The 51,123-nt window shown below is 67.5% G+C and carries 38 protein-coding genes and 2 pseudogenes (1 of these 40 running past the window's edge); 8 read left to right on the top strand and 32 right to left on the bottom strand.

The features are described from left to right. The 29 genes and pseudogenes from QZ634_RS19900 to QZ634_RS19760 form a co-directional block, all read right to left on the bottom strand. Positions 1 to 1,217 (bottom strand): annotated as a pseudogene (locus QZ634_RS19900) (hypothetical protein); the annotation flags it as partial. A 204-nt stretch (positions 1,218 to 1,421) separates the two neighbouring features. Then, positions 1,422 to 1,717 (bottom strand): annotated as a pseudogene (locus QZ634_RS19895) (DUF4157 domain-containing protein); the annotation flags it as partial. 379 nt (positions 1,718 to 2,096) lie between these two features. After that, positions 2,097 to 2,255 (bottom strand): hypothetical protein, encoded by a 159-nt coding sequence (locus tag QZ634_RS19890; protein ID WP_291991235.1) that lies wholly within the window; start codon positions 2,253 to 2,255, stop codon positions 2,097 to 2,099. A 225-nt stretch (positions 2,256 to 2,480) separates the two neighbouring features. Continuing rightward, entirely contained in the window at positions 2,481 to 2,840 is a 360-nt protein-coding gene (locus QZ634_RS19885) for a hypothetical protein (protein ID WP_291991234.1), read from the bottom strand. Then, complete coding sequence (locus QZ634_RS19880) at positions 2,773 to 5,253, bottom strand: DUF4157 domain-containing protein (protein ID WP_291991233.1); 2,481 nt, start codon at positions 5,251 to 5,253, stop codon at positions 2,773 to 2,775. Before QZ634_RS19880 ends, QZ634_RS19885 begins: the two co-directional genes overlap by 68 nt. Further along, positions 5,250 to 7,244, bottom strand: coding sequence for an ATP-binding protein (locus QZ634_RS19875; RefSeq protein WP_291991232.1), 1,995 nt, complete (start codon positions 7,242 to 7,244; stop codon positions 5,250 to 5,252). Before QZ634_RS19875 ends, QZ634_RS19880 begins: the two co-directional genes overlap by 4 nt. After that, complete coding sequence (locus QZ634_RS19870; RefSeq protein WP_291991231.1) at positions 7,241 to 8,875, bottom strand: hypothetical protein; 1,635 nt, start codon at positions 8,873 to 8,875, stop codon at positions 7,241 to 7,243. Before QZ634_RS19870 ends, QZ634_RS19875 begins: the two co-directional genes overlap by 4 nt. Before the next feature lie 4 nt (positions 8,876 to 8,879). Continuing rightward, the gene (locus QZ634_RS19865; RefSeq protein WP_291991230.1) at positions 8,880 to 13,826 is read right to left on the bottom strand and encodes a hypothetical protein; all 4,947 of its coding nucleotides are present in this window, start codon (positions 13,824 to 13,826) and stop codon (positions 8,880 to 8,882) included. A gap of 16 nt (positions 13,827 to 13,842) precedes the next feature. Then, positions 13,843 to 15,933, bottom strand: coding sequence for a hypothetical protein (locus tag QZ634_RS19860; protein WP_291991229.1), 2,091 nt, complete (start codon positions 15,931 to 15,933; stop codon positions 13,843 to 13,845). 46 nt (positions 15,934 to 15,979) lie between these two features. After that, on the bottom strand, positions 15,980 to 16,957 hold the full coding sequence (locus QZ634_RS19855) for a hypothetical protein (RefSeq protein WP_291991228.1): 978 nt from the start codon (positions 16,955 to 16,957) through the stop codon (positions 15,980 to 15,982). Further along, entirely contained in the window at positions 16,954 to 17,364 is a 411-nt protein-coding gene (locus QZ634_RS19850) for a hypothetical protein (RefSeq protein WP_291991227.1), read from the bottom strand. The genes QZ634_RS19855 and QZ634_RS19850 overlap by 4 nt, the downstream gene beginning before the upstream one ends. A gap of 22 nt (positions 17,365 to 17,386) precedes the next feature. Then, entirely contained in the window at positions 17,387 to 17,698 is a 312-nt protein-coding gene (locus QZ634_RS19845) for a hypothetical protein (protein WP_291903178.1), read from the bottom strand. A gap of 79 nt (positions 17,699 to 17,777) precedes the next feature. Then, a complete protein-coding gene (locus QZ634_RS19840) occupies positions 17,778 to 20,267 on the bottom strand; it encodes a phage tail protein (protein WP_291991226.1) in 2,490 nt (829 codons plus the stop codon). Continuing rightward, positions 20,267 to 22,573 (bottom strand): putative baseplate assembly protein, encoded by a 2,307-nt coding sequence (locus tag QZ634_RS19835; RefSeq protein ID WP_291991225.1) that lies wholly within the window; start codon positions 22,571 to 22,573, stop codon positions 20,267 to 20,269. The genes QZ634_RS19840 and QZ634_RS19835 overlap by 1 nt, the downstream gene beginning before the upstream one ends. After that, complete coding sequence (locus QZ634_RS19830; protein ID WP_291991224.1) at positions 22,573 to 22,974, bottom strand: GPW/gp25 family protein; 402 nt, start codon at positions 22,972 to 22,974, stop codon at positions 22,573 to 22,575. Before QZ634_RS19830 ends, QZ634_RS19835 begins: the two co-directional genes overlap by 1 nt. After that, positions 22,971 to 24,767, bottom strand: coding sequence for a hypothetical protein (locus QZ634_RS19825; protein WP_291991223.1), 1,797 nt, complete (start codon positions 24,765 to 24,767; stop codon positions 22,971 to 22,973). The genes QZ634_RS19830 and QZ634_RS19825 overlap by 4 nt, the downstream gene beginning before the upstream one ends. Then, entirely contained in the window at positions 24,764 to 25,450 is a 687-nt protein-coding gene (locus QZ634_RS19820) for a phage baseplate assembly protein V (protein WP_291991222.1), read from the bottom strand. The genes QZ634_RS19825 and QZ634_RS19820 overlap by 4 nt, the downstream gene beginning before the upstream one ends. Further along, positions 25,450 to 26,544: a contractile injection system protein, VgrG/Pvc8 family gene (locus tag QZ634_RS19815; protein ID WP_291991221.1), complete on the bottom strand. Its 1,095-nt coding sequence runs from the start codon at positions 26,542 to 26,544 to the stop codon at positions 25,450 to 25,452. The genes QZ634_RS19820 and QZ634_RS19815 overlap by 1 nt, the downstream gene beginning before the upstream one ends. Positions 26,545 to 26,556: 12 nt before the next feature. After that, entirely contained in the window at positions 26,557 to 26,730 is a 174-nt protein-coding gene (locus QZ634_RS19810; RefSeq protein WP_291991220.1) for a hypothetical protein, read from the bottom strand. A gap of 11 nt (positions 26,731 to 26,741) precedes the next feature. After that, the gene (locus QZ634_RS19805) at positions 26,742 to 27,914 is read right to left on the bottom strand and encodes a hypothetical protein (protein WP_291991219.1); all 1,173 of its coding nucleotides are present in this window, start codon (positions 27,912 to 27,914) and stop codon (positions 26,742 to 26,744) included. 8 nt (positions 27,915 to 27,922) lie between these two features. After that, positions 27,923 to 28,387 (bottom strand): phage tail protein, encoded by a 465-nt coding sequence (locus QZ634_RS19800; protein WP_291991218.1) that lies wholly within the window; start codon positions 28,385 to 28,387, stop codon positions 27,923 to 27,925. Next, a complete protein-coding gene (locus QZ634_RS19795; protein ID WP_291991217.1) occupies positions 28,387 to 29,949 on the bottom strand; it encodes a phage tail protein in 1,563 nt (520 codons plus the stop codon). Before QZ634_RS19795 ends, QZ634_RS19800 begins: the two co-directional genes overlap by 1 nt. A gap of 76 nt (positions 29,950 to 30,025) precedes the next feature. Then, entirely contained in the window at positions 30,026 to 30,469 is a 444-nt protein-coding gene (locus QZ634_RS19790; RefSeq protein ID WP_043566786.1) for a phage tail protein, read from the bottom strand. Between the two features lie 17 nt (positions 30,470 to 30,486). Next, a complete protein-coding gene (locus QZ634_RS19785) occupies positions 30,487 to 32,244 on the bottom strand; it encodes a phage tail sheath subtilisin-like domain-containing protein (RefSeq protein WP_291991216.1) in 1,758 nt (585 codons plus the stop codon). 60 nt (positions 32,245 to 32,304) lie between these two features. After that, on the bottom strand, positions 32,305 to 33,108 hold the full coding sequence (locus QZ634_RS19780; RefSeq protein ID WP_291991215.1) for a hypothetical protein: 804 nt from the start codon (positions 33,106 to 33,108) through the stop codon (positions 32,305 to 32,307). Next, positions 33,105 to 33,692: a DUF4255 domain-containing protein gene (locus QZ634_RS19775; RefSeq protein ID WP_291903147.1), complete on the bottom strand. Its 588-nt coding sequence runs from the start codon at positions 33,690 to 33,692 to the stop codon at positions 33,105 to 33,107. The genes QZ634_RS19780 and QZ634_RS19775 overlap by 4 nt, the downstream gene beginning before the upstream one ends. 417 nt (positions 33,693 to 34,109) lie before the next feature. Beyond that, positions 34,110 to 34,367: a hypothetical protein gene (locus QZ634_RS19770; protein WP_291991214.1), complete on the bottom strand. Its 258-nt coding sequence runs from the start codon at positions 34,365 to 34,367 to the stop codon at positions 34,110 to 34,112. A gap of 194 nt (positions 34,368 to 34,561) precedes the next feature. Next, the gene (locus QZ634_RS19765; RefSeq protein WP_291991213.1) at positions 34,562 to 35,557 is read right to left on the bottom strand and encodes a sigma-54 dependent transcriptional regulator; all 996 of its coding nucleotides are present in this window, start codon (positions 35,555 to 35,557) and stop codon (positions 34,562 to 34,564) included. Between the two features lie 160 nt (positions 35,558 to 35,717). After that, positions 35,718 to 37,214 carry a polysaccharide lyase gene (locus tag QZ634_RS19760; RefSeq protein ID WP_291991212.1) on the bottom strand — a complete coding sequence of 499 codons (1,497 nt, stop codon included), beginning with the start codon at positions 37,212 to 37,214 and terminating at the stop codon, positions 35,718 to 35,720. A 498-nt stretch (positions 37,215 to 37,712) separates the two neighbouring features. Between QZ634_RS19760 and QZ634_RS19755 the strand changes: the two genes are divergently transcribed. The 8 genes from QZ634_RS19755 to rffA all read left to right on the top strand — a co-directional run bounded on the left by QZ634_RS19755 (position 37,713) and on the right by rffA (position 47,817). Further along, the gene (locus QZ634_RS19755; protein WP_291991211.1) at positions 37,713 to 39,494 is read left to right on the top strand and encodes an asparagine synthase C-terminal domain-containing protein; all 1,782 of its coding nucleotides are present in this window, start codon (positions 37,713 to 37,715) and stop codon (positions 39,492 to 39,494) included. Between the two features lie 228 nt (positions 39,495 to 39,722). Then, the gene (locus QZ634_RS19750; protein ID WP_291991210.1) at positions 39,723 to 41,594 is read left to right on the top strand and encodes a hypothetical protein; all 1,872 of its coding nucleotides are present in this window, start codon (positions 39,723 to 39,725) and stop codon (positions 41,592 to 41,594) included. A gap of 255 nt (positions 41,595 to 41,849) precedes the next feature. Beyond that, positions 41,850 to 42,836 carry a glycosyltransferase family 2 protein gene (locus QZ634_RS19745; protein ID WP_291991209.1) on the top strand — a complete coding sequence of 329 codons (987 nt, stop codon included), beginning with the start codon at positions 41,850 to 41,852 and terminating at the stop codon, positions 42,834 to 42,836. A 421-nt stretch (positions 42,837 to 43,257) separates the two neighbouring features. Next, a complete protein-coding gene (locus tag QZ634_RS19740) occupies positions 43,258 to 43,965 on the top strand; it encodes a WbqC family protein (protein ID WP_291991208.1) in 708 nt (235 codons plus the stop codon). Positions 43,966 to 43,995: 30 nt separating this feature from the next. Beyond that, on the top strand, positions 43,996 to 45,213 hold the full coding sequence (locus QZ634_RS19735) for an ATP-grasp domain-containing protein (RefSeq protein WP_291991207.1): 1,218 nt from the start codon (positions 43,996 to 43,998) through the stop codon (positions 45,211 to 45,213). A 22-nt stretch (positions 45,214 to 45,235) separates the two neighbouring features. Beyond that, entirely contained in the window at positions 45,236 to 46,042 is an 807-nt protein-coding gene (locus QZ634_RS19730) for an amidohydrolase family protein (RefSeq protein ID WP_291991206.1), read from the top strand. A 29-nt stretch (positions 46,043 to 46,071) separates the two neighbouring features. Further along, positions 46,072 to 46,452 carry an EamA family transporter gene (locus QZ634_RS19725; RefSeq protein ID WP_291991205.1) on the top strand — a complete coding sequence of 127 codons (381 nt, stop codon included), beginning with the start codon at positions 46,072 to 46,074 and terminating at the stop codon, positions 46,450 to 46,452. 225 nt (positions 46,453 to 46,677) lie between these two features. Next, positions 46,678 to 47,817 (top strand): dTDP-4-amino-4,6-dideoxygalactose transaminase, encoded by a 1,140-nt coding sequence (gene rffA / locus QZ634_RS19720; RefSeq protein WP_291991204.1) that lies wholly within the window; start codon positions 46,678 to 46,680, stop codon positions 47,815 to 47,817. A 55-nt stretch (positions 47,818 to 47,872) separates the two neighbouring features. Here the strand turns inward: rffA and QZ634_RS19715 are convergent, their stop codons facing one another. From QZ634_RS19715 to QZ634_RS19705, 3 genes are all read right to left on the bottom strand, one after another. Next, on the bottom strand, positions 47,873 to 49,327 hold the full coding sequence (locus QZ634_RS19715) for a lipopolysaccharide biosynthesis protein (protein ID WP_291991203.1): 1,455 nt from the start codon (positions 49,325 to 49,327) through the stop codon (positions 47,873 to 47,875). Between the two features lie 58 nt (positions 49,328 to 49,385). Further along, positions 49,386 to 50,168 carry a hypothetical protein gene (locus tag QZ634_RS19710; protein ID WP_291991202.1) on the bottom strand — a complete coding sequence of 261 codons (783 nt, stop codon included), beginning with the start codon at positions 50,166 to 50,168 and terminating at the stop codon, positions 49,386 to 49,388. A gap of 79 nt (positions 50,169 to 50,247) precedes the next feature. Next, positions 50,248 to 51,123, bottom strand: the 3' portion of a protein-coding gene (locus tag QZ634_RS19705; RefSeq protein WP_291991201.1) for a polysaccharide deacetylase family protein. It continues 114 nt past the right edge of the window; only the last 876 of its 990 coding nucleotides appear in the window; its start codon lies off the right edge, out of view; its stop codon occupies positions 50,248 to 50,250.

Genomic DNA, 51,123 nt, shown 5'->3' with positions numbered 1-51,123 from the left:
GCGGTCATGCGCCCGAGCGCCTCCCACAGGGTCACGTAATGGCGCGGCAGCACGTCGATGCCATTCGACATCTGGCTCGCGGTATCGACGCCCCACACCGCCGGTCCCAGGCACCCCGGCTGCAGTGACCAGCCCGGAATAGAGCGTCTGCTGTGCGCCGAGAACGCCGCTGGTGTTGTTCTGATACTCATCGGGCAGACCCAGCATATGACCGAAACTCGTGCTCGCCGACCGAATAGCGGTTGGAGGTATAGGTCGTCTCGAAGGCGTGATCCACCGATAGGTCGGCCCGGCGGTTGGCGGCGTCGCTGGCAGCACCCACCGGCCCGTGGCCGAGGACGCCAATCGGCTGCGTCACACCAAGGCCGGCAAGGAAGCTGCGCACTGCCACCCGCGCGCCTCTCGGAGAGGTCGAGGTTATGCGTGGCGTCACCGTCGAGACTGGCGAAGCCGTCGACCTTGAGCGGGATCAGCGGATCGGACGGGTTCTTCTGCCTGGCCGCATCGGCGAAGGCGGCAAGGGCCGGTCGCGCTGCCGGACTGATGACATCCGAATCGTTGCCGAACAACACCGGCGAAGCCGCCGCCGCGGCGAGTGCGCTCTCCAGGCGCTGGCGCTCGGTGGTGGCCACGCTGCCGCTGTTGAAGTTGGGCTCTTCGCGTACGTCGGACTGGTAGAGGGTGGCCGTTGCCGGCCGCTCGGGATGCGCGACGTCGGGATCGTTGGTGGCGGACTTGTAGTCGATCCCCGGTCCGGGGCTCTTGTGTACCGTCGTCACGTAGTGCGCCGAAGCGTCGTCGGCGACCTCGACCGGCGTCACCAGCGGGATCGCCCGGAAGTCCCAGCACGGCTTGGTCGATGTCATCGCATGCTGGGCGCTCCAGCGCGCCGAGACACGACCGATATAGGCGCTCTTGAAGTCCGCCTTTTCCGTGTCGCTCCAGAAAAAGCGGCTGAGGTCTTCGCCAGCCATGGTGCGGCTGATCCATTCAAGCATTCCCGGCGCGTTGTCGGCCGAGACGAAATTGAACTTCATCTTCACCGTCACCGGCATCAGCCCGACCAGCGGGAAATAATCGGCGTCGAACATGCCGAAGGTGGTCGAGGGAATATAGCGCGCGAGGTGCATATGGCGCAGCGCGAAGGCGTCACGGCGCACGCCCTCTTCCGGCGTCAGGCAGGTGCCAAAAAGGCTGTCGAAGAGCGGCGTCGGCACTGCCGGAACGCCTGCCGGGCAGGGGCACGCCGGCGTCGGTCGGGCCAGCAGCGGCAGCGGCCGCGAGCGCTGCGTCCGGAGTTGCGCCCGGCATCGGGAGTGACCCCCGCGGTCAGGCACGCGAGAAACGGTATTGGCTGTGCCGCCGCTGACGACATGGGCGAGTTCGTGCGCGATCAGCCGGCGCCCGGAATCGGACTCGGGTTCGTAGCCGGGCCGGGTGCAAACACGATGGTCGTTGCCGAGTGTGAAGGCGCGCGCAGCGCAGAGAGCGCGCCATGCTTCCTTCGCGCGATCCGCTGGTGCACCCGCACCGCACCGAGATCACGCCCGAAACGCGGCTCGAAGAAGTCGCGCGCGGACCTGTCGAGCGAGCGACCCCGAGCCCGGGGCAGCGACGCCGACAGCGTGCCCGCCCCCTCGGCCGAACGCTGGATACCGGAAGCGCAGCTGGCACAGGGCGCCTCCGGCGTACAGCCGAGGCATCCGTGGGGCGCCATCACCGCGTCGGCGATGCGCTCTGCCTGCCGCTCGCCGGCATCTTCCGGGCTGGAGACCCTCATTCCGCGCGCCGCAAGGAATCGCGGGGTGCCGGCGGCGCGTGTTGCAGTCGTGGACCTCGGATCTGGCGTGCTCTGGCTGAGGAACCGGCCATGCGGCCTCGTGCCTGTGTCGTGAATGTCATCGTCTGCCCTCCAGGATTTGCCTGCAGTAAGCTCCTACAAGCCGACGAGCGCATCGATCTGCGCGCCGTGCTTCAGCATAGCGGATGCTCGAAGGCTCGCCGTTCGCCGACTCGCCGTCCAAGCCCAGCCATGTACCCGCCGTTCCGGCGGTCTCGGCCGGCGCCTTCGACCCCATGCCTCGATGCAGGCAAATTCAATCGGCAGCGCCATCGACACAGCCGAACTCCCCCATCCCTTCACGCACGGCATGTTCGATATCGTCACCCCAGATGGAATCGACCAGGAGATAGCCGCCGAAACCAACGATAAAGCCAACCGCGTTACCGAGGAGCGGCACCTCCGAGCCAAGCACGGCGCCCGTAATCCCGGCGGCCAGGGCTCCGCCGCCCCCGGCGACCGCTGTGCGGGCGCCAGTGGCGTAGTAATCAATGTCGCTATAGTCCGCATCAGGAAGGTTTCCTGGAAGGCCATCGACCCCAGCGAAATCACCGGCGCCGCCACGGCACCGACACCGGTCGACACGAATAGCCGTCCCCCCAGGACACCGCTACTGGCGAGCAACCCCGGCGTTTCACCGCTAACCAGGCCACGGCTGGCCCATTGCGATAAGCCCAGTGCGGCACGACTTTCCACCAGTGCAACCGCCGTAACCGACCGGAATCGACGCCCCCACATTGAACATGCTGGTCGCCACCATGCCACCGTTCAAGTCGCCTTCGCCAGCATGCCACAGCAGGCGACCCGACTCGGTAAGCGCCGCCAGCGCGCCACTCACGCGAGCGGCGCGCGCAGCGCTTCCACCCGACACCGTCGACAGGGCATCTTCAGCCGCCATCCCGTTGGCAACCAGGCGGTGATACTCGACGACCTCAGGCGGGAAGAGGACATTGCGCTGCAGGCGGGAGACGGCCAGCGTGTTCAGACGCTGCAGGGCCATCACCGAAGCCAGGGTCGCGCGCATTGGCGCCACACGCGCACCGGCACGCTGCGCGACCTCGCCGAACACCGCCTGGATTCGTGCCGTGGCATCGACATCGCCGGAAAGGATCAGCGCTTCGATCTGTGCCCAATTCGAGGACCGCCGCAGCACCCTCGCCCACCGGCGCGCCATGTACCAGCGCATCGACCAGCGGCGCCAGACGGCCCGCCGACGCCCGCTCGCGCCACGCGGAGGCCAGCCCGGCGTCGACGCTGCCGGCCGCCGCGCCGCGCAAATCCCCCGACAGGGCACGGGCACGCAAGCGCGCGGTGAGTTGGGCGCGAATGGTTCGGTAGGCCCGGCTCGAAGGCGACAACGCGCGTACCTGATCCCATGACGAGTAGGTGCTGCCGCCGTGGCTTATCGGATCGGCAGCCAACGAGGCCTCGATGATCGCGCGGCTGGCATCGGTCATCCGCGACGGCGACGCGCTGACCGCGCGCTCGATTCCCGTCGCAAAATCCGCGCGCGAGAGGTTTCCGCCCGCGACCATCGTCTCGACTGCGGCACGCACCGCCCCGACATGCTCATCCGGCACCAGCAGCCGGGCGCTCGCCGCCGCATCCAGCTCGGTGCCAAACTCGGGATAGACCGGGCCCAGCATGTTTGCCGCAGACGTCAGCGTAGAGCCCTCGGCAGTCGGGCTCATCATGCGCATGAACTTGGTCAGATAGTGATCCGGATTGAGCGGGCCGCCGGTATCGACGCCGCTCATCGAGTGGGTGAGCGACTCAAGGCTGCCAGTGCGCAGATCGAGGGTGTCGAAGGTCGGCGCATTGGCCTGCAGGCTGTTCAGGTCAACCACGGATGGATCAAGAATAGTGGGAAGATCCGCACCCAGATGCAGCTCTTCGAACATCGTGCCACGCCAGTTGACGCCGGCACCGCGCATCGAGGCCGGATTCGACGGATCGGTGCCCGGCGTCACTAGCGGGCGAAGGAAGGCGTCGCGGATATAGAGATCGGTCGGGTTTGCGTAGAGGTCGGTCGGCAGGATCGCTGCGGTCGACGCCCCCGACAGCCGCCCGGGGACGCCCGGAAAACCCCTTGCACCCGGATCGGCAAAGCTGAAGTCTGGCCCCATGCCCGCTTCCGGCCCTGCCAACCCTGACCACAACGGTGCCGGCTCCGGAGTCGGCGGCGGGAGACGAACGGTGAGCGCCTGCGAGAAGGGATCGTGGCTGGCGTAGAACTCGTTCACGTCCACCTGTGGCACGTTGTAGCGAGCCAAAAACCGGTCGAACTGGGCGGGGGTCAACACCTGCCCCTCGTGCTGGAAAGCCAGACCCTCCTCACGCGCAGCATCGGCCAGCACCACCGCGAGCATGTCGGGACCGACCGGCCGGATCTCGTAGAGCGTTGTCGGCACCGCCGTGATGCTCTCCTCGGCGAGCCAGGAGTGACCCATTCCGCCACGCCGTCGACGCTCGCCGCCAAGGCGGCGCCGCAGGTTGGCGTGGTCGTAGGCAGGCCGTGAGTCCGGACGGCGATCCCCAAGGTAGGCGACAACACGCTGCCAATGAGCAAGGAGTTCGGCATTGCTCAGCGCACGGGCCGACACCGCGCAGGGATCGTAGGCGGCACCCGCTTCAGGCGGCATCAGCGAGGGACGGGCAGCGCTTGAACGGGTGGCCAGCGGCACCGCGACGCTTGCCGCATCGGCACTGGTCATGCCGGCAAACTCGTCCTCCGGGAGACGCCTGAGCACGCCCCCACTCCGCCCTCGCTGCTGCACCACGTGCGCCACCTCGTGGGCCATCAAGGCGAGGTCGTCAGCGCGCTCGCGAGCACCGAGCCAGATATCCCGACCACGGGTGAACGCGCGCGCACCGATGGCGCGAGCGGCGCGCGCAGACGCTTTGCCTCGATGGACCCGGATTCCACCGAGATCGGTGCCCAGGGCTGCTTCGAGCTGACCGCGCACCGCGCCGTGCAGGCCCGTGGCAGCACTGCCATTGCCTGCCGGCCGGGCATCGCCGTCGGCGCCGCTGTGTCCACCATCGCCATCGTCGGGCGGCTCGGCGCTCAGGCACTCGCGGCGCAGCGGCTGTTCATCGTTAACGGGCTCCGCGCTCTCCTCGACGAGTTCCTCTGCGCATTGCGGGCAAGCCCGCCGCAGCGACGCCCCGGGATCGCGGCCGAGAAAGCGCGGAACCGTCGCCCCCGCCACCAGCGCGCGCGAAAAGGCCTCGGCCTCGTGCTCGAGCGGGTCGTCCGGCTCTCCGACCTCGAGGCGCGCCTGCACCCCGTCACCGCCGAGGCAACGCGGCACGCCGGCCGTCGAACACGTCGGCCCGGTACAGTCGCAGGCCCGGCGACTGCCGGGCGGAGCTGCATCGGGCTGACGGCGCCGGTCGAGGACAAGGTTCATCCACTGCCTCCAACGCCGGCCGGCATCTGCTTGCCGAGCTTGCGGTATTCGCTGGCCAGAGCGGCGCTCAACTCGGCCTCACCGAGGGGAGCGCCCTGCGCACCGGCCAGTGCGGCGGCACTGAGCACCACATTGCGGATGTGCCCGCCGGGGAGATCACAATTGGCGGCCAGCCGATTGAGCGCCACGGCGTCGAGGATATTCGACTCCCCAAGGTGGGCCAACCACAGGGCCCGCCGCTCGACCGGCCCCGGAGCGAGGAATTCGATGATCGCGTCGAGCCGTCGGGTAAAGGCCGAGTCGAAGCGCGCCCGGCTGTTGCTGGTCAGGAGCGTTATGCCCTCGAAGCTCTCGATGCGCTGCAGGAGGTAGTTGGTCTGCTGGTTGGCGAAGCGGTCGTTGGAGTCCTTGACGTCGGTGCGCTTGCCGAACAGAGAGTCGGCCTCGTCGAAGAGCAGCACCACTTCGGCATGCTCGGCGCGGCCGAACAGCTCGGCGAGATTCTTCTCCGTTTCGCCGATGTACTTGCTGGTCACCGAAGCCAGGTCCACCCGGTACAGCGGCAAGCCAAGCCGGGTCGCGAGCCAGCCCGCGGCGAGCGTCTTGCCGGTGCCCGAAGGCCCGACCAGCAAGGCGCGGACGCCGGGTCTGTAGCGCGCCCGTGCGGCCAGCCCCAGCGAGGCGGCCAAGGTGTCGCGCAGGCGGCAGCGGGCGACCAGCGAATCCAGCGCCTGGCGCTGCAGCGGCGCCAGCACCAGAGCCTCGTCGGCGATGTCGTCATCCAGGAGCTCGGCGAGCGCGCCGAGATCGGCGCCCACCCCGTTACGGGCCACCTGGGCGACATGCGCCACGCCGGGCGCAGCGCCGACGCGTGCCGCGGCCGAGCGAGCCGCCTGACCCAGTTCGGCAATGCGGCCGGCGCCGTGACGGTGATGTGCGGCGAGGCGATCGACGGCCCCGTCATCGCCCAGCGCGGCGCGCCACAATCGGGCACGCTCTTCGGCCGGCGGCACCGGCAGGCGCCACTGGGCGACCGCGCCCGGGCCTTCGATGCTGCCTTCGAGTCCGGTGGCGACGAGCATCGGGCCGGCGTAGCCCGGGATCCCGACCAGCCGTCGCCGCTCGCCCGGCGCCAGCGTCACCTGCCAGACCGGCAGACGATCCTGCAGCCACAGCCACGGCCCCAGTCCGCGCGGCGGATCGCCCTCGTAGAAAGCCGGGCGGCGCCCGCTGGCCGCAGCCACCGCAAGGGCTGCCGCGCGTGCTTCGCCGGGCACCGCGCTGCGCAGTACCAGCACCCGGGCACCGTCCTCGCGCAGGCCGGAAGCCTGGTTGCGCGCCGCCGCCAGCGTCGAATCCGGCAGCATTGGCAGCACCTCATCGGCATCGCCTACCCCGTCGAAGCGACCCGCATAGCCGGCCAACGCCAACACCAATGGCAGCGGCGTGCGCACGCTGCGCTCGCACAGGGGCCGTTCCTCGGGCTCGAGTTGAACCAGGCCGCTGCGCCGCGCCGGACCTTCCGCCAGCAACGCCAGCGCGTGCACTTCGCCGAGCCGCTCGCACAAACTGGCCAGCAGCCCGAGCGTGGGGCGTGCTCCGCCGACCGGATGCTGCAGCCAGATAAGCGAGCGCGCGGCCATCGGGACGAGCTCTGCAGCGCAGGCGAGCGCGGTGGCCAGCGTTTCGGGCAAACTAAGGCCATCGCGCGCGGCGAGTGCGTAGAGCGCACGGTCGGGCGCCGGCGGATCGGCAAGCCAGGCAGAGATCAGTGCCTGCACCGCTGCCTCGCGACCCTGTGCCTCGGGAGCCAGACTCGCGGCACAGTCATCGGCCAAGCGACCGAGCGCTCCGAGCCAGGTCGCCTCGGCCCCTTGCGCTGCGATGCAGTCGGTGGAGAGCAGCGCGAAGGCCAGTTCGGCGAGCCGCGGCAGGGCAACCCGATGTTCTGCGCCTGGGCTCGCCGCGGACAGATTCTCGGGCCGGTTCATGGATCGTCCCGCCCATAATGGAAGCGCAGCACCCGCCCCAGCCAGGGCACCCAGCCGGGGTCGATGTCCAGGCCGGCGCGGCGGACACGCAGGTCAACCGCGTCGATGGCTTGCCAGAGATCGACGTGCGTGGCGGTGATGGCAATTCTCGCCGGACGGCAGACCAGCGAGTAAAGACCGATGCCGACATCGCGGCGCAAGAGCCTGCGGCAACGCCCAAGCCAGCGCGCAACCTCGCCATCGGCCTCGCTGTCGGCCGCCAGCGGCAGTGCAAACAAGAGCCACAGCGGGTCGTCGTCGGCAATCGGCAGTCGCCGCAGCAGGGTCGCGAAGATGCGCTGCGGCAGATCGCTCGGCAGCGCGTCTTCGCCGATGGCGTCGGCCACGCCGAGTCGGGTGAGCAGGGGCACCAGGAACAGCAGGCCGCCAGCGGCGGTTGCCGCGTCCATGCGTCTCGGCGCGGCGCGGTGATCGATGGCCAGCGGCAAAGCGTCGGCGGGCGGCGCGGGTGACTCATTGCCGGCAGCCGGCGCCACCGCCTGCGACCGCGCTGCGGCGGACTCGCTGGTGACGACGACCTCGCCGGCACCGAGCAAACGACCGGCACCCGGCAAATGACCGGCAGCCGACGCGCATGGCCCATCGCTGTCCGCGCCCGCTTCCTGCGCTACAGCGAATGGCGCGGGGCTGGCGCCAGCCTCACCTGCTCGCGGCGATGCGGACGCTGTCCTTGCCGACGGCGAGGCCGCTGGCGCTGCCCGGCGAGCAGCAGGCGAGGGAGGATCGAAGGCGTCTCCTTCGGCGCGCCATTGATCACCACCCCCATCGCCGCCGGGATGGCCGGCGACGAGCCTGTCGGCGAAGGCTTCGTCGGCTCCCTGACTACCGCCGCCGTTGTCCCGGCGAGCGTCTCGATCGCCGTCGACACCGCACACGGCAGCCATGCCGAGCAGCCAGCGATGGCGAACATCGTCTCGGCCAAGGCGCGCGGCCGACCAGTCGAGCAGTGCCCGCCAGCGTGCCGGCGCGACGCGAGACGGCGGTTTGCGAGCGCCATGGCAGGCGTACTGCAAACGGGCGATGTCGTCGCTCTGGAGTGCCAGCAGGAAAGCAGTGCAGCCAGCGCAGCCAGCGTCCTCGCGGGCAACCAGTAGCGCGAGCCAGCACGGCAGAGCTGCCGGCGCTTCCGGCAAGGCGGCCAGTGACAAGGCCAGCAGACGCAGCGCAGCGCCGCGGCCGAGCGCGGGCCGATAGCCGTTGACCAGCAGCGGCCAACACCATGCCTGGCGCGGGCTATCGGCGAGGAGCAGGCGTGTCAGGGCAAGATGAGCGGTCAGCGCATCGGCAAAACGCACGGCCGGCGCGACTGCGAGTGCGGCGTCGTCCACCACGCTGCCATCGACGGCGATCGCCGCGCGGCAAACGGCTTCCAGGCGCAGCGCCACCTGCTGCGCTGACGCCGCGGCGGTGAACGGCGGCAGGCGCAGCCGGCGCAGCAGCAGGAGCTCGGCACCGTCGCCCGGCAGGCTGGCCGTGCGCAGCGCGTCCTCGATCAGGAAGCCGGCGCGGCGCGCGAGGGCATCGGCCGGCGCGCGGATCGACAGGCGGCGGACCGTGCGCTCGGCGAGCATGCGCTTACCTGATCTTCACGCTGGCCAGGCGCGCGCTGCTCATCGCCAGCGGGCTGTCGGCAGCGACGAACTGCACCCGGCTCTCGGCAGCCAGTTCGAGACGGTTGCCCTCGACGTGCAGCACGGTGGTCGACACCTCGCTGCTCGCCAGATCATCGACCCGTGCTCGCGCCACGACCCGATCGCCCTGGTACACCAGCGCCTGCATGCCGACCCTGAGCTTGAGGCCGTCGGTGACGCGAATCGGCAGGCGAATGCCGGGCAGCGCAGTCACCGGCGCCGGCAGGCGGCCGGAAATGATGCGGTTGACCGGTGCGTGGCTGGCGAGCAGCAGACACATGTGCACGACGTCGTTGATCAGCGCCGCGGCCTCGCTGTCGCCGGCCTTCATCTGCCCGAACAGCCAGTCGACGTAGGTCTGCAACTGGCGCCGCGTCTGGTAGTCCAGCTCGCCCCAACGGGGCAGACCGGCGAGGTTTCTGAGCTGCGGCGTGGCGTCGAACTGCGACAGGCGTTCGGCCCAGTCGAGACGAATCGACGGCAGAACTTCCGAGAAGGCCTCGTGCAGGCAGGCGGCAATGCGCGACATTTCCTCGAACACCCTGGCGGCCTGGCTGGCGACCGCGCCGCGACCGTGCTCGCCGTCGACCAGGTCGCCAAGCGAGACCACTTTTTCGGCCTCGGCGCGCGCGCCTTGCCAACCCAGCCCGGCGATCAGCAGCGGGTCGATGCGCGTCGCCGCGACGCGCAACTGCTGCACGGCGGCGAGCTGCTTGCCGTGCAGCGCGGCGATCGCCCCGGCGACGCCGCGCACGGCGCTCGCTGCCGGCTGTGCCGCCACCCGCAGGTTCATGATCTGGCTGCGCAACTGGGCCGATTGCATGGTCTTGACCAGCAGATCGACGCGGTCGAGCTTGTCGAGCAGCGCCGGCAGCCGCGCAAACCAGCGCGACGGCGCCTCGCGCACCACGGCCAGCAGATCGGCGAGTTCGTCGGGCGCATCCTGGTGCGCCATCAGGCACGCCGGCACCGGCGCTTCGAGCAGGCCGGGATCGAGCTGGCGCATCGGCGCCGGGCTGATCAGCTCGGCCTCGCGCGGACGCTGATAGGCGACGAACTTGACGTGATCGAGCAGGATCTGCGCCCGGCGATCGTTGATCGCCGCCAGCCGCGCCTCTTCTTCGCCGATCAGCGCACGCGTCACGGCGACGTCGTGGCGCGCCTCGGCGAGATCCTCGGCGACCCCTTGCAAGCCCTGTTCGAGTGCGGCGGCCTGCGTCCTGAGGCTGGCGAGCAGCGCCTCGCTCAGCGAGATCGCGTTGCGGTAGAGCTTGATGCGCCCTTCGAGCTGACGCATCAGCGCGACGGTGTTGTCGGAGAGATCGGCGCCATCCGAGAAGTAGGCCGACTCATCGACCTTGCTGCGCCGCGGCGCCTGCAGCATCAGCGGCAAGCGCCAGCGCTGGTTGAGCACGGTGCGCAGTGGCAGGCTGCGGCGCAGGCTGTTGAGCGTGTTCTGCTCCGCCGGGTCGCTGCTGTCGACGATCGGCAGCGGGCGGTTGGGATTATCCACCTCATCCTCGCTGTTGTAGAACAGCGCCGGGTCGCCGCGCACGCCGTGGAAGGCGATGCTCTCGAAGAGCCCGGCGCTGTCGCCACCGTCCTCGGCCTCGAGCGCGTCGGCGAGCGAGATCAGCGCGCGCACCGCTTCGTAGCGCGTGGAAGTCGTGTAATCCTTGGCCTCGTTGGCTTTCGGCGCCTCGAGCCGCTCGGCGATACTCACCGTGCGCACCTCGGCTCTGCCGATCAGCGGCGCGGCGTTGGTGATGTCGAAGGGCACGAAGCTCGTACTGCCTGCCAGCAGCTGGACGCTGGTCGCATCGCGTACCTGTGCGTTCCGGACTGCTGGCGAACTGTCGGCAACGTTGAAGGTGAGCCCTTCGGCCTGGAACAGCGCCTGTGTACCCGGCGAAGAGAGATTCACCGCCTGGGCGCCGCCGCCGGCAAATGCGCTGCCGCTGGCCAGCGCGCTGCCCCCGGCTCGTGCCGAGGCGACCGGTGCGGCAGCGGGCGAGCCACCGCGCGGCGCCGCCGGAGCGTTCTTGAGCTCGTCGAAGAAACCCGCGATGCGCTCGCTGGAAGCGACCGCCGTCTCGGCCTGTGCAATGCTGGCCAGCGCCGGCGAGATCGCCAGCCGGGTCGCGGCGGTGGTGCCAAGGACCAGCTGCCGTACGCGGTAGATGTCCGTCTGCACCTTGACGAAGTTGTAATCGACCAGATCGTCGGCACGGTCGGCGCGACTCTTGAGATAGGCGACGAAACCCTCCACACCGAGCTGGAAGATCTGGTAGCGCTCCTGCGCCGAGAGATGACCCAGCGCCGGATTGTCGTAGAGGCGCAGCGCGGCCTCGACCTGGCCGTTCACCGCCGCGGTGGTCGGCGCGCGCAGGTCGCGCGCTTGCAGAAACTGCCACACACCGCGTTGCTGGGCGCCGGCCGGCACCGCGCCGGAGAACCACGGCCGCTCGACATTGGCCGCCGACAGCGCCCCTGCGTGGCCGAAGGCGGCAGCGCCGTCGAAGAAGGTGAAGGCCATGCCGTTCAAGGCCGCGCCGGCCAAATTGACGCCGCTGGCGGCATCCAGCGGCACCTCGAGCCGGAGCCAGCGACCCGGCCGCGGAATGGCGCCGATACGCCGGCGCGACGCCGTTCCTTCCGTTCCCCAGCTGATGCGACTCAACCCCCAGTAGGCGCGGTGTTCCCAGCTCGTACCGCTGCGCCACTGCAGCATCAGCTGCGTCGGCGGATTGTCCGGATCGACGAAAACCCACGCGTAGAGCCGCTCGCCGGCAACCGCCGTGAAGCTGGCGCCGGCATTCTCGAAGAAGTGCTGGTGCAGGCCGGCCTGCGGTGGCTCCGTATGACCGCCCTGCCCGCCGCTCTCCGGCGCGCCGCTGCCATCGACCGGCAGTACCGCCGCCGAGGCGTCAAACGGCGCCCACAGATCGTTGTGGGTCATGAAGTCCCAGCGCTCGTCGCCATTCTGCTGGGCCGCCGTGGGAAGAACGCTGCAGAACCATTTCCTCGGCGCACCGCCGCTGGCGATCGCCCCGGTCATCGCGAACGCCGCCTGACCGTCGTAGAGCGTGAACGCCATGCCGTCGGCGGCGAGCCCCTCGAGACCGACCAGCAGCGCCGGCAGGCGCAGCTGCACCCACTCGCCGGCTGTCGGCAGATCGCCGACGCGGGCGCGCGCGACAGTGCCGTCCGCGCCCCAGTCGATGAGATTCTCGCCCCAGTAGGCGCGGTGGTCCCAGTTGCCGGCGTGCCATTGCAGCATCAGCGTGCGCGGCGGACGGTCGGGGTTCAGGTACACCCAGGCAAAGAGCTGCTCGCCCGCGGCGACGCTCAGCGTCTCGGTCGCCGCTTCGAAGAAATGCTGGTGCACGCCGGCACGCAGCCCCGAGCGATGCCCGCCGCCGGCCGGTGGCGGGCCCCAGGGGGCAAGCGTTTCTGCCTCGAGTGCTTGCGGATCGTCGGCCATCGCCGGCACGGTCAGCGCCTTGCCGCTGATCGCCCGGGCCAGCACCGACGCTCGCGTGCGCAGGCCATGGCGGGCGCCGAGTGCGCGCGAGCGCTGCAACTGGAAAGCGGCGAGCGTGGTGGCGAATTCCGCGTCGATGACTTCACGGATCAGCAGGCGCGGCTCGAACACCGCCTGCGGCACCGGTACCAGCAGGCGCACGCGCTCTCCCAGCGCCAGGTCGAGCGGCGCCAGCGACGCCGCCTCGGCGAGCGCGGCATCGAGTTGCTCGCTCGGCAGCGGCGCAGCATCGAGCGTGAAACTGGCCGGGAAGAAAGCGCTCGACAGGCGCTCGAGGTCGACCACATGCGCCGGCAGGAGACCAAAAGGCGGCAGGCGGACGTAATCCGCCGCCAGCGTCGCCGCGTCGGGTACCGGGTCAGCCGCCGCGGCAATCTGCTCGGCGAGCTGTTCGAAGCGCGCTTGCCACAACGCCGGCAGCCGCCAGTGGATGCCGAGGCTGTCGGCGGCCCCCCCCATACGCCCGTAGCGGGCGCGACCGCCGCTCCGCACCACGCTGGCGCGATCGAGGAACAGCGGCGTCCAGTCGCTGGCGCAGGCGACCAGGCCGATCGGCACCCCGAAGGCCTCCCAGGGCAGGGTCTCGTCGGCAGCGAGCATTCGTTCGGCGTCGAAGATGTGCCATGCCAGCTCGTTGCGCCAGCGTCCGGGTGCGCCGGACGGAAGCGGCGGCAGGCTGACGAACTCTTCCGGCCAGGCGTACCAGAGCAGGCGCGCGGCGTCGCCGATGCGCCAGTCCTCGAAGGAAATCACGTTGCCCTTGCCGCAACCGTCCAGCGCGCAGGGGTCGCTGGGATCGAACTCGCCGATGCGGTCGGCGGTGACCGGTTGCAGGAGCAGGATGCCGACCCTGGGCAGCGCATCCGGCAAAGCCGCGACCACCGTGCCGAGTGTCGGGCCGACGACCTTGGCGGCGGTGCTGGCAAGCTCGCCCCCCTCCTCGCCACCGGCGCTGCCCAGGCCGGCAAAGGCCGACCCGTCGGCCACCACCGGCAGATCAGCCAGCGCCACCTCCAGCGCCTGCAGCACGCGCACGTCCTCGCCGTCGACACTCAGGCCCTGGCCCTGCATCAGCGCCAGGCGGGTGCCGGCAAGCCCCCCTGCCGTGTTGTTGAACAGGGCCGTCTCCAGCCCGCGCACGACGCCCGGCGTGTAAGCCTGGCCACGCAAGGCGATGTGGCGGGCGGCCCAATCCTGACGAGCGGACAGCGTCGGCGCGGTGAGCGTACGGCCGGCAAACAGGTTCGGCCGACGCAGCCACCAGCGGCTGGCGTCGGCGGCATTCTCTGGCGCAAGGCCGACGACATGCTCGCCAGCCAGGGGTCTGTCGATCGGTGTGATGCTCACGATCCACCTCCTTCAGTCATTTGCGGCTGCCGCCGGTCTTGCCGGTGGCCGGGCTGGTGCTGGCGACGGACGCCGCCTTGCGACGTTTGCCCGATGGCGTGGTGGCGGCTTTTTCGCCGGCTGCGGTGTGCTCCGGGGGCGGCGTGTCCGGCGCTGCCGCCGGAACCTCCCGCGTCTTCGCGGCTCGCGAGTTCGCCGACGCGCGCGGCGTCAGCGTCGGTGTCGTCGGTCTGGTCGTCGGCGTCGTCGCTATTGTCGGTCGGGTCGTCGGCGTCGTCGCTGTCGTCGGTCTGGTCGTCGGCGTCGTCGCCACGGGCTCGGCCGGAGCGAGCGGCTGCGGGCGCAGGACCGTTCCCGCCAGGCGCGAAAGCTCGGCGGTTCTCACCGTTGCAGCTGCGCTATCGGCGGTGCGCCAGTCGCCACCATCGGCAATCGCGGTGAGCGCCGTCGCGCTCGGCACGGTGTCCGGACGCGCGCGTTCGAGGCGGAGCAGACCGTCGCCGACGCCGGGCGCCGAAAGATCCGCGGCGACCCGCAGAACGGCCGCCTGGTCGAGCGTTTCGGCCTGGCCGAGTTCGCCGAGAGCAGCCGCGGTGAGGCTTGGCGACGCGGCGAAGCGCGGGCTGGCCAGCAGGCTCTGGACTTCCAGCGCGGCGCGCGGCGTGGCGCGCTCGAACACCCGGTTGCTGGCGACGTCGAGGCCCAGCGCGGCGAGCCGCGTCGAATCCGTGCTGATCGTCGCGACGGTCTCACGACCGGCAAGGCGGATCGCCTCGCCGGCCAGATCGTCGCGATAGGCAAGATTGCGCCGACGCACGAACCACAGGTTGGGCAGCGCCGCGAGCCGCGCCCACTCGGCGCTCGCCGGGTCGCTAGTCTCGACCGGCAAGGGCAGGCGCGGAATGCGCAGCTGCTGCAGAATTTCGAGCGGCTTGCGGGTGGCCACCAGATTGATCGCCGCCGGCCGCAGAGTGCGCGTGCGGGTGGCCAGGCGGCTGCTCACCGCCCGCCATTCATGGCGGGGAATCGGCGCGAGCAGCAATAGCGAGGTCGATTCGAGCGTCGCCGACGGCGCTTCGAGGTCGATCGGCGGCAGCGACAGCGACTCCTCGACAAGTGCTGGCAGTTCGTCCTCGGGAATGATCGAGAAATCGACCGCCATTTCGGGCGGGAAATAGCGCTGCGTGAAATCCCGGCTGTCGATCATCCCCGCCGGTACCGGCCCGGCCGACGGCAACAGCGGAAAGTTCTCGCGCGCCGCAAAGCCGCGCCCGCCACTGGTCAGCAGGAGGTCGGCGAGATGGACCTGGTGCTGGATCAGATGCGCCAGGCGCAGCGCGCGCGGAGCGTAACCGAGACCCGGCAGGTCGGCACGGTCGGCGCCCAGTTCGCGGCGCACCATCGCCTCGTCGACCCACACCACGACGTTGTTGGCCAGTGCCAGCATGGCCAGCGGCAGGACGTTGGCCGACAGGCCGCGCGCACCGTCGCCGGCAAAGATTGCTGCGGCCGCGCGGCCGCGCCGGGCGTTGAGCGCGTCGGCCGCGCCGTCGTCCTGCCACGGCACGAGGACGATCGCCGTCGCTTCGACGACGTCGCCGTCCTCGACGCTGCGCTGGCCGGTGATCGACGTCGGGTAGGCGCCGGTCGGGGTATCGGTGTATTCAACGGGGCGCAGCGCCAGCACGAACAGGCCGGTGCGATTGCGCAGCGGCGCCTGCGGCAGCTTGCCGAGCCCGAAGCGTGCCGACAGTTGTTCGGCGCGCGGAATGTCGGCGAGGCGCAGTTCGATGGCCCGCGGCAGCAGCACCAGTTCGCCGGCGGCGGTGACGCCGTGGCCTGCCGTCACGTTTACACGGTCGCCAGTACTGCCACGCTCGACATCCAGCCCGCTGGCGACGCCGCTGCCGGCGGCCTGGCCGAGGTCGGCCTCGCGGGTAAGGATGTATTGCTGGTCGCGGATCAGATCCCGCGCGGCCAGGAAGCGGCCGTCGAAGTAGCGCGGCCGGTCGCGGCGCGGATCCTCGATCAGCGCCCCGGCGTCCTTGAGCCGCGCCACCTCCGCGGAGCCGAGGGTTGCGCGGGTTTCGCCAGTGGTCAGATTCATGACTCATCCTCCAGAGCGCCGCTTGGCGCGCCATTGATCTTGCTGTTCATCCGCCCAGCCCGAGTGCGCCGGCGAGCATCCCCAGGTGCGGCAGCACGCGGCGGCCGCCGTTATCGACGACGGCATCGCCGCTGCGTGCCGGCGGGTCGCCGGCCGCGACCGGGACAAAGACCCGCGCCAGGAAGACCGCGGTCGGGTCGAGTCGCGGCGGATGCCCGGGCGGCGCCGGCAGCTCGCCGGCAGCATCGCTGTTACCAACGAGATCCGGCCAGCCATCGAGGACCGCATCCTGCAAGGCGTCGCGGCGCGCTGCCGGCGCGAGTGCAGAGAGGTCGCGGTCGTGCTGTGGCAGGCCGTTGAAATCGTCGTCAAGTCCGTCGCCGCGGAGCACCAGATGGACCTCGAAAGCGTCACGCAGGCGCGACGTCTGGACCGCGTCAAGAGCGTCGAAAGGCCCATTGGCGAAGGCTGGCGTAAGCGCCTGACGACAGGTAACGAAGCGTACGAAAACGTCGGCGACCACCGCCCGTGCGGGCAAAGCCGGCCCGTCGGCGATGAGTCTTGCGCTGGCGAAGCGCGACGGGTTGTCGAGCGCGGCGAGGCGCAAACCGTCACCACCGTCGCGCAGCAGTTCGCCGTCGAACCAGCGCGTCAGGCGCAGGCACACCGGCCGCGGCAGTTCCACCAGGCGACCGATCCGGTCGACCGCCAGGCCGGGCGCGATGCGCACTTCCTCGACCGCCTCGCCGGCCGCCGGCACCTGGCGCACGCGCAGACCGGCCAGCGTGCCGCCGGCAAAAAGGCCGGCCGCGCCAGCGGCAGCGGCATCGAGGCCCTCGGGCAGGCGCCGCGCGCCGGCGCCGCTGACGAAGGCCAGCGCACGCGCCAGCCGGTTGCGGTGGTAGGTCTGCTCGTCGGCAAAGTCGCCCGCATCGAGGAGCATGCCGGTGGCGTAGTGCGGGCGCGCCGCTTCGGGCAACGCGTAGAGCGGGTCGTCGGAAGGCGGGCGAAGGGGGCTGTTCATGTTTCGCTCCTCGGTTTGGCGGGTTTTCGCGCCCGCGTCTTGCGCGCTTCGGCGGGTGCACGGATCGGCCGAACAACGGGGGTTACAACAGGGGTGACGACGGGCCGGACCACCGGCGTGACGACCGGCGTGACGACCGGTGTCACCCCCGGGGTAAGGGGTGGCCGAGTCGTGACGGGCGGGCGGGTTACCGGCGGCTCGGTCAGCGGTGGCCGCGTCACTGGCGGCTGCGGCTCGACGACGACCTGCCGGGAGATCACCACATCGACCACCTCGGGCGCACTGCGACGCCCGTCGTTGCTCACCACCACCAGCTGGAAGCGGTGCGTGCCGACCGCCAGGCCGGCGTCGACCACCACCACGGCTTCGGCGGTCTCGACGGTGCGGCCTCTGACGAAAGTGGTCATGGCATCGGCTCCGCCTGCCTGCTCAGGGCTGGCCCATGTACGTCCATTGATAGCTCACCACGCGGCCACCGCCCGCGTCGAACGATCGGCTGCCGTCGAGGTTGAAGCTGGTTGCGAAGTTCACGCTGCGCGGGGCGTTGAGCACGGCCGTCGGGTTCTCGGTATCGGCGACGATAACGATCACGTCATCGGGAATCGAGCTGTTGCCGGAATCGTCTACCACTACCAGACGAAAGGTGTGGCGCCCGAATGGCAACGCATTGTTGGCGGACAGAGTGACTTCGACGGTGGGGGTCTCGGTCCTGACTTCCTGGTTGATAACGAATTCGGCCATGTGGGTCTCCTTGGATCGGGTTGAGCGGCCGGCGTTGTCGTCGACCTTGTTGCCGGCATCATTGCCGTGGTTCGGGTGCCTAATCGGTCAGGCGCCAGCGATACTCGCTGATGCGCCCGCCGGCCGCGGCGGTCGAGCCGCTGCCGTCGAGCACGAAGCTGCGACCATGTACGACGGTCATGTCGGGGCCGGCATCGGCCAGCGGTAGCGCCACCGGGCGCGGCGCCACCGCCCCCGACAAACGCGGGTCCAGGCTGCCGACGCCGAGGACGTAATCGCCGTTGCCCAGGCTGCTGATCCCGGCCCGGGCCGCAACACGCTCGCGCGGCGGGCCAAGGTAGGTGTCCACACCGAGCAGACTGGCAATGCCGACGAGCAGCGGCCAACTGGCGACGGCCACCTGCACCTCGACGTGAGCGGGCGATTCGAGCTCGACGATGCGCCGGATCAGGCCGAGGTCCTGTGCCTCGACCGACTGGTGCACCAGCACCAGCGCGCGGAAGGCGAGCTGGTCGTAGAAAGCCAGCAGCGCCTCGCGCTCGGCGTTCGATACGAGCTCGTCGCGGAACAGCGCCAGCAGTTCGACGCGTTCGGCCTCGCCGAGGATCAGCGTGTCGCCGACCACCGAGTTGCCGCTGATCACCAGGCCAGGCAGCAGCGGGTCGTCCTCGACGTTGAGATTCACGCCCAGCAGCGTGCTCATCAGCCGACGCATGCGGAAGCCCTCCAGGACGACGATCTCGCCACCCCGCACACCGCCGTCGCTGGCAATGTCGAGCGCCAGGCGCAGGCCGCGGCGAGTGCCGTGGTAGCGCGCCAGTTCGCTCGAACGAAGCAGCCATTCGCGCCGCCGCCCCTCCGGCAGTGCCGCGTCGAAGGCCACGCCGAGCCAGCCGCCGAGCCATTCGAGCGACTCTTCCGGCACGCTCGCCGGGTCGCTCGCCAGGTGGGCGGCGGCGATGCGATCCTCGAGCGGGGTGAGCACGCTTTCGACATTGCCGAGCAGACGTTCGAGGAAATCGGCCGGCGTCGCCAGGCCAGGACTTTCGGCCGCGGCGCCGAACTCGCTTTCGCGATACAGGCGTGGCAGATACTGGTCACGGTAGGAAAAGCGCGAGCCGTAGGCGCGCAGCGCGGCCAGTTCGGGCGAATCGCGACCCTCGCCGAAAAACGCCATCCGCACCCACAGATAGCGGCCGCTGAGCGCCCGCACGCGATGCGCGGAGCGCTGGATCATCGCCGTCCACAGGCCGGCGCGGCCGGGCTCGGGTGCTCCCCAGGCCCCCAGGCCGGGATGACCGGGGAGCTCGGAAGGCTGCCGCTCCCAGACCGCGTGCGGCACGGGACCGGCGGGCAGAGACGCGGCGGGCAGCTCGCCGAAAACATGCGCGTGCCATTCACCAGCCGCCGCAGCGCTCGGCTCGGCGCTGGTTGCCAGCCACACCAGCAGCCCGCAGCCAGCCGGCAGGCGGGCTTCGGCGTAGAGCCGGTGCCAGACGGTCTGCTGGTCGCCGCTGTCGATGAGATGCATCGCCGCACTGCTGAAATTGGCGGCCTCGCCGTGGCGCGCGAGGTTGGCCAGCGACAGCCGGTGGAGCGCTTCGAGGGCGCCGCCGGCCAGCGGGTAACGGGGCGGATCGTCGAGGCGATGGGCAAAAGGCGCTTCCTCGGCGGCGGCGGCAAGCGGGTAGATATCGCCGGCCGGCAGCAGGGTCAGCGCGCCAACCGGCGAACCCCTGGGCACCCACACCGGCGCGTCGCGGCGGCCGGGAACGCGGGCCACAATGCCGCCCTCGCCGAGCCAGTCGATCGAATAGGCGAAGGCGGCAGCGGCCAGGGTCTGTGCCGGCCCGAGCGTGCCGAGTTGGCGATCGAGCAAACGCAGACGGCACTCGCCATCACCAAACCATGACAGCAGGGCCAGCGTGCCGTCACGCGCAAGGGCCAGCGACTGCGGCCGCTCACCGGCCGGCCAGGCAACGCCGGCGAGGATCTTCAGCGTCGGCGGGCTGGGGTTTTCGGGATCGGGGCGGAAAGTGCCCGGCGCGTAATCAGCCGCCGGGCGCTCGGGCTGCACGCACCCGCTGAGGCGACCGAGACGGCCACTGCCACGTTCGAGCAACCAGACGCCGCCGAGCGGCTCGGCGGCCATGCGCCAGGCCTGGAAACCTGGTGTCGGCAGGACGCTATCCGGCCAGCGACCGCGCAGGTCGTGCAGCAGGAGTCGATCGGCGAGCGCCACGTAGAGCACGTCGTCAAAACCGACGGCGAAGTCCAGCGGTCGCTCGCCAAGCGGCAGCAGGGTCGCCGCCGCCGGCAGATGGCTGACGACGACGATGGCCATCGCCGCCTCGTCCCAGCGCGCACTGGCGCCGTGCCGGTCGACCGCCTGCGGCAGACGTTCGAGCGCCGCCGCGGCAATCGCCGCGGCATCCACCGGGGGTGCCGAGAGGCTGCGCTCGCTGGCCAGGCGCAAGGCGCGGCAGGCAGCCCGGTAATCGACATGGCTGCGCGCCGGCCAGTGCCGGTCGTCGGCAAGCAACCAGAAGCGCTGTCCGTTGGCGTCCATCAGCACACCTCGGGGACAACCGGCACGGCGACAGCGGCGTCGTCGGCGAAGGGATTGGGCAGCGCCGAGAGGTCGCCTGGCGCAGCACTGCTGCCGGTCGGCGCATCCACGGCCACCACCGACAGGAGTTCGGGCAGCTGCCAGGCAGCCAGCTTGAGCGACTGCGTGCCGTCGGAGGTGTTGCGCGTCAGCAGCCGCCATTCGCCCCGGCCGGCGATTTCGACGCGCTCGAAGAGGTTGATGCCGCCGACCTCGGCGACGCCGGCGACCCGCGAAACTTCCACTTCCAGCTCGCGTTCGCGCAGCGTGCGACCCAGGGGCCAGCCCGAACCTCCCGGACCATGCGGCGGCAAGGGCCAGAGCAGGCGGCGCAACGCTTCGCGCAACTCGAAGAGCACTGCCTCGCGGCCGAAACCGTCACGGATGCTCACCCCCACGGAGACACCGAGCGGCACATACTCGCAGCCGATGACGTAAAGCTCGGTGGCCAGCGGCGTGCGCACCGACAGATGCGCATGCACGCGCTCGATGAATGGCCGGTCCGGACGCGGATTCGGCGCCTTGCCGAAGACCCGTGCGGGCAGGACCATGACGCTGACCACGCCGGGGACGTCGAAACGCCGTTCGCGCGGCTTGAAGCGCGGCAGCACCTCGACGCGCGCGACGTCCGTGCCGGGCACCTCCTGCGCCAGGCGGCGGTAATCGTCGGCCGTCACCGCGCGCTCACGATGGCGCAGCAGCGACGGAATGCGCTGTTCGGCACGGGCCAGACTTTCGGCGTCTTCGCCGCCTTCGGTGGCCAGCGGCTGCAGCACCTTGATCGCCGGCATCGTCCGCGCCGCACCGACGAGCCGGCCCGACAAAAGCTCGCTCAGGCTGGCGGCCGGCAGATTGCCGGCACGGCCGCCACCGAAACGACCGTAGGCCAGGCGGATACGCATCTGGCGCTCGGGAACGCGGCCGCGCACGCCGTCACCGAAACGCAGGCTGCCGGCCTCGGCGTCGACTTCGAAAACCGGGGCCTCGCGCGCCACCAGCGCGTCGGCGGAGATGGCGGCAAGATCGTCGACCCGCTGCCACGGCTGATAGCCGCGACCGGGCTCCTCGACCTGGATGCGCAGCGTCTCGGTGTCGACCGAAGTTGCCGGCAACGGGAAGACCTGGTCGGCGGCACCTGTGGATACGCCCAGCACGCGGCCTTCGACGGTGCTGCGCTGATCGACGGCGACGGCATTGACGCCCACCCAGGCCAGTTTGAGACTGCTCACCCCACTGCCGGGCTTGGGCCGCAGGCGCAACCAGCCGATCAGCCGGGCGGCTTTTTCGACGTCGTCGACGCGTGGCGGATTATCGCCGACGCCGGCGCGCGGGTTCTCGCCGACGTCGTTGACCGGCGCCCAGATCAGCGATTCGTCGGGCATCGGCAGGCGCAGCACGCCCGGCCGCGTCAGCCCGGCGGTGCTGTCGTTGGCGTCGCCGGGGAAGGGCTCGACGGTCAGGTAGTCGGCATTGACGCCGTCCGCACCGCGGGTCACCACCTCCCACAACACCGACACGCGCGCGCGCTGGCCGACTTCCTCGAATAGCGCCGGGGCAGCCAGCGCCGGCACCACGCCGACCGAGAGCATCGCGGTCGCCCCGCTGTCGCCGCCGCCCAGCGCAGTGCGTGCGGCAATATTGGTCGCCGCCTGCTGTTCGGGGCGCTGCGCGGCGGGCGCCAGGAGGGCCAGCCACAGCGCGCGATCGGCACCCAGCGCGAAGACGTCCACCCCCTCGCCGCTTGCCGCCTGACCGCCTGCAAAGAGCGGTGACGCGAGATAGCCCTTGGCGGCGCCGTCGAGGCGATGCACTTTCTGCAGACCGGCGATCACCGCTTCCATGCGCGCCGCGTCGGCGTCGGCCAGCGGCTGCTTGTACCAGACCTCGGCAGCCACCGGCAGCAGGGTGGTTTCGGCCAGCGTTTCGAAGGGCAGTGGCGCCTTGATTCGCGCACCGGGGGCGAGCGTCACGGCGGAGAGTTCGCTCGGCTGCGCAAAGGCCAGACTGACGATTCCGCCGGCCGGCCGTGCCGGCCGCAAGCCCTGGCCGAGCAGCTTGAGGAACACCAGCCGCTGGCGCTCGGGGATCAGGTTGGCACGATAGAGCAGCGCGTCGCCGAGCCAGGCAAAGAGCTCGAGCAGGGTGCGACCGGGATCGCCGAGGCGCGGGTGGGTCCATTCCGGCGTGTGCGCCGGGACGCGGGCCAGCAGGTCTTCGAGCAGATCGTCGAAGCTGCGGTCATCGAGACGGGGCGGCAGGATGGGCATCAGCCTTCCTCCAGTCGAACGGTCACGGCCAGCGCGCCGGGTGTTCCGGAGCGGGCCAGTCGATAGGCGATCTCGACCCGCAGGTCGGAGGGATTGTCGGCTACTTCGAACACCTCCACCCGGTCGAGAACGATGCGCCGCTCCCAGCGGCCGAGCGATTCCATCACCCAGTCGCGAATCTGGCGACGCGTGGCGAGGTTGTTGGGCGCGTGCAGCAGGCGGTCGAGTCCGGCGCCGAACTCGGGGCGCATCAGCTGCTCACCGGGCCGGGTGCTGAGAATCACGCGGATTCCCTGGCGCACGCTGGCTTCGAGATCCGGCCAGTCGAGTTGGCCGCGTTCGTCGGGCAGCGCGAACAGCGGCCAGCCGACCAGCGGGCGAGGGAGCTGACTGGCGCTCATGACTCACCTCCGCTCTTCTTGGGGAAGGGGATGCAGATCTTGATGAACATCATCCAGCGGAAAAACAGATCGAACAGCGACAGGAAGATGTTCAGCACGATGAAGGCGCAGATGGTGATGATCGGAATATTGAAGCTGCAGATCCAGCCGAGCTTGAGGCCATTGTCGGCCGGCTCCTTGCCGTCCATCAGGTCGAGCGGATCGCCGCCGAGCAGGTTCTGCATCGACGCCGGAACGGTGAACGCGACGTTGGGCTTGAGCTTCTTGAGCATCTCCTTGTCGCTCGGGTCGGGCAAGGCAATCTGTAGCGGCGGCGCACCGCTGCCTTCGTACCAGGGGGCAATTACAAAAGCCGGGCTGTAGTCGCCCCACACCGTGCGGGCCGGGCAGACGCCTTCGGGCTTGAGACGCACGAAGGCGCGCAGCACGTAGCGCGCACCCGGGTCGTCGAAGCGTCCGGCGACGCCGCTGACGGCCTCGAAACGCAGACGCAGGCAGGCCGACAGGGCGCGCAACAGGGCATCGCCGGTAGTGGCGTCGAGCGCCGGCCAGCCCGCCGGGATGGTCGGCGCCGGCGAGACCGTCTCATCATTGAGCAGGATGCGGCTGGCCGCGGCGAGGAAATCGCCCGCCGGGCGGCTGCCGGCGATTGGCTTGCCGACGGCGTCGGCGAGCGGCAGCGCAATGCCGTTGAGCACCTCCATCAGCGAATCGGCTTCGGCGCTGTCGCCGAAAGCGTCGAACTCGACAGCCAGTTGGCGCAGCAGGAGCAGGAGGCGCTTCATCATGCTGCGCTCGGAGTCGCCCGGATTGCCGGCGATGCTCGCCAGGTCGGGCGTCAGAGCACGGCCCGGCCGCGGGAAGCTGTCGGCGAGGCCGCGCAGCGGGCCGACCAGATGCTCCTTGAAGTCGGCCGTCGTCGGACCGAACGCGGCCTCGTCGAACTCCGGCGCGCCGCCCTCGGCTTTCTCGCTGCTGGTGGTCGGGATCAGGCCGTAGAACAGCGTCGCAGCTGCCGCCTTGCAGACGTCGGGCGGAGCGACGAACATCGGCACCACCGATTCGTTGAGCAGCGCATCTTCCTGCGCCGCCAGCAGCGTGCTCACTTCGCGGTCGAGGACCGGCTGACCGGTCGTCGGCCGGCTCAGTCGGCGCAGTGCTTCGGGGTCGTGGCGATTGCCGCGTGCGGCGCCGTCGGCGGCCGCGGCGATGTTTGCCCAGCCTTTCAGGCTGTCGCCGGCGCGCATCCAGCCCTGCTTCACTTCATTCCCCTTGGCATCGCGCACCAGCCGACGGATGACCATGCCGGCTCCCTCCACCCGCTGCGGGTCGATACGTGGCTCGCCCGGTGTATCGCAACGCGCTTCCATCACCGCCAGGTTGAACTGGCGCTGAATCGGCTGGAAGAGCTTGAGCACTGGCGACCCTTCGGCGGCGCGACGAATGCCTTCGACCAGCTCCTGTTCACTCTTCTGCCCACTTTCCTGCTCGCTCTTGACCACCGGCGGTGCGGCCACCCGCCCGCCGGCGAGACCCAATTGGCGGCTGGCATCGCGCAGCTTGTTGAACAGCCCGCGGCCGGTGTTGCGCTTGCTGCGCGGCCGCGTATCGGTGCCGCTGGCAACGCTGACCGAGCGCGCCAGACTGCCGCGCAGGCCGATGCGCCCCTCGGCGTCGCGCAGACTGGTCAGTACCGCCTCGATGAAGTCCTCGTCGCTGCGCTGCAGGATCGCCGGCGCGCCGCCGACGGCGAGGTCGCGCGGTGCCGAGAGGATCACCTCGTGATGGCTCACCATATGTTTCCCGCTCCCGGTGTGTAGCTGGTGGATACCACCGACGTCGCCTGCAGGACTTCACACTTGACGATGCCGGAGAACTTGGCCATGGCGGTATCGACGGTCACCATGCCGGCGCTGACCTTCACCTGCGGCGCCTCGACCTTGACCTCGGCGCTGGCGGTGATGCTGATCCGCGCCGCCTCCATGACCACCCGATTGCCGTTGGCATCCTCGACGGTGACCTTGCCCGGCCCGTCGGAGAGGGTGAGCTTCTGCCCGCCCGGCGTTTCAAGCAGCAATAGCTCCTGACCCTGCTGGTCGTCGAGGGTGACGGTGACACCGTTCTTCGAGCGGATGCGCTTGAAGCGGTTGCCCTCGTCGCCGAGCTCGGCCGGTGCCGCGTTGGCGCCGCTCCACAGGCCGCCGACGACCAGCGGGTAGCGCGGATCGCCGTGCAGGAAGACGACCAGCACTTCGTCGTCGACGTCGGGCATCAGGAAGGCGCCGCGATCGGCGCCGGCAAAGGGGCACACCACGCGCGCCCACAACGGCGCATCCTGACCGTCGACGGCATCGACGGCGAGCAGGCGCAGTTGCACCCGGTTGCGCCGTTCGGGGTCCGCGATATCCACCACGCGGGCGAGCTGGGCGCCGTTGAGCCATCCGGCGGCAGGCTGGAAATGCGGCGCGCGATCCATCAGGAAGCCTCCCCGAGATACGCACACTCGCCGACGAACTCGGTGCGATAGCCTGCGTGCACGTCGTAACGGTGGCGTGCCTCGACGACGTAATAGCTGTTGTCCCAGCGCCCGGACAAACCGCTGACCGCCACCGTCGTGCCGACGCGAAGCTGCGCGTTGCCCTCGGCGACGCCGTCGAGACGCACGAAGCGCCGCGCGCGTTGATCGAAAGCCGCTGCGGCCACCGCCCGGGCTTCGCCATCGGTCGCCAGCGCCAGGTGGCCGAGGTGTTCGCTACGCCGTTCGAGCGCGCGACGCAGCCAGTCGGCGCCGCTGGTGCCGCTGCCCGGTCCGCCGTGACTGAGACTGCTGACCTCGGCGCTGACGGCGCTGCCGGCAACCGCATCCCAGCCGGCGGCGGTGATGCTGCTCACCTGCTGCGCGAGATCGGCGACCACCCGGGCGCGGGCCAGCTGGCCGTGCAGCTCGAGGCTCAGTTCACCGCGCCGGACGTCTCCCCGCGGGGCCACCTGCAGCTCGTCGCCGACGATCTGCAGGTCGGCGTCGAAACGCCCGAGCAGTCGCCGCAGGAAAGCGAGATCGCTCTCGTTGAGTTGCGCCCAGGTAGCGATCGGCTCGGCCAGACCCTGCACCGAAGGACGCAGGCCGAGCTCGTTGGCCACGGCATTGACCACGTCGGCCGGCGACATGTCACTGTAGACCTTGCTGCGGCGCGCCATGCGGGCGCGCCCGAGCGGATCTTCGGCAAGCACCACCAGTTCGGGCGGCGAGCCCTGCGCAAATTCGGCCTCGAAGCCGCTGACCACGCCACGGAAAAGCTCGCGTGCCTGCGTCTCGTCACCGGCATAGACTTCGATGGCCGTGCCAAGCGCAAGCCGAGAACCGTCTTCGAAGGCATATTCCGCACCGCCGTCGGTGGTACTCGCCCAGTTCGAGAAGCGCAGTTCGGCGGTACTCATACCCCCCTCGGATTCCTCGATGCGCATGCCGATGAGCAGCTCGGAAACGCGCGGATCCTCCTGTCCGGCGAGCCGGAGCGTGGGCCGGGCACGATAGACGGCGGACTGGCTGACGGAGGTTTCGCTAGGCATGCTGATGGCCTCCTAATCGACGTTCCATCGCTGGCGGCGCTCGTTGCGCAGGGCGAGTTCGCGCAGCGTCGCTTCGACCGCCTCGGCCTCGCGCGCGGCGTCAGGCGTAGGCGCGGCGCTCGACGACTGCGGCGCCTCCTGCTCCGGTCTGACCTCGGCCTGCATCTCTTCGATCATGATCGGCATGACTCGCTCCCTTATCCCTGGCGTGCGCCGATGACGAAGTCGGCGTCAGCGCTCACATTGACCTTCAAACCGCTGCCCCCCGCGTCGATCAGACGCCCGCCGACGGCGACCGTGCCGGCGCTGGAAATGCTTGCTGAGGCCGGCAACAGACTGGCCGCCGACAGCGGTCGCGAACTCACTTTGCTCTCCACCCGCAGCCCGGAGAAACCGGCACTTGCCGAAGCCCCGGCGCCCGCAGCGAAGGAAGCCGAGGCACTGCCACCCATACTCAAACCGGCGCCACCGCCAACGCTCAGCCCTGCCCCGCCGCCAATAGCCAGTCCTGCCCCACCGCCAACAGCCAGCCCAGCACCGGCGCCGACACTCAGTCCGGCCCCGCCTCCGGCGGCGAAGGCCGCCGCCGGCAGCAGGTTCGCGCTGCCTCCGGCCGATGCTGCCGCCGAAGCCGAAAAACCACCGCCCGCCGACGCCCCGATACCGGCTGAGAACCCGGCCCCGACCGACGCCCCGGCCGAGAAACCGACGCTTGCCGAAGCCCCTACCGCAAGTCCACCGCCGGCACCGAAGCGCAGGCTCGCCGCACCATTGGCGGCGGCGATTCCGCGTGCCGCGCGCGGGTCGCCGGCCTTGTTGGCCGCGCCCTGCGCACCACCGCGCGGGCCATCATCGTCGGCAATGACCACCGGCTCGGGGCCACGCACGTCATCCACCGAGGCCCGGTTGTTGCTGGTGCCGCCCTCGAAAGTGACGTCCTGACTCGACAGCGTCAGATTGATCGACGAGCGCAGCGGCAGGCCGCCGCTGGCGAAGAAATCGATCGTCTCCTTGTACTGCTCGACCATGCCGGTGAACGAGTACGCGCCCCAGCTGAACTTCACCACCGGCGGCACCTTCTTGCTCTGGCCCTCGGGTATGGGCTGCAGAAGTTTCGCCATCTCGTTGGTGGTGATGCGCACGTCCTCGCCGGTGCCAGTGGTGTCGAAGACGAGGTCCATGGTCAGCTTGGCCGTCGTCTGGCTGACGTACTGCTTCTTCTTGGCCCCCCGGCCCTCTTCCTTGAGGGTGTTCGAGACCGTGTGCTGCAGGCTGGCGGGATTGAAATGCACGCTCACCTGTACGCTCGGACCGGTCATCGTCTCGAAGGTAGCGGGCGCCTCGGCAAGCTGTGCGGGGAATTCGGGCATGGCCGGCCTCAGCTAACGAGCACCAGGCCCTCGTGGGCCAGATGCAGTTCCTCGATGCCGATCTCGCTGCCCTTGGCATTGAGGTCGGCGGCCTTGAACTTGACCGGCAGCGCACGCCGCAGCGCCCAGGCGACCACCGCCTGGTCGGCACTGTTGCGCATCTCGATCTCGACGTGCAGGCGGTAGGCGTAGGCGCCGCCTGCAACGCTGGCGAACCAGTTCCACAGGTCGCGGGTGTCGGTCATGCCGCGTTTGAGAACGACGGTGGCGAAGCTCACCTGGCCGGCCCGCTGCACCGCGCCGTAGTTGCTGCCGCCGACCTTGATCACCTTGGGTTCCATGGTCGCTTCGAGCCCGGTGCACTCGGAGAACGCACCGCGGCACAGCGGCACGCTGGTGCCAGTCGGATTGGCCAGCGCCTGCTGGCTGAAGCTGACCTGGAAGCGGAAGACGTGCAAGGGGATGTCGTTCATCACGCCACCTCGCGCAGCGCTTCGGCGGCGCCACCACCGGTGAGGTCGAGCACCACCCTGATACGCTCGACCGCCGCCACCGGCAGGATGCTGACTTCGGCGCGCAGGCGGCCGTTGTCGAGATCGGTCTGGCTCATGGTGCTGCGGTCGCAACGCACGCTGAAGGCCTCCTCCGGCGAAGCCCCGCCGAGAGCCCCCTCTCGCCAGAAGGCGGTCAGCAAGTGCCCGAGGTTGCGCTCGATGCGCTGCCACAGAGCCGGCCCGCTGGCCTCGAAGAGGGCCGCTTCGCCACTGCGCCGGGCAGCACGCAAGATCGCCCCCAGCAAGCGGCTGACACCGCCGGCACGCCAGGCTTCGTCGGCGCTGGCCGTGACATCCGAATGCAGCGCCCAGCCGACAGGCGAGGGCGCGATCACGCACACCCGCCGCGCGAGGCGGTCGGACGGCGTTTCGGCGATGCCGCTCCAGGCAAGCACGGGCTCGCTGCCCGAAACCGCGGCAAGAGGCGTGCCGGCGAGCGAGCGAAAAGTGCCCCTCGCCAGCGCATTGAGCGCCAGCAGGCCGGCGAGCAGGCCGTCGGGCGCTTCGAGCGCGCCAGGCAGGTCGGCGCTGTGGGCGGTTCGCAGCCACGGCCAGGCCAGTTGTACGAAAGCGCTGGCCGCGGCGCGACCGGCATTGGCTCTATCGGGTGCGGCGAGCACGCTGGCGTTTTCGAGGTAACTGTGGAAATCGGCCTGCGCCCAGGCGTCGGCGTTGCGCGCGTTGGCCATCGGCAGCGGCAGCGCGGCAACGAGCAGCATCTCGCGGTGCTGCCGGGCAAGACGCTCGCGAACCGTGCCAACGGCGTTGCGCCAGGCGATGAAAGCCTCGTCATCCGCACGCGGCGGCGCCAGATCGCGCAGACCGACATCCTGCTCGACCGCTGCCGCGGCGTTGCTCGAACAGTCGACGAAGACCTCGGGCGAGTTGGGCGGCTCGACCTCGACATCGACGATCGTCGCTTCGGCCGCGCAGATATCGGCCAGGTCCGGCAGGCACAGCAGCGTCACTTCGGGAAGGCCGGAGAGATGACCAATGCCGATCCAGGTCGCCGGATCCATCGGGCTGGCAGCGGTCGCCAGCAACGCCGCCAGCCGCGTCGCACGCTGTGCCGCACGATTTCCGGCGGCCTCGATATAGGGCCAGGGATCGCCGCAGCGAACGATCAAGGCACGGCGCCCGCCATTGGCAAAGAAGCTGCGCACCGCAGCGCCAAGATAGCTGGTGCAGCGCCGCTCGCTGCTGCCGACAGCCCCCATGACCGGCCGCCTGTCCCAGGCAAACAAGGCATCGAAGGCGTTCCAGCTGTCGACCACCACCGGCAGCTGCAGCAAGGCCTCGACCTCCGCAGGCGGCCGCGCCCACGGCCCGGCGATCCAGCGTGCCTCGGCCAGGGCCGTACGCACGCCGGCCGGCAGGACGGTCGCCCGTCGTCCGACGTAGCCCACGAAACAGGCCACATCGACCCGGTTCGGATCGGGGGCAACCGCCGGCGGCGCCAGTTCGAAGGACAGGCCGTTCATGCGCCTTCCCCCGCGAAGAAGCCAGGTTCATGCGTTACCGTCGGCAGACGTGTGCGCATCATCGCAGCCGTCTCGCCTAGGCCTGGATCTCGAAGCCTTCGGCGGCCAGGACGATCTCTTCCATCGCCACGTCGCCACCGCCCTTGCCGGCCAGGGTCGGACCGGTGTACTTCATCGGGATGCAGCCGCGCAACAGCCAGGTGCGCACCGGATTATGGGCTTCGTCGAGCAGCGTCACGGCGACCGTCTTCTGCGCCGCCGGACCGGCGGTGCGCGTTTCGTCGAGCCACGACCACAGGCTGTCGAAGTTGACGATGCCGCGCTTGAGGGTGACGTCACTGACCTTGTGCACGCCGGCCACCTTGCGCACGTGATTTTCCTTGTCGTTGCCGGAGCGGTATTCGGCGACGGTGACCTCGGTACCGATGCCGGAAACGTCGGAGAAGCCGCCAAACTCTTCGCCGCCGTCGAAATTGACGACGAAGTTGAAGGCGCCATAGGGTGTGATTCGCTCAGCCATGGTTCAGTCCCCCTCGCTCAGGCACGGGCATCGGCGGTTTTCTGGCCGATGCGGAAGATGACGAATTCGGCCGGCTTGATCACCGCCACGCCGATCAGGCAAACCAGGCGACCGTTGTCGAGGTCGTTCTGGGTCATGGTGCTGCGGTCGCAGCGGACGAAGTAGGCCTCCTCGGTCTTGGTCCCGAGCAGCGCCCCGTTGCGCCATTCGTTGTAGAGGTAGTCGGAAATCGTCTGCCGCACGTTGGCCCACAGGCGCTCGCCGTTGGGTTCGAACACCGCCCACTGCGTGCCGCGGTCGATCGACGACTCGAGGTAGTTGAAGTAGCGGCGCACGTTGACGTACTTCCACTCGGGGTCGGACGAAGCCAGTCGCGCGCCCCAGACACGGAAACCGCGCCCCGAGAGGTAGCGCAGGCAATTCACGCCGACCGGGTTGAGCATTTCCTGCTGGGCGAAGTTGATGTCCAGCTCGAAGCGCAGTGCGCCGCGGACCACTTCGTTGGCCGGCGCCTTCCAGACTCCGCGCTCGACATCGTTGCGCGCGTAGATGCCGCTGACGAAGCCCGAAGGCGGCAGTGCCAGCTCGCGCGGGATGTCCTCGCGGCCGGGCCGGGCGAGCGGGTTGGGCACCACCACCCAGGGGTAGTACACCGCCGCGTAACGCGAATCGATGAGACCGCGCAGGGTACGCGCCTGTCCGGGGGTCTGATCGCGCGGCAGGTCGAGTACCGCGATGCGGTAGGCGCGGCGCGACTCGGCGTGCGAGATGACGACGTTGTTGATCGCCTGCGCCTCGGCGTAAGCCGAGGAACCCGGCGCGGCGACGATCGAGATATCTTCGAGGCCGGACAGCTCGCCGAGCGCCAGCGCGTAGTTGGCAGCGACCGGCGCGGCACCATCGAGCCCGCCGATCAGCGCGACCACCCGCTCGAGTTCGCCGGCGGCGTTGGTGACCGCGCCGGCAAACAGGGCGTTGCGCAGCTCGAGGGCGCTGACGTTGGCGCCGATGGTGATGGCGAACATGTTCTGCAGGTGATCGGCGCGACGCGCCGGGGTGGCCGACATCACATGCCCGACCCAGGTCGGATGGCCGCGATCAAAGCCAAGACCGTCGAAGCTCAGGTCGTCGCCGTCGGCGTCGATGGCCACCACCAGCAGGCTGACCATGCGCGGCGTGTCGGCAGCCAGCACGGTCGCCACCTCGGCGGCAGCGCTCGGGTCGGTGGCTGGATGCCAGTTGTTTCCGACCTTGACGTGGAAGGCCGTGCCGGCGCCGGCGCCGGTGACCAGCAGGCTGCCTGTCGGCGCGTTGGCCATCGCCGTCACCGCCACCGGGGCACGTTGCTCGCGCACCACTACCTGCCCATTGCCGATACTGCCCGGAAAACGCGCGACGAAATGTACCGCCTCGTCGGCCGCGGTGCCATCCGCGCTCACCTGACCGCTGGCCGTTGCCGCCCCCGCGCCGACTGCGCGCGAGACGTAGAGCCGCGAACCGCCCTCGTTGTAGAACGCGCGCACGGCGTGGGCAAGGTAGTTGGTGTCGGGCGAGGGTCCGGAAAGCGCCAGGTCCGAGATGCCGCCGTAGATGCGCTCGAAGTCGCCGAAGCTGGTGAGCAGTTCGGGCACCTCCTGATCGTCGGTATTGGCGCGGAACGGCCCCTTGCGGGTCGGCCCCACGAACGCCGTAGTGCTGGTGCCCACGCCCTCGATTGACTTGGCGCGGAAGCTGGTTTCCTCGACATAGACGCCGGGAGCTAGGTACTCGGGCATGGCAGGTCTCCTTCGATCGAGCGTGCCGGGCCATGGATGCCCGGATTTCGGACCCTCTGCCTACGGCAGATCAAGGCCCAGGTTGAGATTCAGGGCGCCCCGCGCGGCGAGGCTGACGTTCTGCTGCGTCGTCGCCAGGGCCGCACGACGGGTTTCGAGATCAGCCGGGTCCACCAGCGGCGTCACCACCGGCTGACGACCGGCACGGACATCGACGATGGGCGTGCGCGTACCCAGTGCGGGGTCGAAATAGACTTCGACGATGGCCGCGATAGTGGTCACCACCACCGCATCCTCGTCCTCCGACCAGGTGGTCACCGGTACGCCGACCACCGGCACCAGGGCCTCGCCACGCCAGTCACTCATGCCGCGCGCGAGCACCGCCGCGCCCGCCACCACACGCAGCAGCGCGCCACCCAGGGCTGCGCCGTCGGCGTTGTCGGTGATGCTCACGCGCACGGCTGTCCAGTTGGTCCCCAGCCCGGCAGCGGCGCTCGGATAGAGCGGAATGTCGACCGCCGCAAACAGCGAATCCACACCCGCCGCCTGCGGGTCGCGCGGCAGCGCGAGAGTGGCCAGTCGCGGCAGATAACGCCCGGCGGGATCGCGCAGCGTGATCGCCAGCTGCTCGCTGCCCGGCGCAGGCAGCGCCGGGGGCGCCGCGAAAGCGGCGGCGTGCGTGGCCAGACGCGACCATTCGTGGATCACGTAGAGGCCACTGCGATTGCGCGCGATGCGCGCGCCGGCAGCGGAGGCTTCGAGCCGCCCGCGCAGAGCGATGCCGGTCGTTCCGTCGACCGCCCGCAGGGCGCCGAGCACGCGCCATTCAAGGCGCTCCAGTTCGTGCAATGCAGGCACCCTCACGACGCCTCCTCGCCGAAAGCAAAGCGCCCGCTGAGCACCGGACGGAACTGCGCGTCGTCACTTTCCGGGTCGATCCGCACCAGCCTCGCGACGTAGGACACCGACAGTCGATAGGAAGGCGTGACGGCATCCCAGATGCGCATCAGGTCCTCGGTCGCCAACTCGGAGGGAACGATCTGGATGACCTCGTCGCTTGCCCATCCGGCGTCGGGAGTCAGCGACGAGGCGTCGAGCACGGGGAACTCATGCAGTTGCCGCAGCGCCCAGGTGAGCGCCACCTGCTCGTCCTGCGGGGTCATTCCCCAGCTGCTCATGAGGTAGTGCAGATCCAGACCGAGGGGTACCAGGCGACTGTCGGAAGCACGCAGATGCGCGCTTTGCCGCGAGTGCTCATTCACCGACAGGCGATAGAGAAAGAGCGTGATGCGGTTGCGCTCTTCGCCGTCGCCGGCCAGTTGTCCGGCGCTCACCAGTTCGAAATCGCAGGCCGGCAACGCTCGCCCACCGATCTCCGCCGGGTAGGTGTTGCGCAGGAAAGTCGCTATCGAACTTCCCACCGAATGCACCGCGAATACGTTTGCCATCCGTTTGCCGTCGTCCTCCCGTGGGAAATCACCTGCTGCACGGGCCGCTTTGTCGCACGCCCGGCAACGCTCTGCCCTGTTTTTCTCAAGGACCTTGCCAATCCCCTGCAGCAAGGCTCGTGCCAGCTCCGGCGGGCGGGTTAAGCGCATGTATCCGAAGATGTTTCTGGAAGAGCTGGCCAGAGCGCGGCGGGCTACATGGGTCTGCGCCTACCCACGCCGGAAAGACGCCGGACACGGCACGCTTGTCGTCAACCGTGCGGCTGGCCGCCTGCCATGGCGCCAATAGCGTTGGCCAGCACGGCAAGTGATTGATCTAACGGCAATGGGTACGCAGTGACCCGGGCGGGTCCGCTTTGCCCCACCCGGCACGCGCCAGATGGGGCAGATCCTTCCCTGGCGTCAGAGAAAAGCGCGCTATTGGACGGGGGAACTTCGGGAGGCCTTGTCGGCACGCAAATAGACGACGTGCCGGTCGGCGTTTTCGCGCCGACGCACCAGGCCTTGCGCCAGCATGCGCAGGAGAGCCGCTTCGACGCACCGGGTGTCGACACGCCAATGCCTGGGCAGCCACCACTCGCAGATGCCATCGACCGTGTCGGCAGCATCCGGATGGCTGTACAGGTAGCGCAGGATGGCGTCTACCACCTCGCTGAGGCGTGGCTGCGGCTGCATCGCTTCCTTTCCCCGAGACGACACCCATCCGTAAGCAATGTTCGTGCTATGGGAAATACACGCCTGGCAATCGGCAGCCGCAAGCGCTGGGGAAAGGTGTAAGGGGGAGAGGAGCGACGATCAGCGTCACCCCGGCAAGTCAGCTGCCGCAGCGCGGCCTGCTGCGCGACGCGGTGGGAACGGTCGAACGCCGTTCAGCTGTGGCGGAAATTTTCCGGTGCGATGCCGTGCTTCTTGAGCAGCTTGCCGAGCGCGCGCCGCTCCTTGCCGGCCAGGCGGGCGGCGCTGGAAACGTTGCCGGCGCTTTCCGACATCAGGCGCAGCAGCTGGCCGCGCTCGAACGCCTGCAGCACCTGCTGCTTGGCTTCATTGAAATTGAGTGTCGTCGGGCAGGCCAGACGGCGATCGGGCTGCTGTCGGCGGTCGCTGTCCGGCGCTGTTTCGCGGACCCTGATTTCCGGCTCCTCACAGAGCAGGAACTCGCGCTGGATTCGATTCTGCAGTTCGCGGACATTGCCCGGCCAGGCGTAGCCCAGCAGCCAATGCACGGTATCCGCGTGCAGCTCCTTGACCGCCAGGTGGTATTGACGGGCCGCTTCGGCAACGACGTGCCGCGCCAGGAGCACGGCGTCCTGCCCGCGCGCGCGCAGCGGCGGCACCTGCAGTTCCATGGCCGCGAGCCGATAGTAGAGGTCGGCGCGAAAAACGCCCTGGTCGATCGCTTGCGACAGATCGCTGTTGCACGCGGCAACGACACGCACGTCGGCCTTTTCGATCAGGCTGCCGCCGAGACGGCGGTATTGACCATCCTGCAGGAAGCGCAGCAGGCTGACCTGCGCCTTGGCGGTCAGCGTATCGACTTCGTCGAGGAACAGGGTTCCGCCCTCAGCCTGCGCGATCAGGCCGATCTGGCTCTCGCGGGCATCGGTGTAGGCACCCCTGGCGTGTCCAAAAAGCTCGTTTTCCACCAGATGATCCGGCAATGCGCCGCAATTGACCGGGATGAATGGTCCATTCCGGCGTTGCCCCTGATAGTGAATGGCACGCGCCGCCATTTCCTTGCCGCTGCCGGTTTCGCCGCTGATCAGGACGGTGGTGTCGTAGCGCGCCACCCTGGCGAGAATCGACAGCATCTCCTGGAAAGCAACGGATTCGCCAATAAAACCATTGTCTTTGGGCAAGCTGCTCATCGTCGGTCTCCCTGTAGAGACGCTGGCGTACGCGCCGGATGCATCGCAGTCAAGCGGTCAACTTAGCAAACGACCTCGACCGCGGTCCAATCAACTCTGTGAATGCTTGCCGCAACGACAAGCGACGCAGCCCGCCCAATGATGCCCGCACGCGCCGGTCTTACTTGCCGGCCCCCGCCGCCCCGCCGGGCCTGGCGGCGAGCGGGCCGATGTAACGGCGCGCCACGACGACGTTGTCGATGTACAGATGCTGGTCGTAAGGTGAGCGAGCGACGCCGCCATGGAAGACGTTCAGCCATGCGCTTTCGATGTGCAGGCGATCAACGGTTCGCATGCGGATCTGCTGACGCTCGAGCAGCAGACGCCCGTCGACCCAGACGCGAAACAGTCCGTCGGCTGCGCCGGGTTTGTTCAGGCGCACCTGCTGTTCGATCGAGTACCAGCGATTGCGCTGCAGAAGAGCGCCGGGCCAGACCCAGGTTTCGCCGTAGGCACTGGTCATGTCGGCATGGTAGGCGTAGGTCCCCAGCTGGGTCAGTCCCTGCAGCGGATGGTCGCTGGCGAAGGCGCGTCCGAAACTGCCACGCAAGGACCAGCCGTTGGTGCCGTCCGAACGCCTGCCGCCCCAGCCCGCCGTCCCGTAGGTACCCGCCAGGCCGGGCATTTTGCCGGCTTCGACGGTCGGATCCCAGTCATCACCCAGACGCAGATAGTAGCGAAAGTACAGCTCGTCCGGTTCGCCGCCATGATCCTTGAGCAGGAGCCGCAGATCGACGCCAAGGTTGTCGCCTTTCTTGACATTGACGCGCAAGGCACTCCCAACGAGCGGTTCGAAGTGGCGCGCCGAATCATCGCCGACGACGTCGAACTCACCCGCCGAATCCTTGGCCCAGGCCCAGCGCCAGCGCAGCCACTCGTCGAAGCCGGCGGCAAAAACGACGTCGGGGTGGCTCTCGATTCCCTTGTCGGCCGGATAGTCGGCGGCCAGGCCGACGCTCACCGGCGGCGCCGGGAACGCCGGCACGGCGATTTCGAAGACGCCGATGCGCATCGCTCCACCGCCTGGCGCAGACGCGCTCGACAACACCAGTTGAGCGCGCTTGAGACGGCTGCCCGAGAGCTTGGCTGGCAACTGGAACTGCAGCAGGGCAGGGACTGTCCCGAAGACCGTCAGGGTCTCGGAACGACCCAGCGGGCGGTAGGTCGAGCAGTCGAGGTGGGTATCGGCGATCGGCTTGAGCAGTTCGCGACGACCATCGGTGAACTCCAGGGCGAGCATCGGCCAGTCTGCAGGGCTCTTGGCTTCACGGCTGAGGAAGATCGCGAAACCCGGCCCCGAGACCGAGCGCAAGAAGAAGCTGGCACGACTGACACCGGCGTCGGCCCACTGGCGAACCAGCCCCGTCACATCCCACAGGGTAGCGCGTGCGCCAGGCGCCTCCTCGGCAAACGGAGCATCACCGTGCAGCTTGCCGCGCGCGTCCCGCCAGTCGCCTCCACGTCGCTGCCAGGCGAGGGAACCGGTGAGAAAATTCGCGCACGATGCGCCCTCTTCGCCCTCGTAGAGAACCCGACGCTCCGACAGCTCGTGCGCCGCAGGCAGGGCGGCACCGCCCGCTGCCGCATCAGCGCGCCCGGCGGCCTGAAACAGCGCCACGAAGGCCAGCAAACACAGGCTTGTCTGAACAACGCCAAAAGCAGCGCAAAAGGATCTCACTGTCGACCACCATGGAAAAAAGTTCTTCGACGGGCGCATCTGTCACTCGCAGCCTGGCCTCCCGCCTCCCTGCGCCCCTGCTGGCCCTATCTTCGAGGCTGCGCCATTTGCTTGTCAAGCCGCGGAAGCGGCCACCGGCGAGCCGCCAACCGATGGCCGGTTCGTGGACCAGCTGCGCACTGATTGGCGCGCAGTGAAATCTCGCACAGCGCAAGGCGTCACGGTAGCGTAGCATCCGCCTGTCGATGATCAGCGGCAAGCGAAACGAACGCGCTGTTGACGACCCGTCGACCGGCAACCTACGCTTGCCACCGCTGTTTCACCGTGCGTGCACCTCGCCTGAACAGAGCATGGCCGCCAGCAGCTGCACATCCGCGCCAGTGAAGCGCACGCGGCACCCTTCGCCAACACTAACCAACCGCCTCGAGCCGACATCGCATGAAAGACAAACTCTCCGGCCAGCTTGACCTGACCAGCCTTTTCGACCCCGGCGCAGCACCGGCCATGATCAAGACGCTCACCCTGCGCGGAGACCATGTCGCACGCGACGACGACGTCGTATGCGCGGTGATCGGCACCCCCACCTTCGGGGACAGTGCTGCCAGCGCATCGGCGCCGGCTGCGGGCATTGCCAGCGAACTGCTCAAGGGCTGGCGCACGCACGGGGTCGAGGTGGCGGCGCGGATTCACGGCGCCTATGCGCTGGCAATCGTCGACGCGCGCCGCGAATGTGTTTTTCTGGCGGTAGACCGCTTCGCGATCCAGACCCTGTGCTATCGCGCCGACGCGCAGACCCTGGCCTTCTCGGATCGTGCCGATTGCGTTCACGGGGGCGGCGACGAGCTCGACCCGCAGGCCATCTTCGACTACCTGTACTTTCACATGATCCCGGCACCGCGAACGATCTTCAAGGGCGTGCGCCGGCTGCCGGCCGCCAACGGCCTGCTCGTCGACCGCCAGGGCGTGCGCGAGATACGCCACTGGCCGCTGCGTTTCGACGAGCACCACCGGCAGCCGTTCGAAGCTTCGCGCGACGCTTTCCGCAAGCTGATCCGCGATAGCGTCAGCGAAGAGCTCGTCGGGCAGTCGCGCGTGGGAGCATTCCTCTCCGGAGGCACCGACAGCTCGACAGTCGCCGGCATGCTCTGTGACGTCACCGGCGAGGCGGCACCCGCCTACTCGATCGGCTTCGCCGCCGACGGCTACGACGAAATGGAGTATGCCCGCCTGGCGGCGAAGCACTTCGGTTGCCAGCACCACGAGTACTACGTGACCCCGGCTGACCTGCTGGCCAGCATCCCGGCTGTCGCCCGGCATCACGACCAGCCTTTCGGCAACTCATCGGCCCTGCCCGCCTACTATTGCGCCAGGATGGCCGCCGCCGATGGCTGCAGCAAGATGCTCGCCGGCGATGGCGGCGACGAGCTCTTTGGTGGCAATTCGCGCTACGCGACGCAGCGCCTGTTCGAGTTCTATCAATCGCTGCCCGCCGGCCTGCGCGCGCGCATCGAACCACTGTGCTCCGACGACAGCGTCCTGCGCCGCATCCCGGGTCTCAAGCAGGCGACCGGCTATGTTCGTCATTCGCGCATACCGATGCCCGATCGCCTGCAGAGTTTCAACCTGATCATGCAACTCGACCCGGCGCAGGTGCTGACTGCCGATTTTCTCGCCCAGGTCGATCTCGGCGAACCGTCGCAGCACATGCAGGCGACGTGGAGCGAATGCCGGGCGCCCAGTCTGATCAATCGCATGCTGGCCTACGACTGGCGCTACACGCTGGCCGACAGCGATCTTCCGAAAGTGCGCGGAGCGACCGAGATGGCCGGACTGGCCGTCGGCTACCCCCTGCTCTCCGAGCGCCTGACCGATTTCTCGATGGCCCTGCCGGCCAACTGGAAGCTGCGCCGCCTCAAGCTGCGCTGGTTCTTCAAGGAAGCACTGCGCGGCTATCTGCCGGACAAGATAATCAGCAAGTCCAAAAAGGGCTTCGGCCTGCCCTTCGGGGTGTGGGCGACGCACAACCCGGCGCTCAAGCAGCTCGCCGAGGATTCGCTGCACAGCCTTGCCAAACGAGGAATCGTACGCGCCGACTTCATTGCCACGCTGCTCGGCGAGCACCTCCCCGCACACCCCGGCTATTACGGCGAGATGGTGTGGATTCTGACCATGCTCGAGCAGTGGCTGCAGGGCCGGGACGCACAGAAGACCGGCGAGTAGAGCCGCTGGCGGCAGTTTTCCCGCCGCCGAGGATGAGCGCACCGTCAATTGTCGACACGGCGTTATAATCGATTGACTTCCCGGTCGCGCTAACCAACACCGAGACATGGCGAATGCAGACCTGCGCATGAAACCATCCAGCCACGCAAGCTCCCACCATCCCGTGGCCAGCACGCCTGCCTGTGGCAGGCAAGCGCTGCACATGCGCCTATGAGTGGCTTCCCTGGCATGCCTCCGGGAAACGCCTGCCCGAACCGGGAGAGCGGCGTTGACTATGGCACGATCGCCCTGGCCGCGCTGCTGCAGTTTTTCCTCGTGGCCTACTCCTTCCCGCTTGGCGAACTGTTCAGCCAGACGCCCGTGCTTTTCAGCGATGCCGGCTACCATTGGTATCACATGAAGCTGGCGCTCGCCCTCGCCCGCGACGGCACGCAATGGGCTTACGATCCTTTTTTTGCGGCCGGACTGCCACGCGGGGTCTTCCTCGATCCCAGCGCACATTTCCCTGCAGCGCTTGCCGCCTTGTTCTCCCCAGCGATCAGCGAGGCTGTGCTGTACAAGATCTACGCCTTTGCCTCGGCGCTGCTGGCACCCATCAGCGTTCTGCTGGCGGCACGCCTGCTGGACCTGCCAAAGCGGCAAGCAATCGTCGCCATGGTATTTGCCACGCTGCTCTTCTGGACGTCGATGTTCCGCTGGTACTACACCCACGGAATGGTTTCCTTCGTCACCGCGGCCTACCTGGCCTTGCCATTTGCCGCCTTGTTCTTCCGCTACACCTGCGGACGCGGTGGCGGCTGGCTATTGAGCGGCACCGGCGCGTTTGGCGCGGTGGCGTTTTTCTACCACCCGCTTTTCCCCGTCCTCGCGGCAAGCTTGATTGGACCCTGGCTCATCGTATCGTTCCGGCTGACTGTATGGCGCCGCGTGCTGGCGGCGCTTACGGTCATTCCCTTGCTCAGCCTGCTCCCGAATTTGCCGTGGCTCGATGCCGTACAGGAATACAGCAAGGCGTTCCCCGTCGGCGATTTCATGGCTGCCTACCAGGCCAAGGTAGACCCTTCGAAGCTGTGGATGGAGCTGCTGGCACAGGGTGAGGGCTGCAAGGTGTACGCGCCGATCGCGCTGCTCGCGCTATGGGCCGCAATCAGGGAGAAAGGGCCTGCTGCGAGGCCCTTGGCGATCAGCTTCCTGTCAGCCGGTATCATCCTGCTCGTGTTTGCCGCGGTGGGTGCTGCGCTGCGCCCCTTGGCGTCCCTGCAACCGAATCGCTTTGCCGCAGCCGGCTACCTGTTCCTGACCATCCCGGCCGCATTCGGCTTCATGCGCGTCTGGCAGGCCTTGCGCTCTCCGACCCCCGCACTGCGTGCGACCGCCGTGTTGACGACCATCATGGTGGCCATTTCGACCAGCTATGCGGCGTACGAAGTCGCGCGCGAAGTTTCCTATGCAGACATCGGGCACGTCGGAAAGAAGCCGCCAATGGTGGACGGAGCCGGACCTTACACAGTCTGGCTGGAGGAATGGCTGCGACGGCACACGGACGAATCGTCGCGCATCCTGTTCGAGGTTTCGCTGCCCCGCCTCTATGACGGCGGCAGGGTAATCGGCTATCTGGCGCTCCAGACCCAACGCGAGTTCATCGGCGGCCCCTACCCTTACATGCACGCGGCGAGCTTCCAGGACGGACAGGCCTTCGGCAAAGCGCTGGGCGACCTGCCCAGCGGCCTTTTTGCCGCCTATCTGAGGCTGTATAACGTCGGCTGGATCATCGCCAATACCCCGACCAATAAGGACTACATCGATGCCCTGCCCGGGGTGGACGCGGTGGCCAACAATGGATCATTCAGGATCTATCGAGTGGTCGGCCACGACGCCAATTTCTTCCTCAAGGGGCAGGGCACGATCAGTCATCGTGAACACAACCGGGTCGTGGCGACGAATGTCAGCGGACCTGCGATCGTCCTTAAATACCATTATCACGAGCGACTTCAGATCGACCCTCCGGCCCGGATGTATCCGGTTCAGAGCGATCTGGACCCCATCCCATTCATTGGTATCGACGATCCGCCCGCGGAGTTTACGATCTCGATTCGGTAGCTGCACGCCTCTTCCTTTGCCGACCAGACGTGGCGTACACGGCGATGCCATTCGCCGCTTGAGCACCGGGCGCGGTTTTTCCAGACAAGCGGCGAAGTTCTCTCACAAAAGCGTGAGTTACTGCGCAAGTCCTTCCCTCCACAAACGGTATCATTCGCAACAATGCTCCCCGGAAACGCGCCCGAATCGATACGTTCCAACCGGAGATTACCTTGCAGCTGGCTGCGCCACTGCCCACCCTGGAGAGACCGTGCCATGCCCCCCGCTACCCTGATCGCTCCGAGCGCGCTTCCCACGAACGGCCTCTCCAACCGGACACGGCCGCAGATCAGCTTGATATCGACGATGTACCGGTCGCGCCCGTTCCTTGAGGAGTTCCTTGCCAGCTGCCTGGAAGCGCTGCGGCAGATACAGATTGAAGACTTTGAAATTGTCCTGGTCAACGATGGCTCACCCGACGACTCCCTGGAGTATGTCCTGGGACGACGGCAGGATATCCCGCGACTGGTCATCGTTGACCTGTCGCGCAACTTCGGGCACCACCACGCCTTGCAGGCGGGACTGCAGCATAGCCGAGGCGACCTGGTTTTTGTGATCGACTGCGATCTTGAGGTTTCTCCGATGACCCTGCCGGCTTTCCACCAGAAGCAGCAGGAGAGTGGCTGCGACCTGGTCTTTGGCTACCAGGAATCGCGCAAGGGCAGCTGGTTCGAAAAGATCAGCGGCGGCCTTTTCTGGAAAGGCTTCAACCTGCTCAGCGAAACCAAGATTCCCGAGAGTATCGTCACCGAGAGAATCATGACGCGCCGTTTTGTCGATGCCCTCTTGCAGATGGGCGACCGCAACCTGTTCCTGGGCGGCATGATGAGCTGGACCGGCTTCGCGCAAGTCGGTCTGGTCGTGGAAAAGAAGCAGCGCAGCGGCGAGAGCACCTACACGCTGATGAAACGCATCGAACTGATGCTCAATGCTGTGAGCTCATTCTCGTCACAGCCGCTGGTATGGCTATTCAACGTCGGCGCTGCGATCACCGCGACCAGCGTTTCCTACGTCCTTTATCTGATCGCCAGAAAACTCCTGTGGGGCGACACCCTGCTGGGTTTCACCTCGGTGATGGCATTGGTGGCCATCAGCCTTGGCATTCTGACGACTGCCATCGGCATCGTCGGCATCTACCTCGGCAAAGTGTTCAACCAAGTCCAGAACCGACCAACCTACATTGTCAAGGATATCCATCGCTAGTGTCGCGTTGCACGCAACATGAAACCTACGAATTCCAAGGACGGCAAGGTTTCAAGCCGCTGTCCGGCTTACTGCAAGTCTCGTCGGAAAAGCGGCGCCACAGCAGCCCGCGGGTCGTTGCGAGGAGGCGTAGCCGACGTGGCAATGCAGAGGTCTTGTTTTTTGCCTGGCCGATGTGGCGCACAAGGAGTCAGAGAATGGAACTGGATTGCCGCGTCGGCCACGCCTCCTCGCAATGACAGTGGCTGGGGAGTGCTGGCCCGGATTTGGCGACCAGGCCAGAGGTATGGAGTGCGCGAAATCCAACCGCCACACGGGTTCACGCGGCTGCCAGGGCCGCTGAAGGTCTCATCAAGAATGCAGGACTAGGCTAGAAGGGGAGTCGCGACACCATGTACCAGCACCATGCGGGCTATCGAAAATGAAAAAGGTCGCCATTCTCCAGTCCAACTACATCCCCTGGAAAGGCTATTTCGACATCATCAACGAAGTCGATTTGTTCATTTTTTACGACGACGTTCAGTACACCGCGCGCGACTGGCGTAACCGCAACAGGATCAAGACCCCACGCGGAGCCGAATGGCTTACCGTGCCGACCGACGGCAGCCGGGAAAAGCTGATTTGTGACGTGCGACTGCTAGACCCCCGGTGGCAGGAGATCCATTGGAAGTCGCTGCAGCAGTGTTATGGCAAGGCCCCGTTCTTCGCGTCTGCGCAACCCCTGCTCGAAGAGATTTATCGGGGTCAGCGGTGGACTCACCTCTCCCAGTTGAACCAGCATCTCATCACGCGAATTGCGCGCGACATGCTTGGTATATCGACCGAGTTTGCCGACTCGAGGGTCTATTCCGCGACCGGCAGCAAGCAGGACCGGATCGTTGAATTACTCGAAAAATCCGCTGCAAGCTCGTATCTTTCCGGACCCGCAGCCAAGAGCTACATCGACGAAGCGCTCTTCGCGGACAAGGGAATTGAACTGACCTGGCACGATTACGCGGGTTACCCCGAGTACCGTCAGTTCCACCCGCCGTTCGAGCATGGTGTAAGCATCTTCGACCTCTTGTTTCATACCGGTTCAGATGCGCCATGGCACATCTGGGGATGGCGAGATGCGGCGCCGCGATCCTAGAACGCAGCCGCTGCCCCGGCGAGTGGCCGGATGAAGCCCAAGCTCCTCCACGTCCTCGGGGCTGGTCCCTGGCAGGTGCCCACGGTGCGCCTCGCGAAGAGCATCGGATACCGGGTTCTGGTGACCGACGTCTTCGCCGAGCGGCCAGCCTATGCACTCGCCGACTTTCACGAGGTAGTGGACATCACCGACCTGGAACGTACCCTGAAAGCTGCGATCGACCACCGGATCGATGGGATTCTCTGTGACACCACCGATGTCGGCGTACCGACGGCGGCTTTCGTTGCCGAGCGCCTCGGTCTTCCGGGTATCGGCTACGAGACGGCGCTCAATTTCACCAACAAGGGTCGCATGCGTCAGTTCACCGAGAACGCCGGGCTGGTTGTTCCCCGCTACCGCGTGATCTCCTCGCCCGTTGCCCTGAGAAATGCGGCCAGCGAAATGGCTTACCCGCTGATCGTCAAGCCGGTGGACAACCAGTCCGGGCGCGGGGTAAGCCGAGTCAGCAACGACAGCGGCCTTGAAGCGGCCTTTCAACTGGCAAAAAGCTGCTCGCGTTCGGGAGACGTGCTGATCGAGGCCTGCGTTGCCGGCCACGAGATCATTGTCGACGGGTTTGTCGTGTCCGGCCAGCCGAAGATCCTCGGAGTTGCCGACAAGGAGCCGTATCCCGATGCCGTGACCGTGTCAGCGCGGATTCATTATCCCGACGGAGCACGCCGACCCGACTTCGACCGTATTCAAGCAGCGACCAGTGCCACGCTGTCGGCGCTGGGCCTGCTGAATGGTGTGTTTCACGCGGAGTTCATCGTCAATGCCGGGGACGTTGTGCCAATTGACGTCGCGGCACGTGGCGGCGGTTGCATGATCTATTCGCACCTTATCCCGCACGTCTCGGGGATTAACGTCATGCGGGCGATGATCGAGCTGGCGATGGGCGATTTCCCGGCCATCGAACCTGCGACGGTACCCCGGGCGGCGAACATCGAGTTCATCCGCATGCCCCCCGGCAGGCTTGCCGAAATTATCGGCGTCAACGCAGCCGCGGCGCTTCCCGGCGTCGCGGCGGTTCATTTCAACGTGCAGGTCGGCGAGCAGATCGGCGCCCTCGACGACAAGGACTGTCGTCCCGGCTACGTCGTCGCCCTGGCCACTACGGCGGCACAGGTGATCGATGTTTCGCGGCGGGCGAAGTCGCTGCTCAGCGTCCGCATGGATGGCACGGCCGGCCCGGTGGCCGTGTTCTGATTGACCAGGAGGAAAAACCAACATGCAATTCTTTGATTCGCTGACCCATGTCACCCGCGACGGCAGCTGGTGTGGAGAGAAACGGTACGACGCGTCACTGGGCAAACTGCTCACGGACATGGACGAAGGCGGTGTGCACCGTGCCTGCCTGGTGGCCATCGCCGACTATGTTGACAACGAGGTCATCATCGAGTCGGCGCGCGCGTATCCCGACCGCTTCGTACCCATTGCCGGCCTAAACCCGCGCAGCTTGCCGACATTGCGCAGGGTGGAAGCGGCAGTCGCTGAACTGGCAACGCAGGGCTTTGCCGGAATCAAGTTGCACCCGCGACTGAACGACTACGACCCCCTCGATCCGAAATGCATCGCGGCCATCGATGCCGCCGCCGAGCACGGGCTGGTGATCCTGCTCGACACCCTTTTTCGCCGCCGCGGTCTGGCGACGACCAACGCTCCGGACAGCATCGACTACATTGCCAACGCCTGCCCGGACACGCGCATCCTGCTACTGCACGCCGCCGGGCCGTCGATGCTCGACCTGTTCGAGATCGTGCGCGCCAACCCCAAGCTGATGCTGGACTTCTCGTTTACCATCATGCGTTACGCAGGAAGCCGCCTCGACGAGGACATGCGCTACCTGTTCGCGACAACCGACCAATTGATCACGATTGGCTCCGACTTTCCCGAGTATTCTCCAAGAACGATTCTGGAACGTTTCAAGCGGCTCAGTGAAGGGATCGAAAGCCATCGTATCGAGAACATCATGTACCGCAACCTGGAACGATTGTTCGCTGACTACAAAGTTAAGACACCCGCGAACGAGGCCTAGCCAGACACGATTCACGAAGGACGAAACCCATGCCGGCCCGCTTTGATTTCGCTGGACATACCTACATTGCGCTGACCCTGCTGTTTACGGTTTACGGCCAGTTGGTGCTCAAATGGCAGATGGGCGACGTCGGTCCACTGCCCCCGGGCACCGGCGGCAAGCTCTGGTTTCTGCTGCAGCAATTTCTCAACCCGTGGATCATGACCGGCTTCGCTTCGGCATTCCTCGCGTCGCTGGCGTGGATGGCGGCCATGACTCGCTTCGACCTGAACTACGCCTACCCCTTCATGAGCCTGGCGTTCGTCATCGTCATGGTCTTCTCGGCGCTGTTCCTCGGTGAACAGGTCACGCTGCAGCGACTGTTGGGCACCCTGATGGTCGTCGGCGGCCTGATCGTCATGACGCGCTGATGGTCCTCAGCCAGCCCTCTGCGCAACGCCGAGTTCTCGTGCCGGTAGCGATGGATGCTGAAGCGTCGATCACCTGCCAGGGAAGGCCCACGGAATCGAACACAGGACCCGCAACCGTGCTGTGCGGGACCGGGGCTAGCGGTCTTGAGGCACGCGCCGCCGTTCCTGGAGCTTCGGGTGCCCACTGTGACCCTGTCATGAAGAACCCCTGAGGAGCAGAGTTCAATGATTCCCTTCAACAAGCCTTATATGACCGGCAGGGAGTTATGGTATATCGCGCAGGCCCACGCCGCAGGGCAGTTGGCCGGCGACGGCGCGTTCACCCTGAAATGTCATGCCTGGCTCGAAGCCAGAACCGGTGCCCACAAGGCGCTACTGACGCATTCCTGCACTGCGGCGCTGGAGATGGCCGCCATTCTGGCCAACCTCCAGCCCGGCGACGAAGTGATCATGCCTTCCTACACCTTCGTGTCCACCGCCAACGCTTTCGTCCTGCGTGGCGCGGTACCGGTTTTCGTCGATATCCGTGCCGACACATTGAACATTGACGAAACCAGGATCGAAGCCGCGATCACAGAGAGAACCCGAGCCATCGTCCCCGTTCATTACGCCGGCGTCGCCTGTGAGATGGACACCATCATGGACATCGCCAGACGCTATGGTCTGGTCGTGATCGAGGATGCGGCACAGGGGATCATGTCCGCCTACAAGGGCCGCCCCCTGGGTTCCATCGGAGACTTGGGCGCGCTCTCTTTCCACGAGACCAAGAACATCATCTCGGGTGAAGGTGGCGCTCTCCTGGTCAACAACACAGGCCTCGCCGAGCGAGCGGAAATCATTCGCGAGAAAGGGACCAACCGTGCGCGTTTCTTTCGCGGCCAGGTTGATAAGTACACCTGGATCGACGTGGGCTCGTCCTACCTCCCTTCCGAACTGGTGGCCGCCTTTCTCTACGCCCAGATGGAAGAGGCCGAGACGATCACGCGACAGCGACTGGCGATCTGGAATTCCTACCACCAGTGGTTTGCAGACATCGAGAACAAGGGAGCCGTGCGCCGCCCGGTCGTGCCGGCCCACTGCTCGCACAATGCTCATATGTACTACCTGCTGCTGCCAGGGCTGGAGCAGCGTGGGACCTTCATCGAGGAACTGAGGAAAAACGGCATTCAGTCGGTTTTTCACTACGTACCTCTGGATCGCGCGCCCTGCGGGCAACGCGTCGGGCGGGTGCACGGCGAGTTGACAAACACCTGGGATCTCTCCGACCGCCTGGTTCGTCTGCCCCTATGGATCGGTGTGGACGAACATCAGCCCGGTATCGTTCAGGCCGCCATCGCCGCTGCCCTGCTGAAACAGGCCTCGTGACCCCTGCTGACGGCGGTCGCCAGCAGGGCACCCAATCACGCCAGACAGCGACTGCTTAGCGACCCGCTCGCAGCAGAACCCTGGCTTGCCCAAACAGCTTGCAGACTTCCAGCCAGAAAGGATGACGCAGAACCCGCAGTGCGGCGAGCCAGGCAATGGGCGTGGCAACGCTGCCAGCCGCGAAGAAAACAACGAAGTTCTCTTCGTTCTGGCCAACGGCGATTGCGGCCAGCGCGACCGGCGTCACCGAGATGATGGTCACCAGGACACTGGGCAGACAGGCGCTGATCATGGCGGGGAAACGCAGGCCAATGATGCGGTGCAAGAAACGATGCGAAACGATGGCCCCCCCGAGCGCTGCGGCGACCAGCCCGTAGCACAGTCCGGTGAGCCCGAACGGGAAGACGAGGAGCAGGCCGAGCAGACGCAGACCCTGGAGCGGAATCTGCAGACGGCTGCTCTGGTCCACTCGTCCCTCGGCCATCATGACCTCGGAGGCGAGCAGGTAGGGGAGTTCAAGAATCGCCGCGACACACAGGATCTGCGCCAGGGGGACCGATTCCGTCCATTGCGGCCCATACAGGAGGCGGACCGCCGAATAGGCGACAATGCCGACATAGAGCATGAAGGGCCAGCCGATCCCGGTGAGCAGCGTGGCCACGCGCAGATAAACAGTGCTCGTCCCTTGCTGCTCGCGCGCCGCCTGCGAGAAATACGGCAGGCATACCTGCATGATGGAGCGCATGAACAGGCGGTTGAAAATCTCCATCAGGCCGTTGGCGCGGCTGTAGAACGCAGCACCGGCCATGTCCAGCGCGCGCCCGATCACCGCCTCCGGCGCATTCTTGCCCACCTGCCCCAGCAGGTAGATGCCGCTGGCGTGTTTGCCGAAATGGATCACGTCGCGCATCCCCCTGAGCGCTGGCCACGCCGGGAAGTCCCGGGGACGCATGACGATGGAGACGGCAACAGAGACGATGACCCCCGCCAGTCCCGACCAGGCAAGGCTCATGTAGCTCAAACCTGCCAGGGCCGCGCCGACCGCAACGATGAAGCTGGTAATGTTGGCCAACAGGCCGGCAATGAAGATCGGCCGATAGTTGAGCTGCCGCCTGAAATACGCCATGGTCACCGCACCGAAGGGGATGAGCACGAAGTTGATGGCCTGAATGCGCATCACGTCGGCGATTCCGGCCTGCCGGTAAAAATCGGCAACGGCACCGCTGGAGGCGAACAGGGCGCCGGCCATCAGCCACGACACGGCGATGTTGGCCGCGAAGGCGGAACGTATCTTGTCGTCGGTGAGATTTTTCTCCTGGATCAGGTATTCGGCGACGCCGAAGTCGCGAAAAGTGCTGGCCAGCGCCGCCAGCACCGCCGCCACGGCAAAAATTCCGATCTCGGTTGGCGTCAGCAGGCGCGAGATGAGCAGCGTGCTGGCCAACTGCAAGGCCACACCCACATAACTGTCCGCCAGCGAGAAAGCAAGCGAGCGACGAACGGAACTCAAGAGGATTCCCGCAACGGTGAGCGATCCACGCTTGACTCCTCGGTCACCCTCGGCACAGTCACCGTGTCGCACTCCCGGCACTCCCGGCACTCCCGGCACTCCCGGAACCCCGGGATTTCTCGCCAGGCGTTGCCTCGGACTCGGCGCTCGCATCGCCAGTGTCGGAAAGCTCGCTCGCCTCGGGCTGCGCGGCAACCGCGTCCGGACGGCTGCCGAGCACCCGGTATTGCTCGCGCAGGACCCTGGACCCTGGTGCGTATTCCAGGCCCTTCTTGACCAGCTTTCGTGCTTCCGCCGTCTTGCCGACCTTGATCAGATACTCGGCCCAATGCGAATAAGCCGGCCAGTAATCACGCTTGAGCGCTCTCGCCTTGGCGAACGATTTGTCGGCGTCACGGGGGCGCGAGAGGAGCAACTCCACCTCGCCGACGCGGGTGTGGATTTCCGGCAGCAAAACGAAATTGGCGGCGGCGTACCTGAGCACGAAATTGTAGTCGTCGAGGACGCTCCCCAGCAGATGTTGGCGCATTTGCGGGGCGGTGCCGCTGCGCATGGCGCGCTGCATGTTGATCTGTCCCCAGCAGTAATGGTGCATGGCCCAGAAGGTCTTGCCCATCATCCCCACCCAGCGTTGCGCCGCTGGCGAGGGAGCATCCGGTGTGCCGCTGTTCCCGTAGCCCTGCGTATCACGGCAATAGCTTGGCGCGAGAGACATTTCCGCCTGCGTTTCATTCATCGGCTGCATGGCGAACGTCGCCGTGGACGCGAGCACCAGAACAGACGACAGGCTGCCGACGAGGAAGCGGGAAAGGGGATTCCAGAACTTCGAATAGCTGAACATTATCGTTTTCTCTCCATGGTGTTGGCGTTCCCCGTCATTTGCGGCGCGACCCGCGCCTGGCCCTTTTCGGGCACCGGCTTCAGGTGGACCCCGCAAGCTCATAGCGGGTGTGGCTCTGATGCATCAGCAGGCGCGTTGCCCAGGTCCCCAGGGAACGCCCCCAGGGGGTAAACCTCGGCAACTCGAAGAGGCCGTCGCCAACACGGGCAACACCGGGCGCGGTGCTCACCGCGGCGCGAAAACCGAGGCGGCGCAGCAAGGCGACGTGGCTCTGGTCGTAGTCACGCATCGGCTTCCCGTTGGGGTAGGCAAAGAGCTCGACCGGAGCGTCGATGATCTCCTGCAAGCGCTCGCGCCCGCTGCTGATCTCGCCTTCGGCCTGCGCCGGCGTCAGGGTCGTCAGGATCGGGTGGTTCACCGTGTGCGCGCCGATTTCCATCCCTGCGCGATGCAGCTCGCGAACCTGCTCGGAGCGCATCATCAAATCCTCGGGAAGAGCCGGCACGCCGCTCGCCGCCAGGAGCCGGGAAATCGCCTCTTCGCGTTCACCGAGGGTAAGGTACTTGATCGCCGACAGCAGCGTGAGAATCGCCGCCGTCCTCTCTTGCGGGCCGGCCAGAGAACAGCGCCCCTGCTCCAGGAAATCCAGATCGAGCTCGCTCTTGGCGCAGGCGCGAACGATTTCGATCACTGAATCGTTCCACATCCGACCGCCGTCGAGGAAGCCGCTGGAGACGAAAAAACTGGCCACCAGGCCACAGCGCTGCAGAATCGGCAAAGCCACCTGCGCATTGTCCGCATAGCCATCGTCGAAAGTGATGACCAGCGCGCGGGGCGGCAATGTGCCCCGTTCCAGACCAGCGACGGCGTCGGCAAGCGAAAGGACACGGAAACTGCGGGCGACAAAGCCCATCAGGCGTTCAAATTGCGCGGCATCGATCTCTTGCGGAAAAAG

The organism is Candidatus Accumulibacter sp. ACC007, from assembly GCF_907163205.1.
GTDB classification, from domain to species: Bacteria; Pseudomonadota; Gammaproteobacteria; order Burkholderiales; family Rhodocyclaceae; genus Accumulibacter; species Accumulibacter regalis.
The sequence above is the reverse complement of the archived record's forward strand: the minus strand, read 5'-3'. Positions and strand labels throughout refer to the sequence as shown.

Bases quoted from the DNA above. Each gene is read 5' to 3' on its own strand.
- QZ634_RS19770 (WP_291991214.1), bottom strand. From the start codon at position 34,367: ATGCAGCCGCAGCCACGCCTCAGCGAGGTGGTAGACGCCATCCTGCGC.
- QZ634_RS19755 (WP_291991211.1), top strand. From the start codon at position 37,713: ATGAAAGACAAACTCTCCGGCCAGCTTGACCTGACCAGCCTTTTCGAC.
- QZ634_RS19750 (WP_291991210.1), top strand. From the start codon at position 39,723: ATGCCTCCGGGAAACGCCTGCCCGAACCGGGAGAGCGGCGTTGACTAT.
- QZ634_RS19765 (WP_291991213.1), bottom strand. From the start codon at position 35,557: ATGAGCAGCTTGCCCAAAGACAATGGTTTTATTGGCGAATCCGTTGCT.
- QZ634_RS19740 (WP_291991208.1), top strand. From the start codon at position 43,258: ATGAAAAAGGTCGCCATTCTCCAGTCCAACTACATCCCCTGGAAAGGC.
- QZ634_RS19795 (WP_291991217.1), bottom strand. From the start codon at position 29,949: ATGAACGGCCTGTCCTTCGAACTGGCGCCGCCGGCGGTTGCCCCCGAT.
- QZ634_RS19815 (WP_291991221.1), bottom strand. From the start codon at position 26,544: ATGCCTAGCGAAACCTCCGTCAGCCAGTCCGCCGTCTATCGTGCCCGG.
- QZ634_RS19790 (WP_043566786.1), bottom strand. From the start codon at position 30,469: ATGGCTGAGCGAATCACACCCTATGGCGCCTTCAACTTCGTCGTCAAT.
- QZ634_RS19785 (WP_291991216.1), bottom strand. From the start codon at position 32,244: ATGCCCGAGTACCTAGCTCCCGGCGTCTATGTCGAGGAAACCAGCTTC.
- QZ634_RS19810 (WP_291991220.1), bottom strand. From the start codon at position 26,730: ATGCCGATCATGATCGAAGAGATGCAGGCCGAGGTCAGACCGGAGCAG.
- QZ634_RS19840 (WP_291991226.1), bottom strand. From the start codon at position 20,267: ATGGACGCCAACGGACAGCGCTTCTGGTTGCTTGCCGACGACCGGCAC.
- QZ634_RS19845 (WP_291903178.1), bottom strand. From the start codon at position 17,698: ATGGCCGAATTCGTTATCAACCAGGAAGTCAGGACCGAGACCCCCACC.
- QZ634_RS19880 (WP_291991233.1), bottom strand. From the start codon at position 5,253: ATGAACCTTGTCCTCGACCGGCGCCGTCAGCCCGATGCAGCTCCGCCC.
- rffA (WP_291991204.1), top strand. From the start codon at position 46,678: ATGATTCCCTTCAACAAGCCTTATATGACCGGCAGGGAGTTATGGTAT.
- QZ634_RS19735 (WP_291991207.1), top strand. From the start codon at position 43,996: ATGAAGCCCAAGCTCCTCCACGTCCTCGGGGCTGGTCCCTGGCAGGTG.
- QZ634_RS19730 (WP_291991206.1), top strand. From the start codon at position 45,236: ATGCAATTCTTTGATTCGCTGACCCATGTCACCCGCGACGGCAGCTGG.
- QZ634_RS19725 (WP_291991205.1), top strand. From the start codon at position 46,072: ATGCCGGCCCGCTTTGATTTCGCTGGACATACCTACATTGCGCTGACC.
- QZ634_RS19800 (WP_291991218.1), bottom strand. From the start codon at position 28,387: ATGAACGACATCCCCTTGCACGTCTTCCGCTTCCAGGTCAGCTTCAGC.
- QZ634_RS19855 (WP_291991228.1), bottom strand. From the start codon at position 16,957: ATGAACAGCCCCCTTCGCCCGCCTTCCGACGACCCGCTCTACGCGTTG.
- QZ634_RS19775 (WP_291903147.1), bottom strand. From the start codon at position 33,692: ATGGCAAACGTATTCGCGGTGCATTCGGTGGGAAGTTCGATAGCGACT.
- QZ634_RS19860 (WP_291991229.1), bottom strand. From the start codon at position 15,933: ATGAATCTGACCACTGGCGAAACCCGCGCAACCCTCGGCTCCGCGGAG.
- QZ634_RS19850 (WP_291991227.1), bottom strand. From the start codon at position 17,364: ATGACCACTTTCGTCAGAGGCCGCACCGTCGAGACCGCCGAAGCCGTG.
- QZ634_RS19870 (WP_291991231.1), bottom strand. From the start codon at position 8,875: ATGCTCGCCGAGCGCACGGTCCGCCGCCTGTCGATCCGCGCGCCGGCC.
- QZ634_RS19805 (WP_291991219.1), bottom strand. From the start codon at position 27,914: ATGCCCGAATTCCCCGCACAGCTTGCCGAGGCGCCCGCTACCTTCGAG.
- QZ634_RS19875 (WP_291991232.1), bottom strand. From the start codon at position 7,244: ATGAACCGGCCCGAGAATCTGTCCGCGGCGAGCCCAGGCGCAGAACAT.
- QZ634_RS19745 (WP_291991209.1), top strand. From the start codon at position 41,850: ATGCCCCCCGCTACCCTGATCGCTCCGAGCGCGCTTCCCACGAACGGC.
- QZ634_RS19710 (WP_291991202.1), bottom strand. From the start codon at position 50,168: ATGTTCAGCTATTCGAAGTTCTGGAATCCCCTTTCCCGCTTCCTCGTC.
- QZ634_RS19885 (WP_291991234.1), bottom strand. From the start codon at position 2,840: ATGGCCCTGCAGCGTCTGAACACGCTGGCCGTCTCCCGCCTGCAGCGC.
- QZ634_RS19830 (WP_291991224.1), bottom strand. From the start codon at position 22,974: ATGAGCGCCAGTCAGCTCCCTCGCCCGCTGGTCGGCTGGCCGCTGTTC.
- QZ634_RS19820 (WP_291991222.1), bottom strand. From the start codon at position 25,450: ATGGATCGCGCGCCGCATTTCCAGCCTGCCGCCGGATGGCTCAACGGC.
- QZ634_RS19835 (WP_291991225.1), bottom strand. From the start codon at position 22,573: ATGCCCATCCTGCCGCCCCGTCTCGATGACCGCAGCTTCGACGATCTG.